The sequence below is a fragment of the Microtetraspora sp. AC03309 genome (assembly GCF_020826795.1).
Taxonomy (GTDB): Bacteria; Actinomycetota; Actinomycetes; order Streptosporangiales; family Streptosporangiaceae; genus Microtetraspora; species Microtetraspora glauca.
The window spans coordinates 1-57,671 of sequence record NZ_JADDIL010000044.1 but is presented as its reverse complement, the minus strand read 5'-3'; the positions used below and the strand labels follow the sequence as shown (position 1 = coordinate 57,671).

Annotated in this window: 39 protein-coding genes and 2 pseudogenes (1 of these 41 running past the window's edge); 22 read left to right on the top strand and 19 right to left on the bottom strand. The window is 70.8% G+C overall.

Translation table 11 applies throughout. The features are described 5' to 3' along the window. The 3 genes from IMZ11_RS24790 to IMZ11_RS24780 all read left to right on the top strand — a co-directional run. Window positions 1–452, top strand: partial view of a tetratricopeptide repeat protein gene (locus IMZ11_RS24790; protein ID WP_228644742.1) — the 3' portion only. It extends 352 nt beyond the left edge of the window; 452 of the gene's 804 nt are visible here — the last part of the coding sequence; its start codon lies off the left edge, out of view; it ends in the stop codon at window positions 450–452. 115 nt (window positions 453–567) lie between these two features. Beyond that, window positions 568–1,137 (top strand): Hint domain-containing protein, encoded by a 570-nt coding sequence (locus IMZ11_RS24785; protein WP_308066841.1) that lies wholly within the window; start codon window positions 568–570, stop codon window positions 1,135–1,137. Window positions 1,138–1,413: 276 nt separating this feature from the next. Continuing rightward, window positions 1,414–2,769: a bifunctional 2-polyprenyl-6-hydroxyphenol methylase/3-demethylubiquinol 3-O-methyltransferase UbiG gene (locus IMZ11_RS24780; RefSeq protein ID WP_228644740.1), complete on the top strand. Its 1,356-nt coding sequence runs from the start codon at window positions 1,414–1,416 to the stop codon at window positions 2,767–2,769. A gap of 240 nt (window positions 2,770–3,009) precedes the next feature. Here IMZ11_RS24780 and IMZ11_RS24775 read toward each other — a convergent pair whose 3' ends face one another. The 3 genes from IMZ11_RS24775 to IMZ11_RS45455 form a co-directional block, all read right to left on the bottom strand. After that, on the bottom strand, window positions 3,010–3,678 hold the full coding sequence (locus IMZ11_RS24775) for an NUDIX domain-containing protein (protein ID WP_228644739.1): 669 nt from the start codon (window positions 3,676–3,678) through the stop codon (window positions 3,010–3,012). After that, window positions 3,675–4,052 (bottom strand): hypothetical protein, encoded by a 378-nt coding sequence (locus tag IMZ11_RS24770; protein ID WP_228644738.1) that lies wholly within the window; start codon window positions 4,050–4,052, stop codon window positions 3,675–3,677. The genes IMZ11_RS24775 and IMZ11_RS24770 overlap by 4 nt, the downstream gene beginning before the upstream one ends. A gap of 320 nt (window positions 4,053–4,372) precedes the next feature. Next, entirely contained in the window at window positions 4,373–4,501 is a 129-nt protein-coding gene (locus IMZ11_RS45455; RefSeq protein WP_255707033.1) for a hypothetical protein, read from the bottom strand. Window positions 4,502–5,033: 532 nt separating this feature from the next. On the opposite strand from IMZ11_RS45455, the gene IMZ11_RS24765 reads away from it, so the two are divergent. The 4 genes from IMZ11_RS24765 to IMZ11_RS24750 all read left to right on the top strand — a co-directional run bounded on the left by IMZ11_RS24765 (window position 5,034) and on the right by IMZ11_RS24750 (window position 9,529). Then, the gene (locus IMZ11_RS24765; protein ID WP_228644737.1) at window positions 5,034–6,827 is read left to right on the top strand and encodes an acetolactate synthase large subunit; all 1,794 of its coding nucleotides are present in this window, start codon (window positions 5,034–5,036) and stop codon (window positions 6,825–6,827) included. An 831-nt stretch (window positions 6,828–7,658) separates the two neighbouring features. Continuing rightward, complete coding sequence (locus IMZ11_RS24760; protein ID WP_228644736.1) at window positions 7,659–8,414, top strand: S1 family peptidase; 756 nt, start codon at window positions 7,659–7,661, stop codon at window positions 8,412–8,414. A 228-nt stretch (window positions 8,415–8,642) separates the two neighbouring features. After that, window positions 8,643–8,918 (top strand): hypothetical protein, encoded by a 276-nt coding sequence (locus IMZ11_RS24755; RefSeq protein WP_228644735.1) that lies wholly within the window; start codon window positions 8,643–8,645, stop codon window positions 8,916–8,918. Continuing rightward, window positions 8,915–9,529 (top strand): hypothetical protein, encoded by a 615-nt coding sequence (locus IMZ11_RS24750; protein ID WP_228644734.1) that lies wholly within the window; start codon window positions 8,915–8,917, stop codon window positions 9,527–9,529. The genes IMZ11_RS24755 and IMZ11_RS24750 overlap by 4 nt, the downstream gene beginning before the upstream one ends. A 500-nt stretch (window positions 9,530–10,029) precedes the next feature. On the opposite strand, the gene IMZ11_RS24745 is transcribed toward IMZ11_RS24750, so the two are convergent. Continuing rightward, entirely contained in the window at window positions 10,030–11,067 is a 1,038-nt protein-coding gene (locus tag IMZ11_RS24745; protein ID WP_061252584.1) for a LacI family DNA-binding transcriptional regulator, read from the bottom strand. Between the two features lie 288 nt (window positions 11,068–11,355). Between IMZ11_RS24745 and IMZ11_RS45450 the strand changes: the two are divergent. Together IMZ11_RS45450 and IMZ11_RS24740 are read left to right on the top strand one after the other, a co-directional pair. Further along, a pseudogene (locus tag IMZ11_RS45450) lies at window positions 11,356–11,544 on the top strand (gfo/Idh/MocA family oxidoreductase); the annotation flags it as partial. Window positions 11,545–11,550: 6 nt separating this feature from the next. Next, window positions 11,551–12,416, top strand: a pseudogene (locus IMZ11_RS24740) (DUF993 family protein); the annotation flags it as partial. A gap of 90 nt (window positions 12,417–12,506) precedes the next feature. On the opposite strand, the gene katG reads toward IMZ11_RS24740, so the two are convergent. After that, a complete protein-coding gene (katG, locus tag IMZ11_RS24735; protein WP_228644733.1) occupies window positions 12,507–14,738 on the bottom strand; it encodes a catalase/peroxidase HPI in 2,232 nt (743 codons plus the stop codon). Between the two features lie 33 nt (window positions 14,739–14,771). Then, complete coding sequence (locus IMZ11_RS24730; protein ID WP_228644732.1) at window positions 14,772–15,203, bottom strand: Fur family transcriptional regulator; 432 nt, start codon at window positions 15,201–15,203, stop codon at window positions 14,772–14,774. Between the two features lie 176 nt (window positions 15,204–15,379). Here IMZ11_RS24730 and IMZ11_RS24725 point away from each other — a divergent pair, with 176 nt between their 5' ends. From IMZ11_RS24725 to IMZ11_RS24705, 5 genes are all read left to right on the top strand, one after another. Further along, entirely contained in the window at window positions 15,380–16,333 is a 954-nt protein-coding gene (locus IMZ11_RS24725; protein WP_228644731.1) for a phosphotransferase, read from the top strand. A gap of 227 nt (window positions 16,334–16,560) precedes the next feature. After that, a complete protein-coding gene (locus IMZ11_RS24720; RefSeq protein ID WP_228644730.1) occupies window positions 16,561–17,202 on the top strand; it encodes a GPP34 family phosphoprotein in 642 nt (213 codons plus the stop codon). 36 nt (window positions 17,203–17,238) lie between these two features. After that, window positions 17,239–18,711 (top strand): APC family permease, encoded by a 1,473-nt coding sequence (locus IMZ11_RS24715; RefSeq protein WP_228644729.1) that lies wholly within the window; start codon window positions 17,239–17,241, stop codon window positions 18,709–18,711. Beyond that, window positions 18,708–19,349: an N-acetyltransferase gene (locus tag IMZ11_RS24710; RefSeq protein ID WP_228644728.1), complete on the top strand. Its 642-nt coding sequence runs from the start codon at window positions 18,708–18,710 to the stop codon at window positions 19,347–19,349. Before IMZ11_RS24715 ends, IMZ11_RS24710 begins: the two co-directional genes overlap by 4 nt. 356 nt (window positions 19,350–19,705) lie before the next feature. Then, window positions 19,706–20,344, top strand: a complete 639-nt coding sequence (locus IMZ11_RS24705; RefSeq protein WP_228644727.1) for a flavin reductase family protein — start codon at window positions 19,706–19,708, stop codon at window positions 20,342–20,344. 282 nt (window positions 20,345–20,626) lie between these two features. Here IMZ11_RS24705 and IMZ11_RS24700 read toward each other — a convergent pair whose 3' ends face one another. Beyond that, window positions 20,627–22,015 carry a HAMP domain-containing sensor histidine kinase gene (locus IMZ11_RS24700; protein ID WP_228644726.1) on the bottom strand — a complete coding sequence of 463 codons (1,389 nt, stop codon included), beginning with the start codon at window positions 22,013–22,015 and terminating at the stop codon, window positions 20,627–20,629. 267 nt (window positions 22,016–22,282) lie between these two features. Between IMZ11_RS24700 and IMZ11_RS24695 the strand changes: the two genes are divergently transcribed. Next, window positions 22,283–22,987, top strand: a complete 705-nt coding sequence (locus IMZ11_RS24695) for a FadR/GntR family transcriptional regulator (RefSeq protein WP_228644725.1) — start codon at window positions 22,283–22,285, stop codon at window positions 22,985–22,987. Further along, complete coding sequence (locus tag IMZ11_RS24690) at window positions 22,984–23,811, top strand: ABC transporter ATP-binding protein (protein WP_374462667.1); 828 nt, start codon at window positions 22,984–22,986, stop codon at window positions 23,809–23,811. Before IMZ11_RS24695 ends, IMZ11_RS24690 begins: the two co-directional genes overlap by 4 nt. Window positions 23,812–23,939: 128 nt before the next feature. Here the strand turns inward: IMZ11_RS24690 and pip are convergent, their stop codons facing one another. Together pip and IMZ11_RS24680 are read right to left on the bottom strand one after the other, a co-directional pair. Next, window positions 23,940–24,896: a prolyl aminopeptidase gene (gene pip / locus IMZ11_RS24685; RefSeq protein WP_228644724.1), complete on the bottom strand. Its 957-nt coding sequence runs from the start codon at window positions 24,894–24,896 to the stop codon at window positions 23,940–23,942. Window positions 24,897–25,213: 317 nt separating this feature from the next. After that, a complete protein-coding gene (locus tag IMZ11_RS24680; RefSeq protein ID WP_228644723.1) occupies window positions 25,214–26,140 on the bottom strand; it encodes an NmrA/HSCARG family protein in 927 nt (308 codons plus the stop codon). Window positions 26,141–26,261: 121 nt separating this feature from the next. On the opposite strand from IMZ11_RS24680, the gene IMZ11_RS24675 reads away from it, so the two are divergent. The 6 genes from IMZ11_RS24675 (at window position 26,262) to IMZ11_RS24650 (ending at window position 31,920) form a co-directional block, all read left to right on the top strand. Beyond that, the gene (locus IMZ11_RS24675; RefSeq protein ID WP_228644722.1) at window positions 26,262–26,870 is read left to right on the top strand and encodes a TetR/AcrR family transcriptional regulator; all 609 of its coding nucleotides are present in this window, start codon (window positions 26,262–26,264) and stop codon (window positions 26,868–26,870) included. 204 nt (window positions 26,871–27,074) lie between these two features. Further along, entirely contained in the window at window positions 27,075–27,557 is a 483-nt protein-coding gene (locus IMZ11_RS24670) for a hypothetical protein (protein WP_228644721.1), read from the top strand. A gap of 695 nt (window positions 27,558–28,252) precedes the next feature. Beyond that, window positions 28,253–29,221 carry an ABC transporter substrate-binding protein gene (locus tag IMZ11_RS24665; protein ID WP_228644720.1) on the top strand — a complete coding sequence of 323 codons (969 nt, stop codon included), beginning with the start codon at window positions 28,253–28,255 and terminating at the stop codon, window positions 29,219–29,221. A gap of 53 nt (window positions 29,222–29,274) precedes the next feature. Then, complete coding sequence (locus IMZ11_RS24660; RefSeq protein WP_228644719.1) at window positions 29,275–30,147, top strand: ABC transporter permease; 873 nt, start codon at window positions 29,275–29,277, stop codon at window positions 30,145–30,147. Continuing rightward, on the top strand, window positions 30,144–31,031 hold the full coding sequence (locus tag IMZ11_RS46300; protein ID WP_228644718.1) for an ABC transporter permease: 888 nt from the start codon (window positions 30,144–30,146) through the stop codon (window positions 31,029–31,031). Before IMZ11_RS24660 ends, IMZ11_RS46300 begins: the two co-directional genes overlap by 4 nt. Beyond that, window positions 31,018–31,920 (top strand): ABC transporter ATP-binding protein, encoded by a 903-nt coding sequence (locus IMZ11_RS24650; protein WP_228644717.1) that lies wholly within the window; start codon window positions 31,018–31,020, stop codon window positions 31,918–31,920. The genes IMZ11_RS46300 and IMZ11_RS24650 overlap by 14 nt, the downstream gene beginning before the upstream one ends. Before the next feature lie 102 nt (window positions 31,921–32,022). Here IMZ11_RS24650 and IMZ11_RS24645 read toward each other — a convergent pair whose 3' ends face one another. The 10 genes from IMZ11_RS24645 to IMZ11_RS24600 all read right to left on the bottom strand — a co-directional run. Next, window positions 32,023–34,749 carry a carbohydrate-binding module family 20 domain-containing protein gene (locus IMZ11_RS24645; RefSeq protein WP_228644716.1) on the bottom strand — a complete coding sequence of 909 codons (2,727 nt, stop codon included), beginning with the start codon at window positions 34,747–34,749 and terminating at the stop codon, window positions 32,023–32,025. 409 nt (window positions 34,750–35,158) lie between these two features. Further along, window positions 35,159–40,636, bottom strand: coding sequence for a non-ribosomal peptide synthetase/MFS transporter (locus IMZ11_RS24640; protein ID WP_228644715.1), 5,478 nt, complete (start codon window positions 40,634–40,636; stop codon window positions 35,159–35,161). Continuing rightward, entirely contained in the window at window positions 40,633–40,797 is a 165-nt protein-coding gene (locus IMZ11_RS24635) for an MbtH family protein (protein WP_228644714.1), read from the bottom strand. Before IMZ11_RS24635 ends, IMZ11_RS24640 begins: the two co-directional genes overlap by 4 nt. Window positions 40,798–40,809: 12 nt before the next feature. Next, window positions 40,810–47,142 (bottom strand): non-ribosomal peptide synthetase, encoded by a 6,333-nt coding sequence (locus IMZ11_RS24630; protein ID WP_228644713.1) that lies wholly within the window; start codon window positions 47,140–47,142, stop codon window positions 40,810–40,812. Beyond that, window positions 47,132–48,814, bottom strand: coding sequence for a condensation domain-containing protein (locus IMZ11_RS24625; protein WP_228644712.1), 1,683 nt, complete (start codon window positions 48,812–48,814; stop codon window positions 47,132–47,134). Before IMZ11_RS24625 ends, IMZ11_RS24630 begins: the two co-directional genes overlap by 11 nt. Further along, window positions 48,811–49,785, bottom strand: coding sequence for a hypothetical protein (locus IMZ11_RS24620; protein WP_228644711.1), 975 nt, complete (start codon window positions 49,783–49,785; stop codon window positions 48,811–48,813). The genes IMZ11_RS24625 and IMZ11_RS24620 overlap by 4 nt, the downstream gene beginning before the upstream one ends. Window positions 49,786–49,788: 3 nt before the next feature. Continuing rightward, a complete protein-coding gene (locus tag IMZ11_RS24615; RefSeq protein ID WP_228644710.1) occupies window positions 49,789–53,016 on the bottom strand; it encodes a non-ribosomal peptide synthetase in 3,228 nt (1,075 codons plus the stop codon). A gap of 71 nt (window positions 53,017–53,087) precedes the next feature. Then, window positions 53,088–55,814, bottom strand: a complete 2,727-nt coding sequence (locus IMZ11_RS24610; RefSeq protein WP_228644709.1) for an AMP-binding protein — start codon at window positions 55,812–55,814, stop codon at window positions 53,088–53,090. Between the two features lie 50 nt (window positions 55,815–55,864). After that, window positions 55,865–56,908, bottom strand: coding sequence for a LacI family DNA-binding transcriptional regulator (locus IMZ11_RS24605; protein WP_228644752.1), 1,044 nt, complete (start codon window positions 56,906–56,908; stop codon window positions 55,865–55,867). Beyond that, window positions 56,908–57,671, bottom strand: a 764-nt coding sequence (locus tag IMZ11_RS24600; protein WP_228644708.1) for an alpha-amylase family glycosyl hydrolase, incomplete at its 5' end; no start/stop codon positions are given. The genes IMZ11_RS24600 and IMZ11_RS24605, both read right to left, overlap by 1 nt.

The following is a 57,671-nucleotide window of genomic DNA, read 5'->3' as shown; positions in this document are numbered from 1 at the left end:
CCGGCCTGGAACGGCACGGGGGTGACCACTCCATGCGCGCGGACGCCCTGCACAATCTCGCGGGGCTCGCGCATGCCCGAAGAGATCCCAACGGGGAAGCCCACGCGCGGGCCGCGGTCGAGATCCGGCAACGGCTGTTCGGCCCCATTCACGACCACGTCGCGGCGGATCTGGCCGTGCTCGGCGCGGTGCTCGCGGACCAGGGCAGGCACGCCGAGGCTGAAGACGCACTGCTTCGAGCCATGGAAATCTTCCGTGACCGCTTGGGAGCCGATCACTACGAGGTGGCGGTATGCCAGGTGAACCTGGCGTACCTGGACGATCTCCAGGGCCGGTCCGAGGAGGCGGGACGGCGTTACCGGGACGCTCTGCGCATCAAGCGCCTCACTCTCGACCCCAGGCATCCCGAGATAAAACGCCTCGTGGCCCTCGTCCAGGCCAGATCGGGATAAGGGCTGCGGGACAAGGCGGCTACCAGGACCTGTCGCGTGGACCTGGCGTGAGTCCGATCAGGTCCACAGACCTGGGAGCCGCCGCCATCGAACACCAGAACGCTGAGGGGGAACAATGAGACCGACTTCGACACGGGGACATGCGGCGGCTGCGATGGTCGCCGCACTGCTGCTCGCCGGGGCATCGAGCGCGACAGGAGCAAGCACCCAGGCCACTGGAGCTGAACGCCCCGCGCCGCATCTTGCGGCACGGGCTCCCCGCTGCCCATCAGGCAACTGCGACGTAGGAGGGACAGGAAACAGCTTCGCCCCAAACACCCTCGTACTGGGGGCCGACGGCAGGCACCGCCCCATCGGGGAGCTGCGCGGCGGCGACCGGGTGGCCGGCCGCGACGGCGCACAGCCGGTCCTTGCCCCGATCAGGGGCACCGGCGTCAAGGACCTCGTCGAGATCACCGCCGACGGTGTCATGGTCACAGCCACCGCCGGCCACCTGTTCTGGGTGCAAGGCCAGGGCTGGACACCCGCCACTGAGCTGCGCCCTGGCCACCGACTCAGCAGCGGCTTGGTCGTCATGGCTGTCCGGCGTGTGACCCGCTCCGCCACCGTATACAACCTGTACGTCGCTGGAACGCATACCTACATGATCCAAATCGGTCACCACGATGTCCTGGTGCACAGTTGACGGCCAACGCCCGACCAGGTCAGCGCTCATCGCGGCTTCCTACGGGTCGGTCGCGTAGGCGGCTCACCGGTGAGCATCCTGCACACGTAGGACAATCCACCTGAATTCTACAAGCGGCCACATTTCGGTCACATGGGCAATCAGGCAGCCTCGCGGCATCCCATCCGGATCTGCAGGGGGTCTGAATCGATGCACAGTGGCGAAGGCATTCAAGCGCGGTGGGTCGAATGGCATGAAGCCGGCGACAGGATTACCGACCTCCGGCGGCGCGTGTTCATGGCAGAACAGGACTTCGGCGAGGACATGGTGCACCACGCCAAGGATCCTGCCGGCCTTCATCTCTGCGCCTTTTCCGGTGACGAGATCGTCGGAGCGGTGGCCGCCTACATGTACGAGCCCGGAGCGCCCGAGCTGGCCGACCTGGGCCTGCCGGAGGTGGACGGGCTGAGCGTGCAGATCGGTAAGAGGGTGGAGTCGGCCACGCATCGCGGCGCCCTCCTCACCGAGCAACTCGGCACCTCGATGATGCTTCAGGTGTGTGAATCGCTCCGGCCGGACCGTCTGTTCCTCACTCTCCGTGGCGCACACCGTGGACTCGCCGAGCGGTACGCCCGACGCGGCTTCGTCAGGCACGCCGACGTCTCGAGCGGCGGCGAGGCCGTCACAGTCATGACGACCGAAGGCCGGGCTGCGATGGAGGAGTTCTACATCACGCACAGGTCCCTGGCCCGGAGAACACCGGACAACGCCCCCCGGATACCGGTCCCGTCACTCGTCCGCTTCCTCGCCCACGGCGAGCGTGATCCCCTACTGGCGAGAAGTCTCCTGGAGGCTGAGAACGTCTACCTGGAGCCGATGGCGCTGGAGGACGAGTTGCCCCGCCTCAGGGCGCAGAGCCGGTTGATGATCGCCGAGCAACGGCCCCGACTGGAGGCGACGCCCTTCCCCAGCCCCCCGGCATCGCTGCTCGACATCGGCACGGGACCCGGCGACCACCTCGCGGCCCTCGCGAAGGAGGCCCCGTTCTCCGGGTATCGCGTCGGAGGCGTCGAGCCCTCGCTCCAGCTGCTCGCCAGAGCCCGGTCTGCCCACCCCGAGCTGGCCGTGCGATGCGGCAGCGCCTACGCCACCGGCGAGCCGGACGCCTCCCACGACGTGGTCACAGCGAGCTTTCTGTTCATCCACCTTCGCAATCCCGACCTGGCCCTGCTCGAGATCTGGCGGGTCCTGAAACCAGGCGGACTGCTGTACGTGGTCGACGTGAACGATGGCAGCTTCCGCGGGCCGGGCGTCATTCGCCGGGCGGTCGACGCGCATGCTCACCACTACCCCGGTGACCGCACGATTCTCACCGACCTTCCGCGGCGCGCCGAGGAGTTCGGCTTCGCCCTGGAGCACCGGTTCACCACGACGGTCCGCAACACCGGATGCTCCGAACCTGCCGTCAAGGAGGACGAGATCCTCCTTGAGCGGCATCATGCGTGGGGACTCCTGTCGTTCATACGGTCCCAGAAGGTGACCGAAGACATGTTCCGGCAGGCAGAGAAGCACTACTTCCGCACCGAATGCGAGATAAGCGTCGACTTCGAGACGCATGTCTACCGCAAACCGGCGCCGCGCCACTCGCGTTGAAGAGGTGAACTCAACCGACGGCGATACGGGTGGGACGACTCCGCCGACGTGACCTGGAGCCGGCTCAGGCCGCACCCCACTCGGGACGGCCTGGGCCGGCGGTACGGTCTGAATCTTCTGCGACAGAGCCGTTGGGTGGATAGACCCTGATCCCGCAGCTACGTCGCTGACGGAAACAAACACGCCGCCCACGAACGCCTACGGAGGTAGCCAACAGGGCGAACATCGCCTGACGCCGCGTCAGGTCGTTCTGGCCAGGGGCCGGAAGGGGCCGTGGAGGGCGGCCCACTGGAGCAGCATGATGGTCTTGGCGTCGGTGACAGCACCGCTGCGGATCATTGTGAGCGCCTGGGTGAAGGGGAGTTCCATGGTGGTGATGTCCTCCCCCTCGGCGGCGAGGCCGTGCGCAGGCGCGGGGGCCGGTGCGTCGTAGGGGGCGGCGTAGAAGTGCAGGCGTTCGGTGACCGAGCCGGGGCTCATGTAGGCGTCGAAGACGTGCTCGGGCGTGCCGATGTCGTGTCCTGTCTCCTCGGCGGCCTCCCGGCGGATCGCCTCCTGTGGGCTGTCGCCGTCCAGGAGCCCGGCGGCGGTCTCGATCAGCATGCCGTCCGGGTGTCCGTTGACGTAGGCGGGAAGTCGGAACTGGCGGGTGAGCAGGACGGTTTGGCGCTCGGTGTTGTAGAGCAGGATGGTCGCGCCGTCGCCGCGGTCGTAGGTCTCGCGTTGCTCGCGGGACCAGTGGCCGTCGGTGTGCTGGTAGTCGAAGGTGGTCTTGCGCAGGATGTACCAGTCGCAGGAGAGCACCTCCACCTCGCGAATGCGCACCCGCGGGTTGCCGGTCAGGTCGTGGCCGTGCTGATCCAGTCCGGTGCGTCCGCGGCGGTCGGGGGTGTCGATGCCCGCGGTCACCGGGCGGCCGGGATCTCGGCGAGGCTGGTGTAGACGTCCTTGCCCTGGGCGCGGGCCTGGGCGACCATCCGGTCCGCGCCCTCGGAGGGGCCGCCGATGCGCAGGACCGCGTCGCAGCGAGTGAGCAGCCGCTCGGCGATGGGGTGGAAGATCTCCTGGAAGAGGGGGTCGCCCGGACCGGTGCTGCCGGCAGTCTCCAGGAGCGGCAGTGCGAGGGCTTCACCGGTGACGGGCAGATGCCCTGCGCGGAAGAGGACGAGCGCGGTGTCGTTCATGGCCCGCACGTTGGCGTGCAGCTTGGCGGGGTCGTCGCCGGTGCCTGAGCGGTAGGGGCCGGCCACGAGGACCAGGAGGGGGTGTGGCGCGTTGCTCACGAGGGTCGACTTTCGTGCGGGGATGGTGGTCAGGCCAGCAGGGTCTCACGCCCGCGTCGCGCAGGGCGTCGAGGGTGTGCGGGCCGCGGGGGTGGCGCCGACGGTGGAGAATCCTGTGGCTGTCGACAGGGGCAAAGGCTCTTTGCTGCGGCACCAGCCCTGCTGAGCCTGGTGATCAGGGACCAGGCAGCGGGCAGGCCGAGGTGGAAGGGTCTCTGAATCGAGTCGTGACCCGCGCGCGTCGGCGCCCGCCAGGCCGGCGCCGACGCTCCTCACCCGATGGTCACGGCAGCCGGCTCCGGATAGGGGAACCGAGTCGCTCAGGCGTCGCCGAGCGGCTCACAATGGTTGGCGACGCGCAGGCTCTGCACCGTCTCGCCCACCATCACAGAGAAGACGGGAACGGCCAGGACCATCGCCATCACGTACAGATGCCTCAGCATTCGCATAGGTGCTCCTTATCGAGCGGACAGGACATCCCAACACTGCGTGTGAGACCTTGCGATCTCCTTGAAGTCTTCAGAGCGGACCGTTCGCAGGCCGGTCATCAGAGGGCGAGCGCCAAGCGGGTGCGCGGTCTGCCGGCCGCACGCGTAGTGGGGCGTGAGGAAGGTGTCAGACCCGGACCTCCGTGGCCGGGTCTGACACCGCGTGCCGGAGGGTCATCTTCGTCTTCTCCGCCTTCCCGGCCTCACCCCGAACACCCTCCGCCCGCCTACGCGATCCAGGCGGCCAGGTCGCTGATCATCCACGGACCGTCGCAAGTAGCTCGCAAGGACGACGGGGAAGGGTGAGACGGGCCGGATCGGCGCCGCGATACGCACGCGATTCCACACCCCGGGACTTCGAGATCACCGGCATCCCCTACGGCGAGGTCGTGCACATCGCTGGGATCCTCGTAGTACTTCGCAGGCGCGCAGCCTGACGAAGTCCTCGGTCCCACGCGCGCCCCGGCTCCGCCCAGCGGACGGGGCATTTTTTATGCCACCAGACACTGCCGAACACGTTTCAGCCACAAGGAATGAGCCGATGACCGAGAAAATGACAGGTGCCCAGGCCCTGGTGAGAGCGCTGGAGCACGTCGGGGTCGACACGGTGTTCGGGATCCCGGGCGGCGCCATTCTTCCCGCCTACGATCCCCTCTACGACTCGACCAAGGTGCGGCACGTGCTTGTACGGCATGAGCAGGGTGCCGGCCACGCGGCCGAGGGATACGCCCAGGCGACCGGCAAGGTCGGCGTGTGCATGGCCACCAGCGGCCCAGGGGCGACGAACCTGGTCACGCCCATCGCGGACGCCTACATGGACTCGGTGCCGATCGTCGCGATCACCGGCCAGGTCTCCACTCCGCTGATCGGGACCGACGCCTTCCAGGAGGCGGACATCTCCGGCATCACGGTGCCGATCACCAAGCATAACTTCCTGGTCACCGAGGCCGCCGACATCCCCCGGACGATCGCCGAGGCGTTCCACATCGCCGCCACCGGCCGCCCGGGGCCGGTCCTGGTGGACATCGCCAAGGACGCCCTGCAGGCGACGACCACCTTCTCCTGGCCGCCGGTCATGCAGCTGCCCGGCTACCGCCCGGTGAGCCGCCCGCACTCGAAGCAGATCTGTGAGGCCGCCCGGCTGATGAGCGAGGCCAGGCGCCCGGTGTTCTACGTCGGCGGCGGCGTGCACAAGGCCCGGGCCGCCGGCGAGCTGCTGGAGCTGGCCGAGCTGACCGACATCCCGGTGGTCACCACCCTGATGGCGCGCGGCACCTTCCCCGACAGCCTCCCCCAGCACATGGGCATGCCCGGGATGCACGGCAGCGTGTCGGCCGTCGGAGCAATTCAGCGGAGCGACCTGCTCATCGCGCTCGGCACCCGGTTCGACGAGCGAGTGACCGGGGAGCTGTCCAGCTTCGCCCCGAACGCCAAGGTGATCCACGCCGACATCGACCCGGCGGAGATCTCCAAGAACCGCCACGCCGACGTGCCGATCGTGGGCGACTGCCGTGAGGTGATCGGCGACCTGATCACAGCGGTGCGGGCGGAGCATACCGAGGGCCGCAAGGGTGACTACACCGAGTGGTGGAAGATCCTCAACAGCTACAAGGAGACCTACCCGTTGGGGTATGAGGAGTACGCCGACGGCTCGCTCGCCCCGCAGTACGTCATCGAGCGGCTCAGCGCGATCGTCGGCCCAGAGGCGATCTACACCGCCGGCGTCGGGCAGCACCAGATGTGGGCCGCGCAGTTCATCAGGTATGAGAAGCCGGGCACGTTCATCAACTCCGGCGGGGCGGGCACGATGGGCTTTTCGGTCCCGGCCGCTATGGGCGCCAAGACGGGGCGGCCCGAGTCCACCGTGTGGGCGATCGACGGCGACGGCTGCTTCCAGATGACCAACCAGGAGCTGGCCACCTGCGCGATCGAGGGTGTTCCGATCAAGGTCGCCGTCATCAACAACGGCAACCTCGGCATGGTCCGCCAGTGGCAGACGCTGCTGTACAACGAGCGGTACTCCAACACCGACCTGCAGCGGGTGAAGCGGATTCCCGACTTCGTGAAGCTCGCCGAGGCGTACGGTTGTGTCGGCCTTCGGTGTGAGCGTCCCGAGGACGTGGACGCGACGATCCGCAAGGCCATGGAGATCAACGACGTGCCGGTCGTGGTCGACTTCGTCGTCCACCAGGACGCGATGGTCTGGCCGATGGTGGCCGCGGGTACGAGCAACGACGACATCAAGTACGCCCGTGACATGGCGCCGAACTGGGACACCCACGAGTGACGCATCGGACGTTCCCATCGGCCTTGGGGGCGTAGGTGAAGAACCCGGACACGTCCAGACGGATACGAGACCGGACGTTTCCAGCGGCTCGCAAGGCCGCTGTTTAGGCTCACCCCTCGTCACATGATCTCCCGGCGACCGGGAGACAGCGGGAGGGGAGGACCCGTCGTGAACAGGTTCCCTTCTCCTGGGATGCCGTGTTCGCCGCCGACCGATGGCCACAGGCCGGCCGGCACGGCTGAGGCCACCCTTCGGCGCGATCCTCCTGTACTGAAGCGAGGTCGCGAACCGAATCGACGATTCCCACTCTCCAGGAGGGACAACTCTTGAGACCTCATCTGCCCCTGGTGATAAGCGCGATGCTCCTCGTCGCCTCCCTCGGGGCCGGAAGCCGCGCGGCCGCCGCCCAAGCTCCCCCCACGCCGATGCCGCAGTCGACCGCGTACCTGTCCGCCGAGGACCAGGCGGCCATGCTGTGGCAGGAGCCGCTGGTCCGGGCGGGGTCGAAGATCCGCACTCTTGCCGAGGCCCGGGCCGACGCGGGATACGCGGGAATGGAGCTCGTCGGCGACCACGTGCTCCTGTGGTGGAAAGGCACTCCCCCACCCGCCGTGACTGCGCTCGCGCGCCAGGCCGGCGCCCCTGTGGAGATCAAGCCCGCAGCGTACTCCAGGGCGGAACTGCGTTCCGCCGCGGACCGGCTGTGGCGTTGCGGCCGGGGTCGACCATGGTGGCCGGATCCACGCGGTCAAGACATTGTTCGACGGCAGCGGCCTGGAAGTGGCGGTCCGTCCAGGGCAGGCACGCCTCGGACCGATCCCGGAGACCGGTGTGCCGGTAGCCGTGGTCGAGCACGAGCCGGTGCGCGCCACCAGCCGCTGCGACGACGGCTCCCCATGGTCCGGGGGCGCCGCCATTCGCAACCACACCTCTGGAGGCCGAGGCTTGTGCGGCCCGTCCGGCACGTCCGTTTACGATTGCACAGCGGGGTTCGGTACCCACATCGGCTCGGTCAAGTATCTGCTCACGGCAGGTCACTGCGGCTCGGTCGGGGACACCTTCACGGACGGCGGCGGCACAGTCATCGGTCAGGCGTCCAACAAGCACGCCGAACACGACCTGCTGCTCATCCCGACCGACGCCCAGAGCCGCATATGGGACGGCATCCCCGGCGTCAGCGATTTCACCAAGCCGGTGGTCGGGTGGGGCTGGACCTTCCCAGGGCAGTCACTGTGCTACTCCGGCGCCATGAGAGGGGCGAACTGCGGTTACACGGTGGCCGACGGCGAATACACCAAGCTGTGCGGCGAAGATTCCTGCTGGACCGATCTGATCGCGGCGAAGCGCAGGTCCCAGAACGTCACCACCGCGAAGCAGGTGCCCTGGAGTGGCGGCGACAGCGGGGCTCCCGTCTTCTCCCTGACCAACGACTCCGCCTGGGTGCAGGCGGCCGGCACCCTCACAGGAGTGTTCACGACCAGTGACTGGCTCGGGAACAGAAGCGAATGGATCGTCTTCCAGGACTTCGGCACAGCGACCCGGGACTGGCCGGGCCTGGACACGATCAATTATCTCGACCCCATCTGACGGCCGTGTCGCCGGTGAGCCGAAGGACTACCCGCGGCTCGCCAAGGCGTACGCGGCCCGGAAGGCCGAGCAGCGGCACCGCTATCTGGACACGACGATCTCCAGGCCCCATCGCGGGTGCGAAGCGGGCGCCCGGGAGATCCACCAGACGACCCCGCCCGGGCGCGCGCATGCGGCGGTGTCAATGAATTCTTGACATAGGGATGGTGTCAATGAATCATTGACACCATGAATCGCCCCGCCTTTCGTGCCCCCCTTCCCGGGCTACTGGCCATCACCCTCCTGCTTCCGCTGACGGGGATCCTGCTCATCGCGCAGGCCGCGCTCGACAGCTGGGTGCCGTTGCTGCTCTTCGTCGTCGCCGGGTTCGCGGTCTTCGTCGTGGGGGTGGCGACGGCGGTCTCCGCCGGGCGCAACGGGGTCGTGTCCGGCGCCGACGCCGCCCGCCTGGAGGAACTGGAGCCGCTCCCTCCCACCGCCGACGATGAGGGAGACCGGCGGTGAGCGTGTCCGGGAGCCACCTCACCGACGATCAGGCGAGCGCCATCCGGGAGGCCGTCGCCGAAGCCATGCTGGCCGCGTGCGAGCAGGGGCGCAAGGGGCTCGACAATGACCCGGACGCCCACCTGCTCATGGTCGCCGCGTCCAGCGTCGCCGCGCAGGAGACCAGCAGGCTGCTGCGCCAGTCGATCACCGGCGCCCGCACCGCCGGGCACAGCTGGGAGACACTCGGACGGCTGCTGGGCATCAGCCGCCAGGCCGCCCAGCAGCGTTTCGGCACCTCGGCCGCCGACCGCAAGGGCTCCGTCCCGGGCGACACCCCCACCCACAGGATGCTCACGCCACTGCACGCCTTCAACGAGATGGAGGCGTTGGAGAGGGAGGGCCTCCGCGGATGGCATGCCGTCGACTACGGCTACCTCTTCCACCTCGTCGAGGCATCGCCCCACAAGTGGGAGCACCGGCGACTGTGGTGGCCCTCGCGCCGCCGCCGGCGCCTCATGGAGGAGCAGGGGTGGGAACTCATCGTCCCGTCCGACTTCGACTCTCCCTGGGCCTACTACAAGCGCCGCCTGAACGAACCCGCCGAGCCGGCCGACCGGGACTGCCAGTAAGAATCGCGCGAACGCGGGCGGCACTGGACGGCCGGCCGCCTTCCCTGGCCCGGACCGTCCAGGCCCGCGGCACGGGGATCCAGAACGGAGATGCCGAACGGGGCCCATCGACGAGATGCGCCATGCCCTGCATCATCGGGTGGGGAGGCCGATCTCGTTCAACCGCTCCGCCGTGCTTCGGATGTGCGGCACCACCCGCCAGGCCGCTTCCCTGACCTCCAACCGAGATCCGCGAGGGCGAGCCCCGGCCGCAAGGTGGCACCCGCGACGGTGGCGGGCACCCTCCGTACCGATCACCTCCGAAGGGGGCACACCATGACCAACCCACCCGCGCCCACCTCCACCATCGCCATCGGGCACGCGACCTCACGCGACGGCACCGCCATCGGCTACCGAACACTGGGGCATGGCCCCGGCCTGGTGGTGCCGGCTCGGGCCGGCCCCGCGCGGGCAGCCGTCATCTCGGGCGACCGCCGGTTCGTCGACGGCCGCGTGGACGCTCACGGGCTCTCCCGCTCCTCCGGCCGCGCCCCGCCCGCGGTCGACTCGCGGACGACGAGTTCAGGCTGGAACATGACCTGCTGGTGCACATGGGTGTCGGGGTGGTCGCACTCGTCGAGGAGCAGTTCGGTCGCGATCCGGCCGAGCCGGTGCGTGGGCTGGCGGACCGAGCTGAGCGACACGGCCGAGGCCGCGGCGAAGTCGATGTCGTCGTAACCGATGAGCGCGACGTCGCGCGGGACGCGCACCCCCGCCTGCAGCAGCGCGCGCAGGAACCCCACGGCGAGCAGGTCGTTGGCGCAGAAGACCGCGTCGGGCAGGCCCGACTCCAGCAGCGACGCGGCGGCCTGCTGCCCCGCCCGCGCCGTCATCGAGGGCACCTCGACGTCCTCGATCACCGCTTCGGGGTCCAGGCCGGCGGCGGCCACGGCGTGCTCGGCGCCCTGCCGCCGATCGACGCACTGCCGGATCGAGCGCGGGCCGGTGACGTAGCCGATCCGGCGCGCGCCGAGGGACAGCAGGTGGGAGGCGGCCATCTGGCCGCCGGCGATGTCGTTCACGGCCACCGAGCACTGGTCCGGCCGGTGCGCGGGGTGGTCGACGAGGACGACGCTGATGCCCCGGTCGCGCAGCGCGTCGAGCCGGGAAGGGTCCTCGTCCGACGGGGTGATCAGCACGCCGCGCACGCGCTGCTCGGCGAGCACGAGGAGGTTGCGCTCCTCCTTGTCCCGCGAGCCGGCCGAGTTTCCGAGGATCACCGCGTAGCCGAGCTCGCTGGCCGCCTCCTCGACGCCGGCGGCGACGTCGGTGAAGAAGGGGTTGCCGATGTCGATGACCGACAGGCCGATGGTCCGGCTCTGCCCGGCGCGCAGCGTCGAGGCCGAGCCGTGCCGGACGAAGCCCAGCTCCCGGATGGCGCGCATGACGCGCTCGCGGGTCTCCGGCGCCACGCGCTCCGGCCGGTTGAGCACGTTCGAGATGGTCCCGGGGGACACGCCGGCGCGGGCGGCGACCTCCCGGATGCTGACGGTCCCCACTGTCCTTCTCGGCCCTCCTCGGACCCGCTCGGGCCTCGATTTATTAAAACGTCTTATCGCCGGATGGCCAGACCCTACCGCAATCGCCTGATCAGAGTGCCGCCACGGCGGTCCGCCCTCGCGCACAACGCCCAGGGGAACAGCTCCTCCGTGCTCCCCGTCGGCAATCCGTGCTTGCGCGACGAAGCGTCCCGCTCCTGTTAAAACGTTTTGATAGATCGGCGAGAAGGGTGCGGCACGCCCTCCAGCGTGACCGCCCATGACCCTCGCCATCACCCGTACGGCGGCGGCGAGTTCGGCTACTGGGTGTTCGAGGGCGACCGGCAGCCGGCCCGGCGGCCGTCGTGGAACTACCGGGCCGAGGACGGCGGCGGCATCGTCCTCGACATGTTCCCGTACTGGGCGTACGTGCTGGAGAACCTCGTCGGCAGGATCGAGGCGGTGACCGCGCGGGCGGTGACCCACGTGCCCGAGCGGGCGCGCTTCCGCCGCCACCTCTGGTCGTACGGCCTGCGGGTGGCGGACGCGATGGACACGGCCCAGCGCAACATGGGCCTGGACTGGGCGGCCACGCGGGAGCTGATTCGGCGCAGCGCCGCCGAGGCCCGGCAGTACGGCGACCCCGCCGACCCTGCTCGCCTGCGGCGCCGGCACCGACCACCTGCCGGAGGCGGCCACGCTGGAGGAGGTGACGGCCGGCTACCTGGAGCAGATCGAGACCGTCCAGGAAGAGGGCGCCCGGGTCATCGTCATGGCCAGCAGGCAACTCGCCCGCCTCGCCGGCGGGCCCCGAGGACTACCACAAGGTCTACGGCATGCTGCTCGCCCGGGCGGACCGGCCGGTGATCCTGCACTGGCTGGGCGAGATGTTCGACCCCGCCCTCGCCGGATACTGGGGGTCGCGCGACCTGGACGCCGCCACCGACGCGTTCCTCGCGCTCGTCCACGACCACGCGCGCCGGGTGGACGGGGTCAAGGTGTCCCTGCTCGACGCCGCCCGCGAGGTACGGCTGCGCGAGCGCCTGCCGGACGGCGTACGGCTTTACACCGGCGACGACGTCGACTACCCGGCCCTGATCGCGGGCGGCAGCCACGCGCTGCTCGGGATCTTCGATCCGATCGCCCCTGCCGCGGCGGCCGCCCTCCAGGCGCTCGACGCCGGGGACCCGGCCCGCTTCGCGGCGATCCTCGCCCCGACCGTGCCACTCGCCCGGAAGGTCTTCGAGGCGCCGACGTACCGCTACCGCGGCGACATCGAGGTGGAGATCTTCAACGCCGACATCTGGGCCGCCGACCCCGACGAGGTGGTCGCCGCGATGAAGCGGCGCTTCGCCGCCGGGATCGGCTGACCGGTCTCCGTCAGTCCGCGAGCCGGGTGCCCGCGTCAGTGATGCCGGGACGTCCAGGCCGGCCGGCGCGGACCGGCCTGGACGTCATGATCAGACGAGGTCGAACCGGTCGAGGTTCATCACCTTGTCCCACGCCGCGACGAAGTCGCGCACGAACTTCTCCTTCGCGTCGTCGCTCGCGTAGACCTCCGCGAGCGCGCGCAGCTCGGAGTTCGACCCGAAGACGAGGTCGGCACGGCTGCCGGTCCACCTGACCTCGCCCGTGGCGGCGTCGCGACCCTCGAACGTGTTCGCGTCCTCCGACGTCGCCTTCCACGTCGTGCCCAGGTCGAGCAGGTTGACGAAGAAGTCGTTGGTCAGGGACCCGGGGGTCGTGGTGAAGACGCCGAGCGGCGACTGCTGGGAGTTCGCGCCGAGGACGCGGAGGCCACCGACGAGGACCGTCATCTCGGGGGCGCTCAGGGTCAGCAGGTTCGCCCGGTCGATCAGCAGGTACTCAGCCGGCAGCCGGCTGCCCTTCCCGACGTAGTTGCGGAACCCGTCGGCGATCGGCTCCAGCGCGGCGAACGACTCCACGTCGGTCTGCTCGAGCGACGCGTCCACGCGACCCGGCGTGAAGGGGACCTCGACGTCGAAGCCGGCGTCCTTGGCGGCCTGCTCGACGCCCGCGCCACCCGCGAGCACGATCAGGTCGGCGAGCGAGACCTGCTTGCCGTCGGTCCGGGTGGCGTTGAATGCCTCCTGGATCCCCTCCAGGGTGCGCAGCACCGTCGCCAGCTCGTCGGGGTCGTTGACCTCCCACCCGCTCTGCGGCTCGAGGCGGACGCGCGCGCCGTTGGCGCCGCCGCGCTTGTCACTGCCGCGGAAGGACGCGGCCGACGCCCACGCGGTGGACACGAGCTGGGACACCGACAGGCCCGAGGCGAGGACCTGGCCCTTGAGGGCGGCGATGTCCTCGGCGTCGACGAGCTCGTACGTCCGCTCCGGGAGCGGGTCCTGCCACAGCAGCACCTCGGTCGGGACCTCCGGGCCGAGGTAGCGCGCGACCGGGCCCATGTCGCGGTGGGTCAGCTTGAACCACGCGCGAGCGAAGGCGTCCGCGAACTCGTCGGGGTGCTCGTAGAAGCGCCGCGAGATCTGCTCGTAGACCGGGTCGAACCGGAGTGCGAGGTCGGTGGTCAACATCGAGGGCGCATGGCGCTTCGACGGGTCGTGGGCGTCGGGCACCGTGCCCTCACCGGCGCCGTGCTTCGGCTTCCACTGGTGCGCACCGGCCGGGCTCTTGGTCAACTCCCACTCGTAGCCGAACAGGTTCCAGAAGAAGTTGCTGGACCACCTCGTCGGCGTCGAGGTCCAGGTGACCTCGAGACCGCTGGTGATCGTGTCGCCGCCCTTGCCGGTGCCGTACGCGTTCCTCCAGCCCAGGCCCTGCTCCTCGATCGAGGCGGCCTCGGGGTCGGGGCCGACGTTGTCCGCCGGGCCCGCGCCGTGGGTCTTGCCGAAGGTGTGGCCGCCCGCGATCAGGGCGACGGTCTCCTCGTCGTTCATCGCCATCCGGCGGAACGTCTCACGGATGTCGCGGGCAGCGGCGATCGGGTCCGGGTTGCCGTTCGGGCCCTCCGGGTTGACGTAGATGAGGCCCATCTGGACCGCGGCGAGGGGGTTCTCGAGGTCGCGGTCGCCGGTGTAGCGCTCGTCGCCGAGCCAGGTGGACTCGGGGCCCCAGTAGACGTCCTCGTCGGGCTCCCAGACGTCCGCACGACCGCCGGCGAAGCCGAAGGGCGTGAAGCCCATCGACTCCAGGGCGACGTTGCCGGAGAGGATCATGAGGTCGCCCCACGAGAGCTTCTTGCCGTACTTCTTCTTGACCGGCCACAGCAGGCGGCGGGCCTTGTCGAGGTTCGCGTTGTCCGGCCAGCTGTTGAGGGGCGCGAAGCGCTGCTGGCCGGCTCCGGCGCCGCCGCGGCCGTCGCTGATCCGGTAGGTGCCAGCGCTGTGCCACGCCATCCGGATGATGAGCGGGCCGTAGTGGCCGAAGTCGGCCGGCCACCAGTCCTGCGAGGTGGTCAGCACCTCCGCGATGTCCCGCTTCACGGCCGCGAGGTCAAGGGACGTGAACGCCTCGGCGTAGTCGAAATCCGCACCGAGAGGGTTGGCCACGGCGGGGTTCTTGGCGAGGATCTTCAGGTTCAGGCGCTCCGGCCACCACCGGTGGTTGCCGCCGCCCTGAGTCGGGTGCGCGGCGCGCCCGTGCGCGACCGGGCAGCCACCTCCGTCCTCCGTCTTCGCGTCTACGACGATTGCATCATGGTTCTCAGTCATGTGAATCCTTCCGGACTAGGCGGATCACGGTGCTCAGGAACTGCGAGTGGTGGAACAGCCGGGGCACAGGCCCCAGTAGATGACGTCGGCCTCGTCGATCGAGAAGCCGTGGTTGTCGGATGCGGTCAGGCAGGGCGCCTCACCGACCGCGCAGTCGACGTCAGCGACGACACCGCACGACCGGCACACGACGTGGTGGTGGTTGTCGCCGACGCGTCCCTCGAACCGGGCCGGGCTGCCGGCCGGTTCGATCCGCCGCACGAGTCCCGCCGCGGTGAGCGCGTGGAGGGCCTCGTACACGGCTTGAAGGGAGACATGGCCGACGCGGTCACGCACCCCGGAGGCGATCGCCTCGACGTCGAGGTGGTCACCGTCCCGGACCGTCTCGAGCATCGCGACGCGGGCTGCCGTCACCCGCAGGCCGACACTGCGCAGCTCTTCGGCGGTGGTCTGGGATGCGGTCATGGCACCCAACCTACCGCTATAAACACGAAGAATTCAAGACAATGAATGTTCCGAGTTTTGGATCGCCTCAAGTGATGGTCCCCCCGTCACGGCGTGGCACACCGTCCGGAGGGCGGGCATCGGGGCAACACGCCGCGGAACCGTGATCGCCGTAAGCTGCCCGGACGGCCGAAGAAGTGATCGACCCGCTCGCCGAAGTGGAGTCCCTCCTCTCACGCCACCGCTTCTCACCCGTCACCGTTGTCGACTGGCAGCGCCTGGAGCCTTGGGCTGTCGCGCGAGCACGGCTGAGCGGCCTCCGCCGACCCGAGCGCGTGATCGTCAAATGGGTGCGGCCGCACCCGGACCAGACTCGTCCCGAGTCGTGGCGGTTCCGCACCGAGTTGGCCGCTCTGCGGTTCCTCTCCGAGGATCTGTCCCTGAACCTGGCTCCGCGTGCCATCGCCGCCGATGTCGCGAGCGGACTCGTCGTGCTCGAGGACCTCGCTCCGCGTACGGCGTTGGATCAGCTGTTGCGCGCGGACGGTGCCGCGGCCCATGCGGATCGGCTGGTCGCCTTCGCCCGCGCACGTGGCGAGCTCAACGCCGCCACCGCGGGCATGGCGGAGACCTACTACGCCCGCAGGACCGCCCTCGGGCCGGTCGACCCGGCCGCGGATCGCGTAGGGCGATGGGCCGGGCACCGCGAGGAGGGCCGTAGGCAGGCCGCCGGCGTCGGTGCGCCGATCACCGGCCGGGCCGAGCGCGAACTGGCCGCCGCGCTGGAGGAACTGGCCGAGCCAGGACCGTTCCTGACGCTCAGCAATGGCGACCCGGAAGCCAACAACGTTCTCGTGCACGCCTCAGGTGCCCCGGACCCGCGTCTGATCGACTTCGAGTTCGCGGGCTACACCCACGCCCTCAACGACGCCGTCTGCCTCCACGTCCCCGGTCCCGCGTGGCTGTCGGTCGGCGACGCCATCACCGGCGGGCTCGCCGCCGCCCGCACCGCCGAGGCCCACCGCCCCCTGCCCCACCTCGCCGGCTGGGCACGGCGGATGGCCGACCTGCTCCGCCGGCGCTGGCCCGACACCGACCTGAACCTCACCGACCAGACGACGTTCCCGCCCTACGCGGCACGCCGTAGTTGAGCGTTCGCCGCGCGAAAACGCACACAGCACACAATTCCGTACACGAGTTCGGCTACCTCGGCCACCCTCATTTTGCTCAAAACGTTATGTAATGCAGTAAACCGAAGCGAATGTTCCGGCACATATCCCCTCAAGGGAGTGCTGGGCGCGGCCGTTCCCCTATTGGCCGGATCCGGCCAACAATCATCGATGACAGTTTTGACAAATCGCCTATATTATCGCCGTTCGTGACTGAAGGTGATCATTCGAGCCCGTCACTGACCGACGATCTGTTCTTTGTCATGCACGACAACGTGACGGGTCGTACGCGACTCCATCCGCGCCTCGCGAGCCTCGGGCTGGCAGGCGCGGTCATCAGTGAACTGATGCTCGCCGAGCGTGCCACTCTCGACCTCGCGTCGGGCCAGGACCGCCTCTACGCGACCGCCCGAGACGCCACCGGCGATCCGCTCACGCAGAGCGTGCTCGACCACCTCATCGCCGAGCCGCAACATTCGGTGGCCACCTGGCTCCACTTCTTCGCCCGCACGATCTACGCCGACGTCACGGGCAGGATGATCGCCGCGAAGCTGCTCAAACCACCGGCAAGGCACCTGTTGAAACAGCAGCCCGCGGCCCCTGTGAACACGAACACGGCCGCGTGGCCGCTCGCCCGCCTCAACCTCGCCGTCGAGCGGCGCAAGCCGCCCGTGATCAGGGACTGCGTCCTCTTCGGGCTCTTCGTCGCCACCGGCGGCGCCCAGCGGGCCATCCGGGAGCACGATCCCGCGTTCGCGACCGCCGCGATCGCCGTGCTTTCCGCGCCGCTGCAGAGACTCATCGTTCAGACCCAGGTCGCCGTCGGCGAAGCCGTCATCAGCCGTCGGTGACCCCTCTTCCCCACCCCCTATCTCACGGAGTTCTGGATGTCCCTCACAGAGCAGCGGCCCAGCGCCGTCTCCGCCGCACTGGCCAAGGACCGGCTCGGTGTCCCATCGGTCGTGTTCTTCGTCATCTCCGCGGCGGCGCCGCTGATGGTCGTCGCGGGTTCGGTCCCGACGGCGTACACGGTGACGGGCGTCATCGGCGTGCCGTTCGCGTTCCTGATGCTGGGCGCGATCTTCACGCTTTTCGCCGTCGGGTACGTGACGATGGCCAGGCACGTCGTGAACGCGGGCGCGTTCTACGCCTATGCCGCCCAAGGGCTCGGCCGGACGCAGGGGGTGGCGACCGCGTGGGTGGCCCTGCTGGCCTACAACGCGCTGCAACTGGGCCTCTACGGCATCATCGGGTCGGCGGCCGAGCCGCTGCTGCTCGACTGGTTCGGCGGCTCGCCCGCGTGGTGGGTGATCGCGCTGGTGGCGTGGGCGCTGACCGGCCTGCTCGGCCTGCTGCGCGTGGACGTCAACGGCAAGATCCTCTCCGTCCTGCTGGTCAGCGAGATCGCCGTCGTCCTGGTGTTCGACATCGGTGACCTGCTTCACGCCGCCCCGAGCGGCATCAGCTTCGAGGGCTTCACCCCCGGTTCGCTGTTCGTGCCCGGCGTGGGTGCCGCACTCGCCACCGTCGTCGCGGGGTTCGCCGGCATCGAGTCGTCGGTCGTCTTCGCCGAAGAGTCCAAGGACCGCAACAGGACCGTGCCCGTCGCGACCTATCTGGGCATCGCGATCATCGCGGTTCTGTACGCGATCTCGGCCTGGGCGCAGACGGTGCCGACCGGGCCGGACGGGATCGTCAAGGCGGCGTCCGAGCAGGGGACCGAGCTGATCTTCAACCAGGCGGCCGCCCACCTGGGCTCGGCCGTATCGACGATCGGCTCCGTGCTGTTCGTGACCAGCAGCATGGCGTGCATGATCGCCTTCCACAACACCACGGCCCGCTACATCTTCGCCCTGGGCCGCGAGAACGTGCTTCCCTCGGTGTTCGGGCGCACCTCGGCCCGCACCGCCGCTCCGATGGCCGGATCGGTGCTGCAGACGGCGCTCGGCCTGATCGTGATCACCGTCTACGCGGTCTTCGGCCTCGATCCGGTGACGAAGCTGTTCTTCACGTTCGGCGCCTTCGGTGGCCTCGGGCTCCTGACCCTGCTCACCGTCACCTCGATCTCGGTGATCGTGTTCTTCGCCCGGAACCCCTCGGGGGAGACGGCGTGGCGGACGCGCGTCGCGCCGGCCCTGGCCGCCCTGGCGCTCTGCGTGATCATCGGGATGACGCTGATCAACTTCGACACGGTCCTCGGAGTCGCGCCCGACTCGCTCATCCGCTGGATCCTGCCCGGCATCTTCATCGTCGCGATCATCCTCGGCGTCGTGTGGGCGCGCGTGCTGAAGGCGACCAGGCCGGAGGTGTACGCCAACATCGGCCTGGGCGCACAGGCCGTCAGCGGAGGCTCCAAGTGACGGCCGAGATCACCCGGATGACCGACGCGACCGTGGCCGGCGAGATCATCGCCGACATCTTCAGCCGCGACGAGATCACCAGCTGGCTCATCCCGCCGGTGCGGGACCGGCTGCCGATCCAGCGGCGGTTCTTCACCATGCAGACGGCGCACGCGCTCGACCACGGCCAGATCTACGGGGTCCACGAGTCGGGCGAGCTCGCCGGGGTCGCGGTCTGGTTCACCGCGCCGTTCCCCGAGATCCCCGGCCAGGAGGAGGCGATCGCCGCGTTCGCCGGGGAACACGCCGAACGCTACGGCATCCTCGGCCAGCTGATGGACAAGCTCCACCCGCACGAACCGCACCACTACCTGGCGTTCATCGCCCTGGTACGAGGGCGAACCGGCCGTGGCCTCGGCAGCCTGCTCCTGGAGGAGCACCACCGGCGGCTCGACGCCCAAGGGATGCCGGCCTACCTGGAGGCCAGCAGCGAGGCGAGCCGCCGGCTCTATCTCCGGCACGGCTACGTGGACATGCCGGAGCTGCTCCGGCTGCCCGGCGGTCCGGTCATGTATCCGATGTGGCGCGCGCCGTCCATCCGGGGCGGCCGACCGGCCGACGGCCATGGTGAAGACAGCGGTCCCGACGCCCTCGAGTGATCAACCCGGAGAAGCAGGTGGAGGCCCCGGCAGCGGGCCTCCACCTCGCAGGGGTGAATGCCCGCACACCGACTTCCTCATCGGAATACGGCCCGTAAGAATTCCCGTCTCGACGCTTCCGCTTTCCCCTCGGGGCGTTGGCGATTTACCGCGCGTCGGCGTCTCCCCGCCCGGCATGGACGATGTCCGCTCCGGGCGGCCGAGATTCGCGGCGATTCACGGCTTCGATCTCGTGCCGCGGGAGTGAGCCCCTTTGTCTCCGCGAAACGCCGTCCGATTTCCGCCAGTATTTCCCGTCGCGAAGCTGTGAGAGTCGTCGTGTTTCGACGCCACCACGGAAGCGAAGGTAAGGGCGCATGCACAAGATCTCCGAGCTGAAGGTGCTGTATTTCGGGACCCCGGTCGTCTTGATCGGTTCTCGGAACGAGGACGGCTCCGCGAACCTCGCGCCGATGTCCTCCGCGTGGTGGCTGGGCCGCTCCTGCATGCTGGGTCTCGGCAACAGCGCTCAGACGGCGGCCAACATGCTCCGTGAACGCGAGTGCGTACTGAACCTCGCCCCCTCGTCGATGGTCGACGCCGTCGACCGGCTCGCGCTACTGACCGGGAAAACGGTGATCACGGACCGCAGACTCCGGCAGGGGTACCGGCACGAGCGCGACAAGTTCGGGGCGGCGAGGCTGACCGAGCAGGCGGCGGACCTGGTACGGGCGCCGCGCGTCAAGGAGTGCCCCATCCAGCTGGAGTGCATGGTGGACACAACCCATCCGTTCGGCGGTCCGGAGACGAACGCGACCGCCTTCCACGTCAGAGTGGTCCGCGCCCATGTCGACGAGGAGTTGATCATCCCTGGGACGCACTACGTGGACCCGCTGAAGTGGGATCCGCTCATCATGAAGTTCTGCGAGTTCTTCGGAGGCGGGCAGAACGTGCACCCGTCGAGGCTCGCCGAGGGCTGGGAGATGCCGCATCAGCTCCAGCGGGCGGTCGGCTGATCGCGGAGACCTCCTGCATGGCCGCCGCTTTCGCCGGTACGGGCGCCGCCGGGACCTTCACCGACTCCGCCGGCATCGCCCACGGCCTTGAGGCGTACGCGGGCCGGACCGCCGGCGGCTCCGCGCCGCCGCGAGACAGGTCTCCACCGGCGCGACCCTGTTCGTCCTCTACTCCACCGCGGTGGCGACTTGGCCGGCCCCACCCGGGTCGCCTCCTATGTGGTCCGCGCGCTGCGGGTCCAGTACACCTCCGGCGTCGTCATCCTCCTTGTGATCGCCGTCTTACGATCCCGAAGGAGATGACGCGGCGGGCGCGTCGTCCGCGGGAGGCCCGGCCCGGCCGGGTACGCGCAGCACGAACCGTGCGCCGCGGGGGCTGTCTTCGATGGTGAGGGTGCCGCCGTGGGTTTCGGCGATCTGCCGGGCTATCGGCAGGCCGAGCCCGGTGCCGCCCGCGTCTCGCCGGCGGGACGCCTCCAGGCGGGCGAACCGCTGGAAGACGACCTCGCGCTGGTCGGGGGCGACGCCCTCGCCGTCGTCACTGACCTCCAGCACCGCCACGCCCGCCTCCAGGGTGAGCGTGACGGTGATGGCGGAGTCGGCGTGCCGTTCGGCGTTGTCGATCAGGTTGTTCAGCAGCCGGGCCAATCCGATCCGCTCCCCGTCGACCATCACGCCGGGGGTGAGGTGGCGGAGCACCGCGACCCTGCGCGGCCGCCGGTCCAACTCGCACGCCACCAGGTCGGTCAGGCTGATCACTTCGTGCCGGCCGCTGACGCCCGCGTCCAGCCGGGCGATCTGCAGCAGGTCGGTGATCAGGTCCTGCAGGCGCTCCACGCTGTCCAGCAGCGTGTTCGCCATTCGCGGCCAGTCGGTCTCATCCGGGTACATGAGCGCTTCCTCGATCTGCGCACGTATGGCGGTCAGCGGGCTGCGCAGGTCGTGGGAGGCGTCGGAGGCGAAGCGGAGTTGCTGTTCGACCGCCGACTGGGCCCGGTCCAGAGTCCGGTTCGCGATCTCGGCGAGGTCTCGGAGCTCGTCCCGGTACTTCGGTACCGGCACGCGGTGGCCGAGGTCGCTCGCGGTGATCTGGGCGAGCTTGCCGCTGATCGCGCTCACCGGCTCCAGGGTCTTGCCGACGGTCCGGTAGGTGCCCACCGCGACGACCCCGACGAGCAGGAGCCAGCCGAGGGCGAGCGGGATCAGCAGCCGAGGGCCCACATACCAGGGGACATCGGGGACGGCCATGTCGAGCCGCCAGACGCCGTTGCCCCGGTGGAAGGGATACTCGATCACGATCTTGCACGCGCCGGGAAACCCCGGCCCGTCGCACCGCCTCTCGGTCGCGAACGAGTCGACGTCGGGCTGCAGGTTCGTCATCGGCGGCTTGCCCGCCATGTCCGGGGTGGCGGCGACCATGGTGCCGACCGGGTTGAACAGCTGAACCGCCGTATCTGGCCGGCCCGCCGCCAGGTTGGGGGATCCGCTGTGGCGTATCTGCTTGGCCACGTTCACCGCGTGGGCGACGAGCTGCTTCGTCCGGTACTCGATGGCGGCCTCCCGCGCCGCTACCAGGACGAACACCGCGACGGCGGTGCAGATCAGCGCCATGACGGCGCCGGCCACCACGGTCAGGCGGGTCCTGATCGAGCAGTTGTGCCACGCGTTCACCCTGCTCACCCCCTCGGGACCGGATGCACCGCACCTGAGGAGACTCCTTACCGGTCAGGCGGAGACTCACCACCAAAGGTGGGCAAACGTCAGCGGGAGCGCATGGAATGCCCATGTCATGGCGAAGGGGCGAGAAGGGCTCCCGGGACGAGGGTCACCGCCTTTCCCCAGGAGCATGGCCGCGCCACCGGCACCCCGAAGACAAGTCCTCAGACGTCTGAGGACATGCTAGGGTCGTGCTCCCCGGAAACGATGACGAGGTGGGAAGTGGCGGAGTCATCCCGGCTGCGGCATGGGCCTGTCGTGCCGCAGCTCGAAAACCTGCTGCGCGAGCTGATTCGGAACGGCCGCTGGAAGGCCGGTGAGAGGCTGCCGAGCGAGGTGGGACTCGCGGCCGAGCTCGGGGTCGGGCGCTCATCGGTACGGGAGGCCCTGCGCTTGCTGGCCCGTGACGGCCTGGTGGACGTGCGGCACGGCTCGGGCACCTTCGTCGCCGACGTCCTTCCCGCCATCGCGGAGACACCCGACGTGAACGAGCTCCTGCGCCGTGCCCGGTTGCTTGAGGCCTACGAGGTGCGCAGGGCGCTTGAGGTGGAGGCCGCCCGGCTGGCCGCGCGACGGGCCCGCCCGGAGGATGTCGAACGGTTGAGGCTGCGGTTGCGAAACCGTCAGGAGCGGATCGGCGACGAAGCGTCCGCGTTCGTCGACGCCGATCTCGACTTCCATCGTGCGGTCGTGGAGCTGTCCGGCAACGCCGTTCTGCTCGGGCTGTTCACGACGGTGGAACCGGTGTTGCGCGAAGCGCTGGTCGAGATGGTCGAACAGGAGACCGATTTGCCGGACGTATCGTGCTCGCACGCGGACCTGCTGGCGGCGCTGGAGAACGGTGACGTCGAGGGCGCGATCGCCGCCACGGTGGAGAACCTCGAGACGGTCCTCACCCTCATCAGGACGGAGACGGCAGACCGGTGATCGTTTCTCGTCCTTCGGACACCGGCCCCGTGCTGCGGGCGGACGGCGTCGACGTCGTCCGTGACGGCGGCCACCTGCTGCGGTCGATCTCGCTGACGGTGCACAGGGGGGAACACTGGGCTCTGCTCGGCGCCAACGGCGCGGGCAAGAGCACCCTGCTCAACCTGCTCGGCGCGGTCACCCACCCCACGCGCGGCATCGTCGAGGTTCTCGGACGCAGGCTGGGGCGGGTCGACATGCGGGAACTGCGGTCCTACCTGGGCCACGTCAACCCGCGTCACGCGCCCGACGTGCCGTTGCGAGTCAGGGACGTCGTCCTGACCGGCCTGACCAACACGACCGCGCTCGTACCCCGCTGGGCACCCACCCCGGAAGAGGTCGAGCGGGCCGGCCGGTTGATCGGCATGCTGGGAATGAGCGCCAGGAGCGACGCCCACTGGCCGACCCTGTCCCAAGGCGAACGCGGCCGGACCCTGATCGCGCGGGCGCTCATGCCGCAGCCCCGGCTGCTCCTGCTCGACGAACCGGCCACGGGGCTGGACCTGGCCGCCCGCGAGCAGCTTCTCAGCAGCATCGACGCGCTTCGGAGCCGTCACCCGTCGCTCGCGACGGTCCTGGTCACCCACCACCTCGAGGAACTCCCGGCCAGCACCACGCACGCGATGCTGCTGCGCGAGGGGCGGTGCCTCGCCTCGGGACGCGTCGACGACGTCCTGACCACCGCCCAGGTCAGCATGTGCTTCGATCACCCTGTCCGAATCACACGGAGCGGCGGCCGGTGGGCCGCCCGAGCGGATCGCGTCCTGGCCGTCGACGCGGGCTGAGCGGCCCTCCTCACGAAGCCGCCGCTCCCGCTCGCCTTCGACCTTCGACCCCTCCCCGCGCCGGGGTTTCAGGTCGCTCGGGGCGGAGTCCTCAGACCCCTACCGTGCTCCGGGCGTCCCACGGGCGGTCAGGGCCGTAACCGGTCGGTGGCGTCGATCAGGCGGTGGCGGATCCCCGGTTCCGAGCCGCCGTGTCCCGCGTCCTCGACGATATGGAACTCGGCCTCAGGCCAGGCCTGGTGCAGGTCCCACGCTTGGTCGGGCGGGGTCTTCATGTCGTAGCGGCCGCTGACGATCACGGCGGGTATGCGCCGGATGCGGTCGATGCCCGCCAGAAGGCCCTCCTCCGGGAGGAAACCACCGTTGCTGATGTAGTGGTGGGTGATGCGGGCGAAGGTGAGGATGTCGGCATCGCCGAGCTCCGGCGGATCGACGGGGAGCAGGGTGTTGGCCGAGAACTCCCAGCCCATCCAGGCACGGGCCGCGGGGATGTGGACCGCGGGGTCCGGATCACCGATGCGGCGGCCGTAGGCGGTGATCAGGTCGTGCCTCTCGGCGGCGGGGATCGCGTCGCGGAACGCGGCCCAGTCGGCCGGGAAGAGGCGGGCGGCGCCCGTGGGGGTGAAGCTCCAGCTCTCATCGGACGGGCGGACGAGGTAGATGCCGCGCAACACCAGTTCGGTGACGCGGCCGGGGTGGGCCTGGGCATACGAGAGGGCGAGGGTGCTGCCCCAGCTTCCGCCGAAGACCAGCCAGCGATCGATGGAGAGGTGCTCGCGGAGCCGTTCGATGTCGGCGACCAGGTGCGGGGTGGTGTTGCGCTCCAGCGAGACCCGCGGGTCTCCGGCGCTCGGCCTGCTGGCGCCGCAGTTCCGCTGGTCGAAAAGCACGATCCGGTACGCCTCCGGATCGAAGAACCGGCGGAAGCCGGGCAGGAGGCCCCCACCGGGGCCGCCGTGTAGGAAGACCGCGGGTTTTCCGGCGGGATTCCCGCAGACCTCCCAGTAGATCTCGTTGCCGTCGCCGGCGTCGAGCAGACCGGACTCATATGGCTCAATCGGCGGATAGAACTCTTTCAGCCCCATACGATCAAGTAGACCACCCGGCAGCGGCTTCCGCGCGGTGCACAGTTGGAGCACCAACGGAAGGCGAAGGAAGAATCATGCGACAGCTGGGTCGGTGGGTGGCGCGCGCCGGCGTGGGATTCGTGCGGGCGTGCGTAGTGGCGGTCGTCAGCATGCCGGTCCCGGCCGTGTGGGCCGCCGCTGTGGCGCTGGGGATCTGGTGGGGGCGGGAAACCCGTGGTCGTGGGCGGCCGCTGCCTCGCGGACTCCTGCCGCGGGATAGGTGTCGAGGTCTCCCGCCCAGATTCCAACGCGCCCGAGGGCGCGCTCGCGGGCGCTCACGCCTGCTGCTCCGCGGTGCGCTGGGTGGCCAGGAAGGCGGCGATCTGGGCAGCGCCAGTGCGTTCCAGCCAGGTGCGCAAATCCATCGCCCCGGGGTGGATCCGGCGGGTGGCGGGGATGTCCGCGCGGTAGCCGAGTTTGTTGAGCCACTCGTAAGAGAACGCGAAGTCCTCGCTGAGGGCCCGGATCGCATCGATCGGGATCTGGGCATACGGCAGCGGATGTCCGAGCGCGCGCTCCATGGCCGCGGCGATCTCGACCGGCGTGAGCTCGTCCGCCGCCAGCGCGACCGAGCGGCCGATCCACTCCTCGGGCCGGGAGAAAGCCAGCGCGGTGACGAAGCCGACATCGTCCACGGCCATGATCTGCTGAGGGATCTCGGGCGCGAGGGCGGTGGTCAACGCTCCGTCTTGCAGGGCGTATCCGCTCGTGAAGTTCTCCATGAAGGAGACCGGCCGCAGGATCGTCGCGGGTAAGCCGAGCCCGGCGATGTGCTGCTCGATCCGCCACTTGCTGATCAGGTTCAGCGGCAGCGTTTCACTACCGTGACGGTCCGCGCCGGCGACCGAGGTGTAGACGAAATGCTCGGCGCCGACGGCGTATGCCGCCTCGGCGACGTTGATCCCCCAGCGGACCTCGTCGTCGGCGCTGAAGCCCGGCGCGGTGCCGGGAGAGCCGACGGTGGGCTGGACGCTGAACATGCCGTAGGTGCCTCGCGCCGCGGAGATCAAGGAAGCTACGTCCTCCATCCGCGCCCGCACGATGTGCGCGCCGATGCTCGCCAGCGCCCTGGCCGACGCCCCGTCCGGATCACGCGTGAGCGCGCGCACCTGCCAACCGCTGCTCAGCAGGTGCCGTGTCACCACCCGACCCTGCAGACCGGTCGCCCCCACAACGACGACGGTCCTTGCTGTCGATTCCATGTCTCTCCTCGACCTCGTCCATGCCGACGAAGGCCGCATCCCCGTAACTGGGGTGGCCCTCCGGTTATCTCTCGATACGATATGGAGGACCGCCCCAGTTAGCAAGCCGTCAGGAGATCCCGTGCCCAAGGACGCAACCGCCCCGACTCGGCGGCCGATGCGTGCCGACGCGCGCCGCAACTACGACCGCGTCGTGGCCGCCGCCGAGACCGTCATCGCGGAACACGGCGCCGAGGCATCCCTGGAGGAGATCGCCCGGCACGCCGGGGTCGGCTCGGCCACCCTCCACCGACACTTCCCCACCCGGCAGGACCTCCTCGAAGCCGTTTTCAAGAGCCGAGTAGAGGCCCTCTGCGCCAAGGCACACGACCTGCTCTCCGATCCCGACCCGGGAACCGCGCTCGTCACCTGGCTTCGCGCCGTCGGCGCACACGCTGTAGCCAACCGCGGCCTCGGGGCCTCACTGATGCGCGGGGCCCGCCACGGCAGCCCGATCTTGGGAAACACCTGCCACACAATGATCGTCAGCGCCGGCGACGAACTCCTTGCGCGCGCCCGCCAAGCGGATGCCGTACGCCCCGAGGCCGCCATCGGCCAACTACTCAAACTCGTCAGCGCCATCGCCCTGGCCACCGAGGACGAACCCGACGGCCCAACCCAGGCCGACCAACTGCTCGACCTGACCCTCGACGGAGTACGCCTGCACCGAACGTCCCGGCCCCACACGTGAGGCTCGACAGAGCCCGTGGTCGCCACAAAGACTCGTTCCGGTAAAGCGCCGGCGATCCCAATCGATTCAGATGCGGATTTCCTATGGAGCCACGCCTGTCCTCGACCGCTCCAAGATCATGAAAGTGAAACCGATCACACCCGTGACTGTTTCAGATGAATGGCCATTGTGAGAGGCGGCCACGCGCCTCAACGCCTCTGACAGATGTTCCTCTTCACGGGTTTGCCTGTCGGCGACTTCCTCCACTTCCGCCACCCGCGATCGGAGCGACTCCGTCCGATGGTTACGGATCTGGAGTTCCCGCGACACCCTGTCCAGGTCGGCGGCGACCTTCTCGCGTTCACTCACCGCCGCACGGATATTGTCGAGTTCCACCCGCAGGTCGGCGAGATCGGCCATTTCCTCTTCGTGTTCTACGCGGGTCCGCTCAAGGGCGTCGACAGCGGTTCGCCGTTCCCGTTCAAGGTCTTCCAGACGCTCGTGGATCTCTTCGAGTCGTCGCCGTGCCGCTCGGGTAGCGCGGCTCGTAAGGAGGCCGGGGACCTGCACGAGCGCGAAGAGGATCATCATCGCGACACCGATCGTCCAGCGCTTCCGCGTGTTGCTCAAATCGGCGACACCGACGAAGTCTCCGGAGAGGCCGACCGCTCCGATCGCGCCGACGACAACGCTTCACAGGATTCCTAGGGGAATGCGCACCGGTGATCAGTGGCGGGATGGCCGACAGATGCGACCGAGCGTCATTTCAACCAGTTGGCCACGCGATCGAGGGCCGCGCGTGGTCGCGCCGTTGACCGTCGCCGCCCATATCCCGGCCGGAACGGATACCGGCGGTGGAAGGTCTGGCCCATCCTGGTTCTCCATTTCGAGGGGCAAGGGTGCGGATGGCCGTCTCTAAACGATCAATGCGATCAACGCCGGCATAGCCGTCGGGAACCGCGCGAAACTGCGCCTCGACGGGAAATCGCCGTTACCTGATCCATTCACGTTTTCGCCTCCGGCGGATCACCTCCCCGGCACCGGCCGCAGTGCGGGGATCGATCGTGTGCGATGGCGCGTGAACCGGCGGAACCGACCGACGATCCCGACCCGCCGATGAGCGCCGGGGGTTCCATGCCGCCCGTCCGACTGCCGTCCGATCGTCGGATCAGCGCCTCGGCCAAGGAAGGCATGCCGCTCCCCCGCCTCGCCCTCCGCTGGACGCGCGCCTCTTCCGTGACGTAATACGAGATATTGTTTCGCATATTGACATGGGCAGAAGGTTCCTCCTACGTTCGTGCGTACCCCTCAACCCCCCTTCCTGGCCGGCCTCGCCCCATCCCGGAACGGCTCAGCCCTCCGGCGACACGGGCGCGGCACGGCAAGGGAACCAAGGAGTCTGCATGCGAACACGACGCATGGGAGCCCTCACGGCTCTGGTCACAGTCCTTCTCTCCACGGCATGCGGCGGCGACGATTCAGGTGGGACCGCTTCAGGGGGCGGTCCCACCAAGGTGTCCGTGACCACCTTCGGGTGCGAGATCTGGAACACCTGGGCCACCACCAAGGGCCTGTTCACCAAGCACGGACTCGAAGTCGAGTTCGTCAAGTCCACGGGCGGGTCCTCCGCCATCGCCGCCGTACTCTCGGGCGCGGCCGACTTCGGTTACGTCAACGGCTTCACCGCGATCAACGCCTACAACACGGGGTTCCCGATCCAGATGGTGTCCGGCGCGAACGTCAACGCGCTGCCTCCCGCGGAACCGGCCCAGGGCGTCTTCGTCGCCAAGGACTCGCCGATCAAGACGGCCGGCGACCTCGCCGGTAAGAAGATCGCGGTCAACGAGATCAACGGCATCAACCAGATCGCCACGTCGAGCTGGCTCAGCGCCAACGGTGTGGACCCGGCCTCGGTCTCCTTCGTCGCACTGCCGTACGCCGAGCAGGTGACCGCGGTCGTCAACGGCAACGTGGCCGCCGCGCAGATGGGGCACCAGCTGCTCGGAGCCCGGGGCTCGGAGGTGCACAGCATCGCCGACCCGTTCGCCGCCGCGGGCCGCCTCTACATCGCGACATACGTGACCTCGAAGGACTTCGTCGCCAAGAGTGACGCGGCCAAGAAGTTCCACGAGGCCATCAAGGAGACGATGGCGCAGCTCGGCGACCCGGCGAACACGAAGGAGTCGTTCACGCTGCTGTCGGACTGCAACAAGGTCCCCGCGGAGACGCTGGAGAAGCAGCCGCAGAACGCGCTCGCGCCCGACGTCGAGATGGCGACGCTGAACGACATGGCCAAGAAGTTGGTCGATCTCAAGCTCATCCCGAAGCAGCCGGACCTCGAGCCCCTCGTCCCCGACTTCGCCCGGTCCTGATGCGGACGCGCGGTGGACCGGTGGACGACACGAGCGGGAAGGGGGCGAGACCGGTGGCGACAGGCGAGCGAACGCGCCCGCAGGCGCCGGACACGCCCGGGACCGGCGCGGATACCTCGTCCGGACAGTCCGCCGGGACCGGCGGGCGCGGACGGGGTCCGCTGCCCGCCTGGGTCCTCGGTGGCGCGGGCGTCGTCACGATGTTCGTGTGCTGGGACCTGGTGGTGCGCCTGGGAGTGATCTCCCCGGACTCCGTCCCCCCTCCCGCTGACACGATGGCGCGCCTGGCCGAGTTGCTGGCCGACGCGTCCTTCCTCGGCCAGGTGCTGCAGACCCTGCTGGCCTGGCTGGTGTCCATGCTCCTCGCCTCGGCGGTGGGTGTCCCGCTCGGCCTGGTGCTCGGCTACTTCGCCACGTTGTACCGCCCGGCGTCGGCGCTGGTGCACGCGGCCAGATCGATCCCCTCGTCGGCCTTCCTGCCGATCGTGATCCTGCTGTTCGGGCTCGGCCTGCAGATGAAGGTGTCACTGAGTGCCTACGCCGTCTTCTGGCCGATCCTGCTCAACGCGATGTACGGCGTGCGCGACGCGGAGCCGCTGATGCTGACCGCCGGCCGTGCCATGGGATGGGGTCGGGGAAAGCTGCTCTCCCGGATCGTGCTGCCCTCGGCCGCCCCGGCCATCGCCACCGGTCTGCGGGTGGCCTGCTCGACCGCGCTCATCGTCGTGCTCTCGGCCGAGTTGCTCGGTGCCACCAGCGGCGTCGGAACGGTGATCACGACCTATCAGGAGGCCCAGCGTCCCGACTACGTCTACGCCGGAATCCTGATCATCGGAGTGCTCGGAATGCTGATCTACTACGGGGTCAACCTCGCCGAGCGGCTGCTCGTGCCGTGGGGCCACGCCCAGCGGGGAGCGGACCGGTGAGCGCCGCGAACGGCATGGGCGCCGTCACGCCGCCCACCGCCCCCTCCGGCGTCTCAGCGGCGGGGGTCGCGGGCCGCGTACTGCGGGGCCTGGCGTGGGCGGGACAGCGGCTGTGGCTGCTCGCCGCCCTGCTGGTGCTCTGGGAGGTGCTCGCCCGCCAGGCGGGATCGCTGTTCATCCCGCCGTTCTCCACGATCGTCACCGCCTTCGCGGACACGTGGCTGTCGGATCGGCCGGTCGCGCTGTTCCTCAGCGACCAGTTCCGGGCCGACGTCCTGCCCAGCCTCGCCCGGCTCGGTGCCGGGTACGGCATGGCGACCGTGATCGGCGTCTGCGGCGGCATCGTGCTGGGCGTGTGGCGACAGGCGGGCGCGTTCTTCAACCCGCTGATCAGGTTGGGCATGGCGGTGCCCGTCACGATGCTGCTGCCCGTCGCGATCGTGATCTTCGGTATCACGAGTGGGATGAACATCTTCCTGATCGCACTCGGCTGCCTGTGGCCGATCCTGGTCAACACCTATGACGGGATCCGCGGCCTGGACACCACGATGACGACGGCCGCCCGCAGCCTGCGGCTCTCCCCGCGGCGGCACTTCCTCAGCGTGCTGCTCCCCGGCGCGAGCCCGTCGATCGTCGCCGGGATGCGGATCAGCGTCGGCATCGGGCTGGTGCTGATGGTGATCTCGGAGCTCTTCGCGGCCACCGCCGGGCTCGGTTTCTTCATCGTCAACCAGCAGAAGTTGTTCCGCTTCCCGGAACTATGGTCGGCGATCCTGCTCGTCGCGCTGCTCGGCATCCTGCTCAACGGGATCTTCGAGCTGGCGGAGAGATCGGTCCTGCGCTGGCACCGGGCCGCCAAGGCGGGCGCGGGTGACCGGCGGTGACGGCGGCCACGTGCTCGAACAGAAGGGACATCGTCTCGTGGAAGTCTCGATGACCAAGGACCCCGGCGGTACGATCGGGTCCGCGACGCCGATCCTCGACGTCCGCGGGGTCACCAAGTCCTATCCTTCGCGGCGGGGCGACGTCCTGGCCGTCCGCGGCATCGACTTCGCGGTCCGCCCGGGAGAGTTCGTCTCCGTGGTCGGCCCCTCCGGCTGCGGCAAGACCACCCTGATGATGTGCGTCGCCGGTCTGCTGCCGCTCAGCGGGGGAACGCTCACCTTCCGCGGCAGCCCGATGACCGGCCCGCAGGACGGCGTCGCGGTCGTCTTCCAGGACTACAGCCGCTCCCTGTTCCCGTGGCTGACCGTCGAGAAGAACGTCGCGCTGCCGCTCAGGGACAGGAAGATCCCCCGGCCGGAGATCCGTAGCCGCGTGGAGCAGGCGCTGGAGACCGTCGGGCTCGGGCACGCCGCCGGACTCCACCCGTGGCAGCTCTCCGGCGGCATGCAGCAGCGGGTGGCGATCGCCCGCGGGCTGGCCGTACGCCCGGAGATGCTCATCATGGACGAGCCGTTCGCCTCCGTGGACGCGCAGACCCGGGCCAGCCTGGAAGACCTGGTCCTGAGGATCTGGGCCGAGACCGGGACCACCGTACTGTTCGTCACCCACGACATCGACGAGGCGGTGTACCTCTCCGACCGCGTCGTCGTGCTGTCCCAGGGGCCCTCCGTCGTCGTCGCCGACATCCCGGTCGAGTTGCCGCGCCCCCGGGACCAGATCGAGACCAAGCAGATCCCGCTGTTCGGCGCCCTCCGCGCTCAGGTGTTCAACCTGGTGATGGCCTCCGAACGGCGTACCTCCCTCTCAGGACGGGAGGCGCGCGACTGAGCACCGGCCCCGCCCGCCGGAGTCCCGGCGTCCGCCCGTCACGGGCGGACGCCGACGGCGGCCGGTCCGTGAAGGTCCGGCCGCCGTCGGTCTGGCTGGGGGCTACTTCCAGGTGTCGTTGCTGGTGTGGGTTCCGGTGGCCGGGGTGGTGAAGGTCCGGTTGGAGCCGGACTCCCAGGTCACGGCGCCGTCGGGGTTCTTCTTGATGTACTTGTACTCGACGGCGGTGTTGGGGGGCAGGTTGACCGCCACCCGCCAGATCGGGTAGTCGGCCGAGGACAGGGCGATCGCCTGGTTGGGATCCCAGCCGCCGAGGGCGGGGACGTTGCCGACGACGAAGACGTTCTGGCCGTACCAGGTGGTGACGTCGGCGTTGAAGTAGGTGGCGATCTGCGAGGCGGTGTCACCGCGGAAGGTCTCGGTGACGGCGTGGGTTCCGCTCGCGGGGGTGGTGACGGTCCGGTTGGAGCCGGACTCCCAGGTCACGGCACCGGCGGTGGTCTTCTTGATGAACTTGTACTCCACCGCGGTGGACTTGGGCAGCTCGATGACGCCGGAGTACAGGTTGTCGCCCTGCGCGGTCAGCTTGATCGCGTCGGCCGGGGCCCACGACCCGAGTGCCGGGATGTCGCCGACGACGTAGAGGTTCTGGTCGGCGGCGGCGGTGGCGGTGACGGTGAACGTGGTGGCGATCTTGTCGCTGACGGGCGGGGGCACGTAGGTGTCGGTGCGGGTGGCGGTGCCGCTCGCCGGGGTGGTGAAGGTCCGGTCGGCCACTTCCGCCTGGGCGACCGCCGCGCCTTCCTTGATCAGGTACTTGTAGGAGACGGCGGTCGAGGCGGGCAGCTGGACGACGCCGGTGTAGCCGCCGCCGGGGGCCGCGGTGAGCGCGACGGACGCCGCGTTGTCACCGCCGCCGAGGGCCGGGACGTTCCCGACGACGTGCAGGGTCTGCCCGGCGGCGAGGTCGGCGCTGACGGTGAAGGTCGTCTCGACCTTCACCTCGACGGGCGGGGGCACGTAGGTGTCGGTGCGGGTGGCGGTGCCGCTCGCCGGGGTGGTGAAGGACCGGTTGGCGGCCTCCTGCTCCACCACGGTCGCGCCGTTCTTGATCAGGTACTTGTAGGAGACGACGGTGGAGGCGGGCAGTTCGACGGTGGTCTTGTAGCTGCCGCCGCCGTTGGCGGTCAGCGCGACCGAGTTCGTGGTGCTGCCGCCGCCGAGGGCCGGGACGTTCCCGACGACATGCAGGGTCTGCCCGGCGGCGAGGTCGGCGCTGACGGTGAAGGTCGTCGCGACCTTGGTGATGTCCGCCTTGGCGTTGACGTGGATCGCGACCGCGTTGTTGGCGGGGATGGTCACGGTGGCCTGGCCCCCGGAGACCGTGACCTTCGTGCCGGTGCAGCCGGTGGTGGTGGCGGCGCCGGAGATGACGTCGCAGTACTCGCCGTCGGCCAGGCCTGTGGTGAACTGCGCGGTAGAGGCGCTGCCGGAGTCGTTGATGCCGATCCAGGCGCGGTTGCCGCGGTGGAAGCCGATGACGTTGTTGTTGACGACCTTGAAGTCGGAGACGGACGTGACGCTCTTGGCGGCGTTGGCCCAGCCGACCATGCCCTTGATGCCGGTGGACTGGGTGAGGCAGTTCCAGCTGCCGCCGCAGGAGGTGTCGGTGACGAACCCGTTGCCGTCGGCGGGCGGGGACTGGTTGCGGTTGCTGTAGGTGAAGCTGTCGTAGACCGACGGCTTGCCGTGCGGGTAGGCCAGCACGAAGTAGTTGGCCAGGGTGTAGTCGGTGCCGTCGCGCCAGGAGAGGGTGGCGCCGTCGCGCTCGAGGTCATGGTTGGTGACCATGGCGAAGACGTTGGCGCTCGGGGCGTCGAGGTTCCAGTTCGGGAGGTTGGCCAGGTTGGAGATCGAGCCCTGGAACTGCGCCTTGACGCCCTTGGCGTAGGCGAAGTCCAGGACGTCGCCGTTGCCGATGAACGCCCGGGCCTTCAGCGCGTCGTTGGTGGCGCCGTCGAAGATCTCCTGCGCGACGTACGGGCGCTTGCCCTCGGCGACGGTGTTGTTCAGCTTGCCGAGGATCGCGGCGAAGTCGCTCTTCTTGATGTGCTTGACGGCGTCGACGCGGAACCCGTCCACGCCGAGCCCGATGAGGTCGTTCAGGTAGTCCGCGATCTTGTTACGGACGTACTCCTTCTCGGTGTACAGGTCCGACAGCGCCAGCAGCTCGCAACTGGTCACCTGGGACTCGTTGTTCCAGTCGTTGATGCCGCCGGAGGTCGGGCAGTTGTCACCCGGGTGGTGGAAGTCGCCGTTCCCGTACGAGACGGCCGGGTAGCTGTAGCCGGTGAAGGAGGTCCCGGCGTAGCCGGTCACTCCGCCCGGGTTGTTCGTCCCCGCCATGTGGTTCACGACGGCGTCGACGTAGACGCGCACGCCCGCGTTGTGGCAGGCCGTCACCATCGAGGCGAACTGGGCCCGGTTGCCGAACCGGGAGTCGAGCTTGTAGGAGACCGGCTGGTACACCTCGTACCACGGGTGCACCCCGTCACTGCTGTTGGGGAGGCTGACCGATTCCTGCGGCGGCGCGACCTGGACCGCACCGAAACCCGCCGGGCCGAGGTGAGTGGTGCAGGCGGCCGAGACGGACTTCCAGTTCCATTCCCACAGATTGGCCGTCACCACGCTGTCGTTCAGCGTGACGGCGGCGTTCGCGGGAGTCGCGGCGACCGCGACGGCCACCGAGGTGATGCCGAACGCGGCGACCGCGGCGGCGAGGAGGACATGACGGATCCTGCTGCGCAGGCGTGACCTAGCTCGTTCCATGGGGGGATGGGCCTACTTCCGGAGACGATGGCGCTGGGGGGCGGGACGGCCGTCCGTGTAGCAGAACAATCTTCGATCTCCGCAAGGATTGCAAGAGATTTCAGCAAGATTTCTGAAACTTACCGGTAATGCTGCATTCACATACATTCCGCCGTCACCAGCGGCCGCATGCGGCGCCAGGGCGAGCCGGGACGCCGACGGAAGATCGGTGATCGGGCATGCCGAAACACCGAGACACCCAGACGTCGAGAGGATCTCTTGGCGGTCGGATGGCTCGGCGTTCCGTTCCGGCGTCGTGCCGGCGCGCACGCCTCGGTCCCGATGCCCGGCCACGCCGAAGGGAGGGGCGGCTTCGACCGCGTACGCCCCCCGGCACGCTCGGCGGCGACGACCCCTGGAGGAACCGGGGTCAGCGGCGGTTCCGGACGCTCTCGAAGCCGATCAGGTCGTCGGGGACGGCGTCCGGGACCTCCTCGTCGAACCTGGCCAGCGCGCGTACCCGCGTCGAGACGAGCACGATCGTGGCGATGGCCAGGGCGAAGCACACGTACATGAACCCGATTCCGCGGCCCGCGCCGGTGCCGATCACCGCGCCGACCGTACCGGCCAGCGGCCCGTCCGGGGCGAGCAAGGGCTCGAACACGGAGGCTCCGTACGGTGCCACCAGGCCGAACCCGATCGGCAGGGTCGACCAGGCGACCAGGGTGTTGAGCGCGATGACCCTGCCGTGGAACCGCTGCGGCACCTTCACCTGGATGATCGTCGCGTAGATCCCGTTGACCAGGGTGAGGCACAGGGACATGCCGAACGCACCCGCCGCGATCAGCGTCAGATCGGCCCGCACACCGGTGACAAGGCAGGCGACCGACAGGGCGAGGGTCGCCGTCAGCACCCCGCGGAGCCTGCGCCGCCGCGGCCCTCCCCACGCGGTCATGGCCAGACCGCCGACGAACGCCCCCAGCCCCCCGGCGAACGACACCCGCCCGACCTCGGGGACCCCCGCGAACGCCAGGACCAGTGGCGAGATCATCAGGAACAGCGGCGAGAGGAACACGTTCAGCACGGCGAAGAAGCCGAGCATGCCGCGGAATCCCCGGTTGCCCCAGGAGTAGCGCAGCCCGTGGAGGATCTCCGTCCCGATGGACTCCCGCCGGGTCGCGGCCATCGTCTTCGGGAAGCGGGTCACCAGGACGACCCCGACGGCCAGGACGTAGCTCACCACGTCGATGACCAGGATGCCGTCGATGCCGATGACGGCCATCAGGCCGACAGCGACCAGCGGCACGATGAGCTGGGCCGTACCGGTGGCCATCTGCATGACGCCGTTGGCGTGGCCGAGGAAGCGTTTCGGCACCAGCTGCGGTATCGCCGAGGTGTACGCCAGCCGCTGGAACGTCAGGGCGACCGACAACAACGCGAGCAGCGGGTAGACGTGCCAGGTCTGCAGGTTCCCGGTCCACAACAGGATCCCGAAGGTCAGCTGGGTGCCGCCGGCTCCGATGTCTCCCGCGAGCAGCACCCTGCGGCGGTCGAGCCGGTCCACGAGCGCCCCGGCCAGCGGCGACACCAGCATGCCCGGCACCAGCCCGAGCACCGCGAGCAGCGCGAAGCTGACCAGCGAGCCGGTCGTGGTGTAGATCCAGACCGGGATGGCGAACTCGGTCAGCGCCGACCCGATGATGGACACGAGCTGCCCGACCGCGACCAGTCCGAACCGCCGCATGCTCGGGCGTGGCCCGCCGCCCGGTTCCACAGTGCTACGGAATACCGGGGGCCGGTCCACCGGGTTTCGTTCCGTCGGGGTTCGCACCGACACTCCGTGCAGCCACCAGGTGGACCGGTCGGTACGGCTGAGCTGTTCCGGCTGTCCTTCGGCGATCGCCTGATGGGTGGAGGTGAGGATCTCGGCCAGCTCCTCCGCCCGATACTTCACGAAGAAATGGCCCGCTTCGTCCAGGACGGCCACGCCGGTGACGTCCGTCAGCAGATGCCACTCGCGGAAACGTTCCTGGTAGAACTCGGTGGCCGGGTCGCGGTCGCCCGCCACCGAGATGATCGGGGCGCGGAGCGGCTCGGCCCCCACCTCGAACAGCCGGGTGAAATAGCGCTCCGCCTCCTTCGTCCCCTTGCGCCGGTTGTCGATCACCAGCGTGAGCTGGTCCCGGCCCAACTCGTCGACGTCCAGGCCGGCCGCCTGCAACGCGTTGGCCCACAGTTGGTCACTGCGCAGCCGGTCGGCCAGCTCCGACCATGCCCCCGCGATCCGGGACAACCGGGTCTTGACCCGGGCGAACGGGAAGATTCCTCCCAAGTAGACCGCGTCGACCTCGCGTCCGGCCGCCTCCAGGGCGCGGGCGATCTCCACGGTGAGCATCACACCCAGCCCGCAGTGGCCGTACAGCGTGAGCGGGCCGGTCACGTTGGCCAGGATCTCCTGGACGCATTCGGCGGCGACCTCGTCCAGCGGCCTGGCCTGCTCGCCCAGCTCGTGCCCGGGGACGGCGATCGAGAAGAGCGCCCATCCGTCGGGAAGCGCGTCCGCCAGCGGCTTGTAGATCACCGCGCTGCCCCCGCCGTACGGCGCGCAGACCAGCGTGTCCGTGGTCGGCCGGTCCGGGGTGAGGCGGTGCAGGAGCCTGCGCGGGCCGTCCTCCCCCTGCTCGGCCAGCCGGCCCAGCTCGCGCACGGTGGGATGGCGGAACAGGTCCATGATGGTGATCCGGCGTTCCGGCGCCACCGTGCGCATCCGGGCGACGACCTGCATGGCCAGCAGGGAGTGCCCGCCCAGCTCGAAGAAGTCGTCCAGCGCGCCGACGCGTGGCACGCCGAGGACACCGGCCCAGATCGCGGCGACGGCCTCCTCCATCGGCGTCGCGGGCGGCGTGTACTCCGCCTCTCCGGCAGGTTCGTCACCGGGATCGGGCAACGCGGCCCGGTCCACCTTGCCGTGCGACTTCAGCGGCAGCGCGTCCAGCCAGACGTAGCGGGACGGGATCATGTAGTCGGGCAGCAGCGCGCGCAGCGTCTCGCGCAGCCGCGCGGCGTCCGGGCGGGATTCGGCATCCGGGTGGCCGAGGTAGGCGACCAGGCGGTCTCCCCGCAGTTCCACCACCGCCTGGGCGACCCCGGGCAGCCCGGCGAGCACCGATTCGATCTCACCCAGCTCGACCCGGTATCCCCTGATCTTCACCTGGTGGTCGGTACGGCCGAGGAACTGCAGGTCGCCGCCGGGCAGCCAGCGGCCGAGGTCGCCGGTCCGGTACAGCCGAGCGCCGGGCCCACCGTAGGGGTCGGGGACGAACCGGTCGGCGGTGAGGCCCGGCCTGCCCAGATATCCCCGGGCCAGCCGCGCGCCGCCGAGATAGATCTCCCCGGTGACCCCGGCGGGTACCGGCCGCATGTGCTCGTCCAGCACCCGCACCACGGCACCGGGCAGCGGCCTGCCGATGGGCAGCGTGGCCGCCTGCTCCGGAGGCCGCACGGGATCGACGGCGAACGTCGTCACCCCGACCGTCGCCTCCGTCGGACCGTAGTGGTTGACGACGGCGCATCGGCCCGCGCCCGCCAGCTCACGCGCCAGGTCCTGACCGGCCGCCTCGCCGCCGAGGATGAGCAGGCGGCGCGGCAGCAGCCCGGCCGGTTCGGTGTCCGCCAGCAACGCGGTCAGATGCGACGGAGTGATCTTCAGGTAGTCCGCGCAGATCTCGCCGAGCCGCTCGGCCAGTTCCGGAGCCGCTGTACGCGCGGGGATGAGGTGCAACGTGCCGCCGGTCATCAGCGACAGATAGAACACGGTCATGCCGAAGTCGAACGCCAGCGACTGCAGCAGCGCGTAGACACCGCCGGGTTCGACACCGAAGCGATGGTGCACGCCGGCGAGATAGGTCACGATCTCGCGATGCTGGACGGCGACGCCCTTGGGCCGTCCGGTGGTGCCCGAGGTGTAGATCACGTACGCGAGATCGCCGGGCCGGACGTCGGCGTCCACCGGGCCGTCGTCCTCGCCGTCCGCGTCCTGAAGGGTCACGGAGGTGGTTCCGGCCGGGAGCCGGTCTCGGGTCGTGGCGGTGACGACGGCCGCCGGCGCGCCCGAGTCGGCCACGGCGTGGGCGAGGCGCTCCCCGGGATGCTCGGGATCCAGCGGCACGTACGCGCCACCCGCCTTCAGCACGCCGACGACCGCGACCGCGACGTCCGCCGACTGCTCCATGCAGACGGCGACGCGGGTGTCCCGGCCGACGCCGAGGCGGCGCAGACGCCGGGCCAGCCGGTTCGAGCGACGGTCCAGCTCTCCGTAGGTGAGGTGGTCCTCGCCGCACGTCACTGCGACGGCGGCGGGATCGTGCCCGGCCATCAGCTCGTGCAGCAGCCCCTTCCCCACCGCGGGCGGCGGCGCCGGCAGCGGGGGCGCGGCGCCGAGCGCCAGCACCTCGGCCCGTTCATCCGGGCCGAGCATGTCCAGCGCGGAAACCGGCGCGGCCGGGTCGGCGGCGATCGACGCCAGCAGGGTGGCGAACCGGTCGGCCATCCGGCGGATCGTCTCCGGCCGGAACAGCGCGGTGTTGTACACCATCTGCCCGGCCAGGCCGTCCTCGGTCTCCCGCAGGTAGACGGTGAGGTCGAACCGGGTGCTGCCGGACTCCACGCGGAACTCGGACAGGCCGAGGCCGGTACGCCACTCCGCCGGAGCCTGGAAGTTCTGCACCGCGAACATCACCTGGAACACCGGCGAGCGGCTGACATCCCGGCGTACGTTCAGCTCGCTGACCAGCCGGTCGAACGGCATGCCCTGATGCGCGTACGCGTCGAGCGCGCCGTTCCTGACCCGATCCAGCAGCTCCGTGAACGACGGGTCGCCGGTCAGGTCGGCCCGCATCGCGAGGGTGTTCACGAAGAGGCCGACCACGCCTTCCAGCTCCGGCGTGTCCCGGCCGCTGACCGGGGAGCCGACCGCGAAGTCCTTCTGCCCCGAGTGCCGGGACAGCAGCACCTGGAAGGCGGCCAGCAGCGCCATGTAGGTGGAGGCGCCCCGGTCACGGGCCAGACCGGCGATCCGCTCGGCCGTCTCGCCGTCGATCAGGAACCGCAGGGAATCCCCGGTGAAGGTCTGCTCGGCCGGCCTGGGCAGGTCGGTGGGCAGGTCGAGAGCCGGTACGCCGGCCAGCCGCTCCCGCCAGTAGGCCACGTCGTCGTCGGACGTCTCCCGGCCGCGCTGCCAGGTCGCGTAGTCGCCGTACTGCGGCGGCGGTGGTCCCAGCGGCGAATCGGCCCCCTGGCGGTAGGCGTCGTGCAGGGTGAGCGTCTCACTGAGCACCAGGTCGTACGACCACCCGTCGATCACGGTGTGGTGGGCGGTCAGCAGCAGGATGTGGTCGAGCGGGTCCAGCCGTACCAGCAGGGCACGCAGCAGCGGCCCCTCGGCCAGGTCGAACGGCCGGGCGAGCTGCGTCGCGGCCAGCTCCTCCGCGCCCTTCTCGTCGGACGCGGTGAAGGTGAACTCGACCGCCGGCTCGTCGTCGACGGTCAGCTCGGGACGGCCGTCCGCGGTGGTGTGGAACCGCATGCGCAGGCTCTCGTGCCTGGCCGCCACCGCGCGCAGCGCGCGGGAGAGGCTTTCGGGGTCCAGTTCGCCCGACAGCCGGGTGCCGAGCGGCACGGTGTACGCGGCGGTTCCCGGGGCGTACTGCTCCATGAACCACAGCCGCTCCTGCGCGTGCGACAGCGGCGGCGTCTCGCCGGGCGGCCTGCGCGGGATGGACGAGGACACGCCGCGGCGGCGCAGCAGCCCGGCCAGCACCGCCTGCTTGGCCGGCGACAGCCCGCCCGGGGCCGCGGTGGTGTCTGCGGCGGCGTCCGTGGTCGCGGCGTTTCCGAGCCCGGTGGTCATCGGGCGCTCCTCGGCCGCATGTCGGTCCAGACGTCGTCGATATGGGCGAGGCACTCCTCCCTGGCGCCGCTGAACCCGGCGGTCCGCCAGCCCTCCGGGACGGGACGGCCGTCCGGCCAGATCGAGTACTGCTCCTCGTCATTGATCACTACGTGATACATAACCACTTATCCTCATTTGTCAGGATTTTCGATCAGCCGGAGCGCCTCTTCGTCGGAAAGCCCGGCGAGGGTGTCGAGCAGCATCGCCTCGACGGCGGCGGCGAAGTCGGCCACGGTGCGGCGCGCGAACAGCGTGCGGATCGGCACCTCGACGCCGATCATGGCCTTCAGCCGGGCCACGATGCGTACGGCGAGAAGCGAGTGCCCGCCGAGGTGGAAGAAATCGTCATGGGCGCCGACGGCGTCCAGCCCGAGGAGTTCCGCCCACACCTCGGCGACCAGCGCCTCGGCGTCGGTACGCGGCGCGACGTAGGCCGTCTCCCACTCGGGCGCGAACGACGGCAGCGCGGCGTGGTCGATCTTTCCGTTCGCGGTCAGCGGCAGCCGATCCAGGCGGACCCAGGCGCCGGGCACCATGTGCGGCGGCAGGCTCTCGGCCGCGTGCCGGCGCAACTCCTCCACCGGCGGCCCGCCCACCAGGTAGGCGACCAGCAGGTCCCCGCGCGCGACCACCGCGACCTGCCCGACGCCCGGATGGGCGAGCAGCCGCGCCTCGACCTCGCCGGGCTCGATCCGGAAGCCGCGTATCTTCATCTGGTCGTCCACCCGCCCGAGGAACTCGTACCGCGCGTCCCCGCGCAGCCGGGCGCGGTCACCGGTCCGGTAGAGCCGCCCACCGCCGGGAGTGAACGGGTCGGGGACGAACCGCTCCGCGGTGAGACCCGGCCGTCCGGCGTAGCCGCGAGCGACCCCGGCTCCGCCGATGTAGAGCTCGCCGACCGCTCCGGGCGGGACGGGGCGGCCGTCCTCGCCGAGCAGCCACACCGTGGTCTCGCCGATGGGCTCGCCGATCGGCGGGCGCCCCTCCCCCGTGGTGGAGAGCTCGGCGGCGGTGGCGATCACTGTGGCCTCGGTCGGACCGTACGTGTTGACCAGCCTGACCTCGGGGAAGCGCTGCCGCCACCGGGCGACCGCCACCTCCTCGACCTGCTCGCCGCCCAGGATGACCAGCCGCAGGGCCGGCGGCCACACCACGCCGTCCACCAGGTCGACGAGATGGTGCCAGTAGGCCGTGGGCAAGTCGAGCACGGTGACGTCCCGCCCCGCCGGGGAGGACAGCAGGTCGGGGAGCGTCGCGCCGCCGTCCGGCAGCAGCACCAGGGTCGCGCCCGACGCCAGCGCCGGATACACCTCCTCCACGTGCGCGTCGAAGCCGAGGGAGGCGAACTGGACGACCTGGTCGCCCGGCCCGAGCCCGTACTCGCGCGCCATCCAACGCACCCGTGCGGTCAGGGCGGCGTGTTCCACCACCACACCCTTGGGGGAACCGGTCGAACCGGAGGTGAAGATCAGGTACGCGGCGTCGCGGGCCGGTATCTCCTCCTCTGCCGCTGAGACGCAGTCGGCGGCGACGGAGCCGGGGACGACGGAGGCCGAGGCCGGGTCGACGACCGGAAGGCCCGGGGGGAGGCGACCGGCACCGGTACCGTCGGCGGCGGCGGCGATCACCGCGACGGCCTCGCTGTCCGCGCACAGCCGCGCCAGCCGGGCCGACGGCTGATCCGGATCCAGCGGAAGGTAGGCGGCCCCGGCCCGCAGCACCGTGAGCAGCGCCACCACGGCGTCGATCCCCCGGTCGAGGCAGACCGCGACCACGTCGCCCCTGCCGACGCCCCGGGCGCGGAGCACCCCGGCGAGCCGGTCCGCCCGCCCGATCAGCTCCGCGTACGTCACTTCCCGCGTGCCGCACCGGACGGCGACGGCATCGGGGTGGCGCGCGGCGGCCGCGGCGATCAGGGAGGGCACCGACGACTCCGGCAGCTCGGCGCCTGCCGTGCCGGAACCCCGTGTCGCCAGCGGCGCGGCGGCGGCGCGCAGGGTCGCCTCGTCGGCCGGGGTCAGCAGCGGCAGCGCGCGCACCGGACGGCCGGGGTCGGCGGCGATCCCCCGGCACAGCACATCGAACCGGTCGGCGATCCCCGCCACGGTGGCGGCGTCGAACAGGTCCTGGTCGTAGGAGAACACCACGGACAGCCCGTCGAGCTCCCGCCACACGTCCACCGACACGTCGAACTTGACCTGGGCGTGCCCGTGCTCGAAGACCTCGACGGACAGCCCGCCGAACCCGTGTGCCGGCCCGCCGCGGCCGTCCTGACTGTGCAGGATCAGCATCGTCTGGAACAGCGGCGTGCGGGTGACATCCCTGCCGAGGTCGAGTTCGGCGATCAGCCGTTCGTACGGAATCTCCTGGTGTTCCAAATCGTCCATGACGGACCTGCGGGTGGCGGCGAGGAACTCGTGGAACGCGGGGTCACCCCGCAGGTCGCCGCGCAGCGCCACCGTGTTGGTGAGATTGCCGACGACGTCCTCCAGCTCGACCCGGTCCCGGCCCGCGGTGACCGAGCCGACGACGACGTCGTCCTGGCCGGTGTGCCGGGCCAGCAGGACCTGGTAGGCGGCCAGCAAGGTCATGAACAGGGTGGCCCCGTGCTCCTTGCCGAGCCGTTCCAGCGCGGCCGTGACCTCCTCGGGCAGCCGCAGGGCCACCTGCCCGCCCGTCCGCCCCCGGTCACCGGCGGGCCGGGGCCGGTCCGTCGCGAGGTCGAGGGCGGGTGGGCCGGCCAGCCTGCGCCGCCAGTACTCCAGCGACCCGGCCACGTTCCTGCCGTGCTGCCAGGCCGCCACGTCGCCGTACCGCACGCCGGGTGGCGGCAGGACCTCGCCCGCGTAACACCGGGCGAGGTCGTCCATGACGACGTTCAGCGACCAGCCGTCGCCGAGGATGTGGTGGATCACCCAGCACAGCACGTGATCGTCGTCGGCGATCCGGACGAGGCTGATCCGGTACGGCGGCGCGTCCGCCAGGTCGAGCGGCGCGTTGGTCCGGTCGGCGACCAGCCGCCGCGCCTCGTCGTCGTCCCGCGCGTCGACGTCCTCCCACGTCACCGGGCCGGGCGGCTCGACGACGACGGCGGGGGCGCCGTCCACCTCCGGGAAGCGGGTGCGGAGCGTCTCGTGCCGGGCGGTGACGCCGCCGAGCGCGCGGGCGAGCGCCTCCCTGTCCAGCGGGCCGCGCAACCGCCTGACCAGGTACATGTTGTAGGCGGCGTCGGCCGGGGCGAACCGGTGCAGGAACCACAGCCGTTCCTGTGCCGCCGACAGCGGCGGTACGGTGCCCGCGGGCCGGGGCGCGATCGCCTCCCGGGTGCCGGGCGCGCGGTCCTCCAGCGCCGCGGCCAGCCGGGCCACGGTGGGCCGGTCGAACAGTTCCCGCACCGCGACCTCGGCGCCGAGCGCGGCGGCGAGCCGGGCGGTGGCCCGGGCGGCGAGCAGCGAGTGGCCGCCGAGCGCGAAGAAGTCGTCGTCGGCGCCCACCGCCTCCACATCGAGCACATCGGCGAAGACGGCGGCGACCCGGCGTTCGGCCGGGGTGGCGGGAGGGCGGCCCGAGCCCGGTGCGGCGACCTCCGGATCGGGCAGGACCTGCCGGTCCACCTTGCCGTTGGGCGTGAGCGGCAGCGCGCCGAGCGGCATGACGACCGCGGGCACCATGTACGCGGGGAGCACCGCCGCGGCATGCTCGATCAACACGCCCGGATCGGGCGGCGCCCCACCCGGAGCGCCCCCGGCGGGCACCACGTAGGCCACCAGCCGCTCGGCCCGGACCACGACCGCGGCCTGGCCGACCGACGGATGCTCCGTCATCCGGGCCTCGATCTCGCCCAGCTCGATGCGGTGACCGTGCAGCTTCACCTGCCCGTCGGTACGGCCCAGGCATTCCAGCCCACCGCCGGACGACCATCGGGCCAGGTCGCCGGTGAGGTACATCCGGCTGCCCGGCGGGCCGTACGGGTCCGGCCGGAACCGGTCGGCGGTCAGCCCGGCCCGGCCGAGATAGCCGCGGGCCAGGCCGGTCCCGGCGATGTGGAGGTCGCCGATCGTCCCGTCGGGGACCGGCCGCAGCCACCGGTCCAGGACGTACACGCGGGTGTTCGCGATCGGGCGGCCGATCCGGACGCCGCCCGCGATGTCGGCGGGCACCTCCCAGCAGCTCGACCAGATGGTCGTCTCGGTCGGACCGTACACGTTGAACAGCCGCGCGACGCGTGGGCGCAGCTCGGCGGCGAGCGCCTCGGGCAGCGCCTCGCCACCGGCGAGCGCGACCAGCGACGACCGGTCGAACCCGGCGTCGAGCAGCATCCGCCAGCCCGACGGGGTGGCCTGGACGTGCGTGACACCGTGCTCGGCGACCAGCCGGGCGAGCCGGGCACCGTCACCGGTGGCTGGTTCGCGGGCGATCACCACCCTGCCGCCGGTCACCAGCGGCAGGTACAGCTCCAGCGCCGAGATGTCGAACGACAACGACGTCGACGCCAGCCACACGTGTCCCGGCCCGGCTCCGAGCCGGTCGCGGAACGACAGCAGCAGGTTGGCCAGCGCCCGGTGCTCGACCGCGACCCCCTTGGGTCTCCCGGTCGAGCCGGACGTGTAGATCACGTACGCGAGGTCGTCCGGTCCCGGGGCGGTCCTCAGGGGCGGGAGATCGGCGGCGACGCCGTCTCCGGGATCGTCGAGCAGTACGACCGGCCGGTCCCCCGGCAGCCGGTCCCGTAGCCGCCGCTGGGTGAGCAGCAGGTCGGCGCCGGAGTCCGCGAGCACGAACGCCAGCCGCGGCGCCGGGTAGGCCGGGTCGAGCGGCAGGTAGGCCGCGCCCGTCCTGGCCACGGCGAGCAGCCCGGCCAGCATCTCGACCGAACGTTCCGCGCAGAGTGCGACCAGGCGTCCCGGCCCGGCTCCGGCGACGGCGAGCCGGCGGGCGAGCCGATCGGTCGCCGCCTCAAGCTCGGCATAGGTCAGGGTCTCCGCCCCGCACACCACCGCCACCGCGTCCGGATCGCGGCCCGACAGGCCGAGCAGGCCGGGCAGCGTCACGTCCGGGTACGGCACGGCGTCGTCACCCGCCCTGGCGAGGATCGCGGCGCGTTCGCCGGGGGCGAGCAGGTCGAGCCGGGACAGCGGCACGTCGGGATGCGCGACGACCTGGCCGAGCAGGGCCGTGAACCGCGCCGCCATCCTCTCGACGGTGCCCCGATCGAACAGGTCGGCGTCGTAGACGACGTACGCGACCAGACCGTCAGGGGTCGGATGGACCTCCAGTGACAGGTCGTTCTGCGCGTGCGGGCCACCGGTGACGAAGGGAGCGCTGAACGGCTCCACCCTGATGCCGGGCAGGGTCATCCGGCGTCCTTCGGCCTCCTGGTGCACGCCGAACTGGGCGCGGAACAACGGTGCTCGACCGCGTTCCCCACCGTGTCCCCCGCCGTGTTCCCGGCCCGGCGCGACCTCCCGCACCAGCCGTCCGAACGGCACGCCCCGATGGGAGAGCGCGCCGAGCACCCCGGCCCTGGTGCGGCCGAGCAGCTCGCCGAACGACGGATCGCCGGACAGGTCGCCCCGGAACACGAGGGTGTCGAGGAACAGCCCGACGACCCCTTCAAGCTCGGGCCGGTCCCGGGTGGAGACCACGGAGCCGACGCACACGTCGTCCTGCCCGGAATGGCGGGCGAGCAGCACCTGGTAGGCGGCGAGCAGCGCCATGAAGAGCGTGCACCGCCGCCGCCTGGCCAGTTCGGCGATCCCGGCGCCGACCTCGGCCGGCAGCCGCAGCTCGACCGATCCTCCGGCCGGCGTCGCTGCTCCGGTACGCGGCCGGTCGGTGGGCAGTTCCAGCGCGGGCGCCCCGGCCAGCCGGTCCCGCCAGTACTCCAGGGAGGTGGTGTCCACCGGGCGGGCCCGCTCCTCGGCGGCGTGATCTCGGTATCGGACCAGCGGCGCCGGCGGCACCGGACCTCCGGCGGCGAACGCCTGGTAGAACGTGCCGAGTTCTCCGGTGAGCACCCCGAGCGCCCAGCCGTCCACGGCGATGTGGTGGATCGCGATGTGCAGCACATGGTCCCGCTCGCCCAGCGTGATCAGGCAGGCGCGCAGCACCGGCCCGGCGGCCAGATCGAACGGGCGGCGGGTCCGCTCCGCCACGATCTCGATCGCCCGCCGTTCCCGTTCCTCGGCCGGGTACGCGGTGAGGTCGGCGTGGTCGAGGACCGGTACCGGGCCGGGCACCTGGACGGGAGCACCATCGGGGGCGGGATAGCGGGTACGGAGCGACTCGTGTCGCTCGACCACGGCGGCGAAGGCGCGACCCAGCGCGACCGTGTCCAGGTCGCCGAGCAGGCGTTCGGAGACGAACAACGTCGACGAGGTGTCGTCCGGGTCGAGCCGCTGCAGGAACCACAGCCGTTCCTGCGCGTGGGAGAGCGGCGTGCCCTCGATGCGGTCAGTTTCCATGGCCGGCCCGCAGCGGAGGGAGAACGGCTTCCGGCCGTTCGACGGCGGCCGTGACGAAGCCGAGGAAGGCGTCGGCCAGCTCGGCCACCGTGGCCGGGTCGTACCCGTAGTGGTTGTAGACGATGGCGCAACGCAGGCTGCCGTCGCGTTGCTCCTCGACGATGAGTTCCGGCGCGCTGAGATCGAGTTCACCGGGGTTGGCCGCCCACTCCAGCTCGACCTGGTCGCGGGGGAACGGGAACGGCTCCGAGAGCAGTCCGGGGAAGTGCGGCGCGCCGAAGCTCTCGTAGTGGATCCGCGAGGGGTAGGGCACACGCCGGCGGGCGTCCTGGTAGGCGTGGAACTGGTGGGCGACGGCGCCGACCGCGACCTGGCGTACCCGCTCCACCAGCTCGGTGTAGGTGGGGCCGCCGGAGGCGTCGAAGCGCATCAGCAGCGACTGCACCAGGCAGCCGATGATCGTCTCGTGCTCGGGGAGGGTCCGGCCGGGCACGGGCGACATGACGACCACGTCGGTGGTTCCGGTCCATTCGGCCAGCAGCCAGGTCCAGCAGGCGGCCACCGCCATGAACGGGGTGGCCCCCCGGGCTCGTGCCGTCCCGGCCAGACGTGCGCCGAGCCCGGCGTCGATCGGGAAGCCGTACCTGCGCCGGGAGAACATCGCGGTGTCCTTGCGGCCGGGGAACGGGGTGAGGTCGCGCGGCGCTCCGTCCAGCACCCGGTCCCAGTACGGCTGGTTGGCCGGCCACCGTGTGCGGGTGTACCGGCAGTAGTCGGCGTAGGTGATCGGGAGCGGGCGCAGCGGGCTGGGGTGCCCGGCGCGGAACGCCGAGTACACCAGGCCGAGTTCGCGCAGCAGCACGCCGAACGAGAACCCGTCGAAGGCGAAGTGGTGCACGGCGAGTACCAGCACGTGGTCGTCGTCCTCGTCCGGGCCGATGTGCACGACCAGCGCGCGGACCAGCGGGCCGGCGATCACGTCGTCCAGCCGCATCCGCTCGTGCCAGACGATTCGTTCCGCCTCGGCCTCGTCCCCTGCCCACGCCTCGGCGACCTCGGGCGGGAGGTCGTCCACCACACGCGCGGTCCCGTCCCCGCCGACCACGGTGCGCAGCGCCTCGTGCCGCAGGACCAGCGCGTTCAGGGTGCGGACCAGCAGCGGCACGTCCAGGGCGTCGGTGATCCTGATCGCGGTACAGCAGGAGCCGATGTCACGGACCGGCTCTGACTCGAACATCCAGTACAGGAAGTCCTCCTGCTGAGTGCTGAGCGCGGCCGTCTCCGGCCCGGCCGGTGCCACGAGGTCCGCGGCCGCCTCGTCGGCCGCCTCGTCGGGCGCGGAGACGGCCAGCGCGTCCTCGATCCAGCGGACCTGCGCGGTGAACTCCGGCCGTTCGAACGGCAGCGCCGCGGTGGCGGGCACGCCGAGCCGTTCCCCGATCAGCGCGGCGAGCTGGGCGGCGCGGAACGAGTCACCGCCGAGCGCGAAGAAGTCGCCGTCGTCGGAGACGTGCGGGACGCGCAGCACCCGCCGCCACAGCTCGCCCAGCGTGCCCCGCACGGTCGCCCGCGCGGTGGTCGGCCCGGCGGTCGGCGCCGTGACCTGCGCCGTGACGTGCGCGGTGGTCGGCCCGGTGGTCGGCGTGGTGGTCGGCGTGGTCCGTGTGGTCATTCGCCCTCCTTGTCGATCACGGTGGGGCCGTGGGCGTCGAGGTCGCTCCTGGTCCGGCGGACCAGCTCGGCGCACTCCTTGAGCGCCGGTATGGACAGCAGCAGGTCGTAGGTGTCGGGGAACCGCCAGAGCAGGTCCTCCAGCAGGTACCGCCAGTACGCGGGCCGCAGCTCGGGGAACTGGCGGAGCCACCGCTTCTGGTTCCAGGTGTGGTGGAACAGCGCGGCGTACGACGGCCCGTCCCACGACTCGGCCTCGACCACCCAGAACCGGCCGGTGACGGGCCGCGGGTCGATGCCCAGTGCCCTGGCCACCGCGGGGGCGAGGCGCTGCTCCGCGAAGGTCTGCCGGACGATCGGATCCGTCTCGGAAGGGCCGGCGTTGCCGGTCATGAACGCCATCGCCGCCTCCGCGTACGTGGCCCGGTGGACGTCGTCGAGGAAGACCGAGACGGCCATGTTGGCCGCCGGAGTGTCGAAGATCCACCGGGACAGGTCCGCGCCTGCCTGGTTGGGGACCTCGTCGACCGGCGGGTAGACGGCGTTGCCGGTCGACTCCCAGTGCGCGAAGACGAAACCGCCGCGGGCCAGCCCGGACAGCGGACGCCGCAGGTAGAGGTCGGTGTCGACGATCGCGAACGGAGCGGCGCGCAACGTCGCCGCGTAACTCTTGCCCGCCGCGAAGTAGAGCAGCGGATCGACGTCGAGCGTGTCCAGGCCGTCCAGTGCGGTGTCCACCCGGTCGTAGAGCGCGTCGAGCCCCTGCCCGGCGGCGTAGGCGGCGCCGAGCTCGTCGGTGATCAGTTCGACGCCGCCGTGGAACGCCCGCCAGGCGCGGACACTGTGCACGCTGGTGAGGATCTCCTCCACCGGCAGCCCGTAGGGGCCGTCCTCCAGAGCCCGGTCGCGGTGGCGGCGCAACCCCGCGCGATGAGGTCCGGTCCAGGCGACGTGCGCCGCAGGAACGATCATGATTCAGCCCTCCCCGCGCAGCCGCTCGATCGCCGCGCTGATGCCGGCGATCGTCGGGTCGTCGTAGTACAGGTGCAGCGGCAGGTCGGCCCCGAGCCGGGTACGCGCTCTGGCCGCGATCTGCGTGATCGTCAGGGAATGGCCGCCCAGCTCGAACAGGTCGTCGTCGGGGCCGACGCCGGTGACGCCGAGCACCGCGCACCAGATCTCGTGCACCTCGGCGGCGACACCGGTGTAGCCCGACGCCACGCCGGTCCCGGTCGCGGTCACGGATCCGGTCGCGGGTCCGGTCGCGGGTCCGGTCGCGGGTTCACTCGCGTGTCCGGTCCCGGTCATCCGCCGGGGCGGCGGCGCGGGCAGGGCGGCCCGGTCGATCTTGCCGTTGGGGGTGAGCGGCAGCGCGGGCAGCGCCACGAACTCCGCCGGCACCATGTACGGCGGCAGCGTGCGGGCGCAGTGCTCCCGCACATCCTCCGGCACCCGGCCGGTCCGGCCGCCTTCGGCCCAACGGTCGTCCAGGAGGTCGCCCGGAGCCCGCCGATCATCCGGATCGCCGACGACGAAGGCGACGATGCGCGCGTCGCCGTCCGGCGCCGGGGACGCGATCACCGCGGCCGAGTGGATGTCCGGGTGTTCGAGCAGCCTGGCCTCGATCTCGCCCAGCTCGATCCGGTGGCCGCGCAGCTTGATCTGGCCGTCGATGCGGCCGATGAACTCGATCTGCCCGCCGGCCCGGCGGCGCACCAGGTCCCCGGTACGGTACATCCGGCCTTTGCCGTACGGGTCGGCGACGAACCGCTCGGCGGTCAGCTCGAGCCGGTCGCGGTAGCCGACGGCGACGCCGTCCCCGGCGATGAACAACTCGCCCGGCACGCCCACCGGCAGCGGGCCGAGGTGCTCGTCCAGCACGTACGTCCGGGTGTTGGCCAGCGGTACGCCGATCGGCACGGAGACGGCGCCGTCCCCGGCGGCGGTCACCTCGGCGGCGGTCGACCAGATCGTGGTCTCGGTCGGGCCGTAGACATTGATCAGCCGTCCGGTCCTGGCCAGCAGTTCGCGGGCCAGCGGCGCCGGCAGTCGCTCGCCCCCGGCCAGCGCGGTCACGCCGGGACGGTCGAAGCCGCCGTCAAGCAGCATCCGCCACCCGGACGGTGTGGCCTGCACGTGGGTCACCGCCCGTGCGGCGGCAAGCGCGGTCAGCCCCCGCCCGTCCCTGGCCAGGGTGTCCGGGGCGATGACGGCCTGCCCTCCGGTGACCAGCGGCAGGTACAGCTCCAGCGCCGAGATGTCGAACGCCAGGGAGGTCAGCGCCAGCCAGACGTCGCCCGGCCCGGATCCGATCCGGTCCCGCATCGCGTGCAGCAGGTTCGACAGCGCCCGGTGCGGGATCTCCACCCCCTTGGGACGGCCGGTCGATCCGGACGTGTAGATCACGTACGCGAGGTCGTCCGGCGTCGGCCACGCCCCGGCATCCCCCGCCGCGGGGGCCAGCTCGTCCAGGACCAGCTCGTCCAGGACCAGGGTGGCCGCGTCGTGGCAGGGCAGGCGTTCCCGCAGCCGCGCTGAGGTCAGCACCAGGTCCGCGCGGGAGTCGGCCAGGACGAAGGCCAGCCGCTCCGCCGGATACTCGGGGTCCAGCGGGAGATAGGCCGCGCCCGCCCGGAGCACGGCGAGCAGCGCGGCCACCGTGCGCGCCGACCGCTCCGCGAGCACCGCGACGAGCGAGCCGCTCGCCGTGCCGGCCTCTCGCAGCCGAACCGCCAGGCCCTCCACCTCGGCGTCGAGCTCGCGGTACGTCATGCTCTCGGCGCCGGTTCCCCAGGAGAGCGCCACCGCGTCCGGGGTCCGGCGGGCCTGCTCGGCGACCAGTTCCGGCAGCGTGGCCGCCGGGTAGGCGACGCTCGTGTCGTTCCAGCCGGCCAGCAGCAGCTCGGTCTCGTCCACGCCGAGCAGGGGCACCTCGCGCAGCCGCGAGTCGGGATCCGCGGTGACGGCGGTGAGCAGTCGCAGCCAGTGCGCGGCCGTCCGCCGCGCGCTCTCCCCGTCCATCGCGGCCGGGTTGTACTGAATGATCACACCGAACCGGTCCGGACCGTCCACCACGTGGACGCGCAGCGCTCCCCGTACCGTGTGGTTGAACAGCACCCAGTCGACACGCGCGTCGACACCGGGGAACTCGGGCGCCGCCCCGCGCCTGCGGTAACCGAGTGAGATCGGGGCGAGCGCGACACCCGGCCGGACGCCGCGCACCGCGCGAGACAGCGGCACCTCCCTGACCCGGAACAGTCCCCGCAGGTCAGACCGCAGGCCGTGGACGAAGCGCTGGTTCTGCAGGAACCGGCGGAAGCTCCACTCCGGGTCGAGCCGGGCCGCGACCGGCAGCTCGTTGACGAACGCGCCGACGTGGCCGCGCGTCTCCTTGGTACGGGTGCCGAGGTCGACGGCGATCACCGGCTCGGCGTCGCCGTACCGATGGAGCAGTACGTGCAGCGAGGCGAGCACGATCTCGAACCGGCTGGAACCGGTCTCCTCGGCCAGCCGGTCGAGCGCGGCGCGCAGGTCGTCCCGCAGTGCCAGCTCGACCGAGGCGCCCTCGGCGGCGGCGGGGACCGGGCCGTCGAAGCCGGGCAGGATCACCTCGCCCGCCTGCCACCCGCGCCCGGCCCAGAATTCGCGGGCGAACGCCAGAGTGGCGGTGATCCGCGCCTCCTCGCGCTCGGCCAGACCGTCGTAGTCGAGCGGCGGCGGCTCGGCGGGGACCCCGCCGAGCCCGGTCCGGTACAGCTCGGCCAGGTCGGCCAGGAAGACCGAGGTCGACTCTCCGTCGAAGACCAGGTGGTGGGCCACGACGAGAAGGACGGACTGCTCCGGCCCCGACCGGAACAGCGTCAACCGGACGAGCGGGCCCGCCTCCAGGTCGAACGGGCGCACGATCTCCGCGCGTACCCGGTCGGGAAGGTCGGACGCGGCCACGTCCTCGATCACGAGCCGCGGCGCGGCGGGCGCGGGGACGAAGTACGGCACGCCGTCGCGCTCGGCCACGACGCTGCCCAGCAGGCGGTGCCGGGCGACCAGTGCCGAGCAGGCGGCGTCCAGCGCGGCGATGTCGAGCGGCCCCCGGAAGGTGACGGAGAACGGCATGGAGTACACCGTCCCCAGACCGCCGAGCCGTTCGTTGAACCAGATGCCCTGCTGGGCGAGGGAGGCCCGGATGGGCGGATGATCGGTCATCACTTGTCGACCACTTCCGATCATGGTGCTCAGGTGCGGATTGGGCACGCGGTATGCCTCGCGCGCGGGGTTCAGGACAAAAGCGGTTCAAGGTGCCGTTCGAACAAGGCGATGGCATGCTCGGCTGACCGTCCGGAGCAGTGGCCGGTCAACGTCCCGTCCGGCCGTTCCACGAGGGTCAGGCAGGGGGGCGCGTCCGGCGGCGGAGCCGGTGGCAGCGGCGACGGCTCCGCTCGGAGCCCCGGAAGGTACGGCTCCGGCCGGAGCACCTCGAAGGCGAAGCTCCCGGTGTGACCGCCCCAGTGGGCGACCAGGGGCCTCCCCAGTCCGGGGACCCGGTGGGCCTCGTCCTCGGCCTCGGCGGCCGCGGCGATCACTCGTTCCGCCAGCTCGGGACCCGGGACGACGGTGACGGGGACGTGCAGGACGAGCGGTCCCACCACATCGGCGAGGTCCGGACCCGGCCTACCGTGCGACCGGAGCAGCACGACCACATCGGCGTCCCGTTCCGGAGTCTCTCCGGGCAGCGCCGCCAGGGCGGCCGCCCACGCGGCGAGCGCCATCCGGGCGGGAGTGGTGCGCCGGGACCTCGCGGCCCGTCGCAGCCGGGCGGCGGTCGTGGGACCGAGAACGCGGTCCCCGCGCTCCGGCACCCCGCCGGCGAGCAGGACGGGCGCCTCGCGGGCGGCGCGCGCCGCACGCGTGGCGGCCGCCCGGTCATCCCCGGCGGCAGCGGCGTCGAGATGCTCGCCGAGGTGCCCGCCGACGTGGTCCGCGTACCCCGTGACGACAGGCGGCAGCGTGGCCTCCCTGCCGTCGAGCGCGGCGCCGTACAGCGTGCCGAGGTCCTGCAGGACGATGTCGAGCGACCAGTCGTCGCAGATCAGCGGGTGCGCGGCGAGGCCGAGCAGGCTGCCTCCCTCCGGCGCGTCGGCGAGCACGGCGCGCAGCAGCGGCCCACGCTCGACGTCGAAAGGCCGGTCCAGTTCGGTGGCCGGTTCCCCGACGCGCCGCGAGCGCGGTTCGCCTCTCCCGCCGTCGTCCCCTGCCGGCAGGTAGACGATCTCGGGTACGAGGCCGGGGAGGATCTCGGCTCGGGTCTCATCGCCGGGGAAGGTGAGGCGGAGCGCCTCGTGCCGGATCGCGACGTCGTGCAGGGCACGGCGCAGCACGGCCAGGTCGATCGTGTCGTGTACCCGCATCGCCACCCGGACATGCCCCGCGCTCCCCTCCGGGCGGGCGAGGAGGGCGCGCTGTCCGGCAGTGAGAGGGACCGGCCGCCCGGCGGCGGCGAACAGGTCGCGTACCGCGGATTTGAGGATCTTTCCCGCGTCGTTGCGGGTGAAGCTCTCCACGACGGTGATCCGGGTGGGCAGCTCGTGCCGGGCCAGCCGGGCCGTGAGGAAGTCGCGCAGCTCCTGCGTCGGGACCGGCGCGGACAGTCGCACGGCCGCCGCGGGAACGGCGCCCATCACCGGATGCGGGACTCCGACGACGGCGGCCTCGGCGACCATGGGGTGCTCGTGCAACGCGGCCTCGACACGCAGGGTGGAGACCTTCAGCGCCCCCGACTTGATCACATCGCTCTCGCGGTCGACGAGGTACAGGTAGCCGTCGACGTCGAGGCGGCCGAGATCCCCCATGCGCACCCATCCGTCCCGGAAGACGGTGGCGCCGGACTCCGGGTCGCCGACGTAGGACCGCGGCGGGGCCGGGGACCGCAGCCACACCTCCCCCACCTCGCCGGGCGGCAGCACGTCGCCGTCCGCGTCACAGACGCGCAGGTCACCCACCTCGGTGGGCCTGCCGAGCGACGACGGCCGCCGCGGATCGAGGATCATCGCGGTCTGCGCCGGAACGGCCTCCGTCGAGGTGTAGTAGTTGACGATGGTCGCGCCGGGGAACGCGGCGGCCAGGTCCTGCGCCACCGACGGCGGCAGCGCCGCGGCCGACGAGCTGAGCAGCAGGACGCTGGACAGGTCGTGCCGTCCCCGCGCGTCCGAGCCGAGCAGTTCGATGGCCATGGAGGGGACGAGGAAGACCGTGCCCACCTGGTACGCCTCGACGATCCGGCAGAACTCGGCGGCGTCGAACCCGGCCATCGGCAGTGCGGCCGGATGCGCGGTGAGCGTGTCCATCAGCATCATCTGCGCGGCGTTCGTGCCGATCGGGAAGGCGTGCAGGAAGAACCGCGAATGCGCGTACGGCCGCCGGGCCGGAGCCGGGGCGCGCCCGTACGCGAGGTTGGCGTGGCTGGCGCCGACGCCCTTCGCCGCGCCCGTGGTCCCGGAGGTGGAGATGATCTGCGCGAGCCACTCCGGCCGTACCTCGACCGTGACGGGCGCGTCGTCGCCCGACTCGATCGCTGCGACCGGAGCCGTCCACCGATGCCGGGACGCCGTGTCTCCCGGCCCCTCGTATCCCGGCGTCCCGTATCCCTGCCCTTCGTGTCCCTGTCCCGTGGACGAGCCGTGCAGCAGTGCGACGGCGGAGCAGCGGGCGAGGATGTCGTCGACCTCGGGGCCGGGCAGCCGGTCACTGATCGGTACGGCGGTGCCGCCGGCTTTGAGCACCGCGCAGAACGCGACCGCGTAGCCGATCCAGTCTCCGCCGAAGCGCAGGCCGACCCGGTCGCCGGGGCGCAACCCCCGGTCGAGCAGACCGCGGGCGACCGCGTTGGACCTGGTCTCCCACGCGCCGAAGGTCAGCTCGCCCCGTCCGGGCACGACGATCGCGATCTTGCCGGGCTCGGCCTCGGCCCGTGCCGTCAGCAGCGAGGGGACCGTCACCGGAACCATGTCAGGCACACCTCCCGTTCTCGTGTTCGGTGCTCGCGAGCGCACCCGCCTCACCGAATGACCTTGGGACCCGATCCGGTCGAACGCCGGACGATCAGTTCGGGCCTGAAGACGAGCTCGTGGTGCCGCGGGGGTGCCCCCGCGATCAGTTCGAGCAGCGTGTCGACGGCGGCGGTCGCCATCGCCTTCACGGGCTGGCGCACCGTGGTCAACGGCGGATCCGTGAACGCGACCAGCACGGAGTCGTCGTAGCCGATGACCGATACGTCGTCCGGCACCGACAGCCCCCGATCGCGGCACGCCCGGATCGCTCCGATCGCCATCAGGTCGCTGCCGCAGACGATGCCGGTACATCCCCGTTCCAGCAGGTGAGCCGCCGCGACCTGCCCGCCCTCGACGGAGAACAGCGAATGCGAGATCAGCTCGTCGGCGTCGCCGGTGCCGAGCAGCTCCTCCATCACCTGCCGGAACCCGTGGATCTTCCTGATCACCGGCACGAACCTGACCTGGCCGACCGCCAGCCCGACCCGCTCGTGCCCGAGATCGGCCAGATGCTGTACGGCAAGCCGCACCGCGACCAGGTCGTCGGTCGAGATGAACGGCGCCTCCACGTCCGCGGAATAGCCGTTCAGCAACACGATCGGCACTCTCTTGGCGATCAGCCGCGAGTAGCGGTCGGGTGGGGCGGTGGTGTCGGCGTGCAGCCCCGACACGAACACCATCCCGCTCACCCCGCGTTCCAGCAGCATCTCGATGAACTCGTCCTCAGGTACGCCGCCGGGCATCTGGGTGCACAGCACCGGCGTGTAGCCGTGCAGGGTCAGCGCCTTCTCGATCGCCTGGGCGAACGCCGGGAATATCGGGTTGTCCAGCTCGGGGGTGACCAGCCCGATCAGCCCGGTGCTGCGCTGCCTGAGTCGTTGCGGCCGTTCGCTTCCCATCAGGTCCAAAGCGGCCAGCACCGCCCGCCGGGCTGCCTTCGACACGCCCGGGCGGTCGTTCAGCACCCGGCTGACCGTGGCCTCGCTCACCCCGGCGTGCGCGGCGATGTCGCTCTGCCGCGGGACTCCGGCGGCAAGCGGGCTCGACGCCATCAGCGCCGCCGCCACCACGCGGTCGAGTCCGGCGCCAGCCGTGCCGTACCCGCGGCGGCAGTGATCACGTCCGCGCTGGCCAGCAGCAGCGCCCCGGGCACCGGCAGTTCCACGTCGTGGTCGTTCAGGTTGACCGTGCAGGTGAAGTCATCGCCCCTGGTGAACACCAGGGTCCCGTACGGGGACTCCAGCCAGCGGATCTCGCCGTCGCCGAGCGCCGAGTGCTCGCGGCGCAGCCGCAGCGCCGCCCGATACAGATTGAGCGTCGAGCGGGGGTCGCCGAGCTGGGCTTCCACGCTCAGCTCACGCCACTCCGGCGGAACCGGCAGCCAGCTTTCCCGCACTCCCGGCGGGGCGAAGCCGAACGGCGGTTCTGCTCCGCTCCACGGGATCGGCACGCGGCAGCCGTCCCGGCCGCTGTCGGGGTCGCGCAGCCGCTGCGGGTCCTGCAGGTACTCCTCCGGCAGGTCGAGCACCTCGGGCAGCCCGAGCTCCTCGCCCTGGTAGAGGTACGCGGAGCCGGGCAGCGCGAGCGTCAGCAGGGTGGCCGCCCGCGCGCGGCGCAGACCGGCCTCACCGCCGCCGTACCGGGTGACGTGCCGTTTCACGTCGTGGTTGGACAACACCCAGGTGGACGGCGCACCGACCAGCGACACGGTGGCGAGGGACTCGTCGATCGCGGCGCGCAACGGCCCGGCGTCCCATGGGGTGGTCAGGAAGTGGAAGTTGAACGCCTGGTGCAGCTCGTCCGGCCGTACGTAGT

Excerpts from the sequence above, each read along its gene's own strand:
- IMZ11_RS24625 (WP_228644712.1), bottom strand. The coding sequence starts at position 48,814 with ATGACCACACGGACCACGCCGACCACCACGCCGACCACCGGGCCGACC.
- IMZ11_RS24670 (WP_228644721.1), top strand. The coding sequence starts at position 27,075 with ATGTTCCTCTTCACGGGTTTGCCTGTCGGCGACTTCCTCCACTTCCGC.
- IMZ11_RS24680 (WP_228644723.1), bottom strand. The coding sequence starts at position 26,140 with ATGGAATCGACAGCAAGGACCGTCGTCGTTGTGGGGGCGACCGGTCTG.
- IMZ11_RS24705 (WP_228644727.1), top strand. The coding sequence starts at position 19,706 with ATGCACAAGATCTCCGAGCTGAAGGTGCTGTATTTCGGGACCCCGGTC.
- IMZ11_RS24615 (WP_228644710.1), bottom strand. The coding sequence starts at position 53,016 with ATGACCGATCATCCGCCCATCCGGGCCTCCCTCGCCCAGCAGGGCATC.
- IMZ11_RS24640 (WP_228644715.1), bottom strand. The coding sequence starts at position 40,636 with ATGACCACCGGGCTCGGAAACGCCGCGACCACGGACGCCGCCGCAGAC.
- IMZ11_RS24620 (WP_228644711.1), bottom strand. The coding sequence starts at position 49,785 with ATGATCGTTCCTGCGGCGCACGTCGCCTGGACCGGACCTCATCGCGCG.
- IMZ11_RS24730 (WP_228644732.1), bottom strand. The coding sequence starts at position 15,203 with ATGACCGCATCCCAGACCACCGCCGAAGAGCTGCGCAGTGTCGGCCTG.
- IMZ11_RS24765 (WP_228644737.1), top strand. The coding sequence starts at position 5,034 with ATGCCACCAGACACTGCCGAACACGTTTCAGCCACAAGGAATGAGCCG.
- katG (WP_228644733.1), bottom strand. The coding sequence starts at position 14,738 with ATGACTGAGAACCATGATGCAATCGTCGTAGACGCGAAGACGGAGGAC.
- pip (WP_228644724.1), bottom strand. The coding sequence starts at position 24,896 with ATGGGGCTGAAAGAGTTCTATCCGCCGATTGAGCCATATGAGTCCGGT.
- IMZ11_RS24715 (WP_228644729.1), top strand. The coding sequence starts at position 17,239 with ATGTCCCTCACAGAGCAGCGGCCCAGCGCCGTCTCCGCCGCACTGGCC.
- IMZ11_RS24755 (WP_228644735.1), top strand. The coding sequence starts at position 8,643 with ATGAATCGCCCCGCCTTTCGTGCCCCCCTTCCCGGGCTACTGGCCATC.
- IMZ11_RS24605 (WP_228644752.1), bottom strand. The coding sequence starts at position 56,908 with ATGGCGTCGAGCCCGCTTGCCGCCGGAGTCCCGCGGCAGAGCGACATC.
- IMZ11_RS24635 (WP_228644714.1), bottom strand. The coding sequence starts at position 40,797 with ATGTATCACGTAGTGATCAATGACGAGGAGCAGTACTCGATCTGGCCG.
- IMZ11_RS45455 (WP_255707033.1), bottom strand. The coding sequence starts at position 4,501 with ATGCGAATGCTGAGGCATCTGTACGTGATGGCGATGGTCCTGGCCGTT.
- IMZ11_RS24785 (WP_308066841.1), top strand. The coding sequence starts at position 568 with ATGAGACCGACTTCGACACGGGGACATGCGGCGGCTGCGATGGTCGCC.
- IMZ11_RS24645 (WP_228644716.1), bottom strand. The coding sequence starts at position 34,749 with ATGGAACGAGCTAGGTCACGCCTGCGCAGCAGGATCCGTCATGTCCTC.
- IMZ11_RS24665 (WP_228644720.1), top strand. The coding sequence starts at position 28,253 with ATGCGAACACGACGCATGGGAGCCCTCACGGCTCTGGTCACAGTCCTT.
- IMZ11_RS24780 (WP_228644740.1), top strand. The coding sequence starts at position 1,414 with ATGGCAGAACAGGACTTCGGCGAGGACATGGTGCACCACGCCAAGGAT.
- IMZ11_RS24630 (WP_228644713.1), bottom strand. The coding sequence starts at position 47,142 with ATGGAAACTGACCGCATCGAGGGCACGCCGCTCTCCCACGCGCAGGAA.
- IMZ11_RS24610 (WP_228644709.1), bottom strand. The coding sequence starts at position 55,814 with ATGGTTCCGGTGACGGTCCCCTCGCTGCTGACGGCACGGGCCGAGGCC.